At 51.0% G+C, this 54,465-nt stretch carries 60 protein-coding genes, 3 tRNA genes and 6 pseudogenes (1 of these 69 only partly in view); 37 read left to right on the top strand and 32 right to left on the bottom strand.

The genetic code is table 11. The features are described 5' to 3' along the window. A protein-coding gene (locus Q9J80_RS08755; protein ID WP_301673932.1) for an FAD-dependent oxidoreductase crosses the window boundary here: on the top strand, positions 1–842 show its 3' portion. 259 nt of this gene lie to the left of the window's left edge; 842 of the gene's 1,101 nt are visible here — the last part of the coding sequence; its start codon lies beyond the left edge, outside the window; it ends in the stop codon at positions 840–842. Positions 843–862: 20 nt separating this feature from the next. After that, positions 863–1,480: a thiamine phosphate synthase gene (gene thiE, locus Q9J80_RS08750; protein WP_301673931.1), complete on the top strand. Its 618-nt coding sequence runs from the start codon at positions 863–865 to the stop codon at positions 1,478–1,480. A 116-nt stretch (positions 1,481–1,596) separates the two neighbouring features. Here thiE and Q9J80_RS08745 read toward each other — a convergent pair whose 3' ends face one another. Then, positions 1,597–2,616, bottom strand: coding sequence for a zinc-binding alcohol dehydrogenase family protein (locus Q9J80_RS08745; RefSeq protein WP_301673930.1), 1,020 nt, complete (start codon positions 2,614–2,616; stop codon positions 1,597–1,599). A 36-nt stretch (positions 2,617–2,652) separates the two neighbouring features. On the opposite strand from Q9J80_RS08745, the gene Q9J80_RS08740 reads away from it, so the two are divergent. The 4 genes and pseudogenes from Q9J80_RS08740 (at position 2,653) to Q9J80_RS08725 (ending at position 4,936) form a co-directional block, all read left to right on the top strand. Continuing rightward, positions 2,653–3,471 carry an NYN domain-containing protein gene (locus Q9J80_RS08740; RefSeq protein ID WP_301673929.1) on the top strand — a complete coding sequence of 273 codons (819 nt, stop codon included), beginning with the start codon at positions 2,653–2,655 and terminating at the stop codon, positions 3,469–3,471. Between the two features lie 22 nt (positions 3,472–3,493). After that, positions 3,494–3,847: pseudogene (locus tag Q9J80_RS08735) on the top strand (winged helix-turn-helix transcriptional regulator). Positions 3,848–3,877: 30 nt separating this feature from the next. After that, complete coding sequence (thiS, locus tag Q9J80_RS08730) at positions 3,878–4,072, top strand: sulfur carrier protein ThiS (RefSeq protein WP_301673928.1); 195 nt, start codon at positions 3,878–3,880, stop codon at positions 4,070–4,072. Between the two features lie 75 nt (positions 4,073–4,147). Next, positions 4,148–4,936, top strand: coding sequence for a thiazole synthase (locus tag Q9J80_RS08725; RefSeq protein ID WP_301673950.1), 789 nt, complete (start codon positions 4,148–4,150; stop codon positions 4,934–4,936). Between the two features lie 94 nt (positions 4,937–5,030). On the opposite strand, the gene Q9J80_RS08720 is transcribed toward Q9J80_RS08725, so the two are convergent. From Q9J80_RS08720 to Q9J80_RS08690, 7 genes are all read right to left on the bottom strand, one after another. Beyond that, entirely contained in the window at positions 5,031–5,210 is a 180-nt protein-coding gene (locus Q9J80_RS08720; protein ID WP_301673927.1) for a hypothetical protein, read from the bottom strand. 490 nt (positions 5,211–5,700) lie between these two features. Next, complete coding sequence (locus Q9J80_RS08715) at positions 5,701–6,525, bottom strand: SPOR domain-containing protein (protein ID WP_301673926.1); 825 nt, start codon at positions 6,523–6,525, stop codon at positions 5,701–5,703. Between the two features lie 112 nt (positions 6,526–6,637). Then, positions 6,638–8,416 carry a bifunctional biotin--[acetyl-CoA-carboxylase] ligase/type III pantothenate kinase gene (locus Q9J80_RS08710; protein WP_304672838.1) on the bottom strand — a complete coding sequence of 593 codons (1,779 nt, stop codon included), beginning with the start codon at positions 8,414–8,416 and terminating at the stop codon, positions 6,638–6,640. Then, positions 8,413–8,919, bottom strand: coding sequence for an adenylyltransferase/cytidyltransferase family protein (locus Q9J80_RS08705; protein WP_304672837.1), 507 nt, complete (start codon positions 8,917–8,919; stop codon positions 8,413–8,415). Before Q9J80_RS08705 ends, Q9J80_RS08710 begins: the two co-directional genes overlap by 4 nt. A 211-nt stretch (positions 8,920–9,130) precedes the next feature. Continuing rightward, a tRNA-His gene (locus Q9J80_RS08700) sits at positions 9,131–9,207 on the bottom strand. Positions 9,208–9,234: 27 nt separating this feature from the next. After that, a tRNA-Arg gene (locus Q9J80_RS08695) sits at positions 9,235–9,311 on the bottom strand. A 24-nt stretch (positions 9,312–9,335) separates the two neighbouring features. Then, a tRNA-Pro gene (locus Q9J80_RS08690) sits at positions 9,336–9,413 on the bottom strand. 222 nt (positions 9,414–9,635) lie between these two features. Here Q9J80_RS08690 and folD point away from each other — a divergent pair. After that, positions 9,636–10,490 carry a bifunctional methylenetetrahydrofolate dehydrogenase/methenyltetrahydrofolate cyclohydrolase FolD gene (folD, locus tag Q9J80_RS08685; protein ID WP_304672836.1) on the top strand — a complete coding sequence of 285 codons (855 nt, stop codon included), beginning with the start codon at positions 9,636–9,638 and terminating at the stop codon, positions 10,488–10,490. A gap of 61 nt (positions 10,491–10,551) precedes the next feature. On the opposite strand, the gene Q9J80_RS08680 is transcribed toward folD, so the two are convergent. After that, positions 10,552–11,133, bottom strand: a complete 582-nt coding sequence (locus Q9J80_RS08680; protein ID WP_304672835.1) for an RDD family protein — start codon at positions 11,131–11,133, stop codon at positions 10,552–10,554. A 174-nt stretch (positions 11,134–11,307) separates the two neighbouring features. On the opposite strand from Q9J80_RS08680, the gene asd reads away from it, so the two are divergent. Beyond that, positions 11,308–12,423: an aspartate-semialdehyde dehydrogenase gene (gene asd / locus Q9J80_RS08675; protein ID WP_304672834.1), complete on the top strand. Its 1,116-nt coding sequence runs from the start codon at positions 11,308–11,310 to the stop codon at positions 12,421–12,423. Positions 12,424–12,548: 125 nt separating this feature from the next. On the opposite strand, the gene Q9J80_RS08670 is transcribed toward asd, so the two are convergent. The 7 genes from Q9J80_RS08670 to obgE form a co-directional block, all read right to left on the bottom strand. Next, a complete protein-coding gene (locus Q9J80_RS08670) occupies positions 12,549–13,079 on the bottom strand; it encodes an alpha/beta hydrolase (protein WP_304671523.1) in 531 nt (176 codons plus the stop codon). A gap of 10 nt (positions 13,080–13,089) precedes the next feature. Beyond that, positions 13,090–13,434: a hypothetical protein gene (locus tag Q9J80_RS08665; protein ID WP_211709559.1), complete on the bottom strand. Its 345-nt coding sequence runs from the start codon at positions 13,432–13,434 to the stop codon at positions 13,090–13,092. Then, positions 13,421–14,200: an exodeoxyribonuclease III gene (locus Q9J80_RS08660; protein WP_061704895.1), complete on the bottom strand. Its 780-nt coding sequence runs from the start codon at positions 14,198–14,200 to the stop codon at positions 13,421–13,423. The genes Q9J80_RS08665 and Q9J80_RS08660 overlap by 14 nt, the downstream gene beginning before the upstream one ends. A 170-nt stretch (positions 14,201–14,370) precedes the next feature. Beyond that, positions 14,371–15,792, bottom strand: coding sequence for a cysteine--tRNA ligase (gene cysS, locus Q9J80_RS08655; RefSeq protein WP_304671536.1), 1,422 nt, complete (start codon positions 15,790–15,792; stop codon positions 14,371–14,373). A gap of 15 nt (positions 15,793–15,807) precedes the next feature. Continuing rightward, the gene (locus Q9J80_RS08650; protein ID WP_301673920.1) at positions 15,808–16,860 is read right to left on the bottom strand and encodes a HaeII family restriction endonuclease; all 1,053 of its coding nucleotides are present in this window, start codon (positions 16,858–16,860) and stop codon (positions 15,808–15,810) included. Then, positions 16,857–17,804 (bottom strand): DNA cytosine methyltransferase, encoded by a 948-nt coding sequence (locus tag Q9J80_RS08645; RefSeq protein ID WP_301673919.1) that lies wholly within the window; start codon positions 17,802–17,804, stop codon positions 16,857–16,859. The genes Q9J80_RS08650 and Q9J80_RS08645 overlap by 4 nt, the downstream gene beginning before the upstream one ends. Positions 17,805–17,857: 53 nt before the next feature. After that, complete coding sequence (gene obgE, locus Q9J80_RS08640) at positions 17,858–19,012, bottom strand: GTPase ObgE (protein ID WP_301673918.1); 1,155 nt, start codon at positions 19,010–19,012, stop codon at positions 17,858–17,860. A 277-nt stretch (positions 19,013–19,289) separates the two neighbouring features. Here obgE and Q9J80_RS08635 point away from each other — a divergent pair, with 277 nt between their 5' ends. Continuing rightward, positions 19,290–19,820 carry a cytochrome b gene (locus Q9J80_RS08635; RefSeq protein ID WP_301673917.1) on the top strand — a complete coding sequence of 177 codons (531 nt, stop codon included), beginning with the start codon at positions 19,290–19,292 and terminating at the stop codon, positions 19,818–19,820. A gap of 34 nt (positions 19,821–19,854) precedes the next feature. Here Q9J80_RS08635 and rsmI read toward each other — a convergent pair whose 3' ends face one another. Continuing rightward, a complete protein-coding gene (rsmI, locus tag Q9J80_RS08630) occupies positions 19,855–20,730 on the bottom strand; it encodes a 16S rRNA (cytidine(1402)-2'-O)-methyltransferase (protein ID WP_301673916.1) in 876 nt (291 codons plus the stop codon). 46 nt (positions 20,731–20,776) lie between these two features. Here rsmI and Q9J80_RS08625 point away from each other — a divergent pair, with 46 nt between their 5' ends. From Q9J80_RS08625 to Q9J80_RS08595, 7 genes are all read left to right on the top strand, one after another. Further along, a complete protein-coding gene (locus Q9J80_RS08625; protein WP_301673915.1) occupies positions 20,777–21,124 on the top strand; it encodes a YraN family protein in 348 nt (115 codons plus the stop codon). A gap of 4 nt (positions 21,125–21,128) precedes the next feature. Continuing rightward, the gene (locus Q9J80_RS08620) at positions 21,129–21,722 is read left to right on the top strand and encodes a phosphoheptose isomerase (protein WP_301673914.1); all 594 of its coding nucleotides are present in this window, start codon (positions 21,129–21,131) and stop codon (positions 21,720–21,722) included. 63 nt (positions 21,723–21,785) lie between these two features. Beyond that, positions 21,786–22,394: a BON domain-containing protein gene (locus Q9J80_RS08615; RefSeq protein WP_301673913.1), complete on the top strand. Its 609-nt coding sequence runs from the start codon at positions 21,786–21,788 to the stop codon at positions 22,392–22,394. Positions 22,395–22,401: 7 nt separating this feature from the next. Beyond that, positions 22,402–23,049, top strand: a complete 648-nt coding sequence (locus Q9J80_RS08610; protein ID WP_301673912.1) for a hypothetical protein — start codon at positions 22,402–22,404, stop codon at positions 23,047–23,049. Positions 23,050–23,088: 39 nt separating this feature from the next. Further along, entirely contained in the window at positions 23,089–23,868 is a 780-nt protein-coding gene (map, locus tag Q9J80_RS08605; protein WP_301673911.1) for a type I methionyl aminopeptidase, read from the top strand. Between the two features lie 154 nt (positions 23,869–24,022). Then, positions 24,023–24,322, top strand: coding sequence for a helix-turn-helix domain-containing protein (locus tag Q9J80_RS08600; RefSeq protein WP_025457489.1), 300 nt, complete (start codon positions 24,023–24,025; stop codon positions 24,320–24,322). A 237-nt stretch (positions 24,323–24,559) separates the two neighbouring features. Further along, on the top strand, positions 24,560–24,934 hold the full coding sequence (locus Q9J80_RS08595) for an ACP-like domain-containing protein (RefSeq protein WP_002225721.1): 375 nt from the start codon (positions 24,560–24,562) through the stop codon (positions 24,932–24,934). A 187-nt stretch (positions 24,935–25,121) separates the two neighbouring features. On the opposite strand, the gene Q9J80_RS08590 is transcribed toward Q9J80_RS08595, so the two are convergent. The 3 genes from Q9J80_RS08590 to Q9J80_RS08580 all read right to left on the bottom strand — a co-directional run bounded on the left by Q9J80_RS08590 (position 25,122) and on the right by Q9J80_RS08580 (position 28,205). Further along, the gene (locus tag Q9J80_RS08590) at positions 25,122–26,588 is read right to left on the bottom strand and encodes a malate:quinone oxidoreductase (RefSeq protein WP_118792987.1); all 1,467 of its coding nucleotides are present in this window, start codon (positions 26,586–26,588) and stop codon (positions 25,122–25,124) included. A 384-nt stretch (positions 26,589–26,972) separates the two neighbouring features. Continuing rightward, positions 26,973–27,563, bottom strand: coding sequence for a GNAT family N-acetyltransferase (locus tag Q9J80_RS08585; protein ID WP_301673910.1), 591 nt, complete (start codon positions 27,561–27,563; stop codon positions 26,973–26,975). 60 nt (positions 27,564–27,623) lie between these two features. Beyond that, positions 27,624–28,205, bottom strand: coding sequence for a 5-formyltetrahydrofolate cyclo-ligase (locus Q9J80_RS08580; RefSeq protein WP_301673909.1), 582 nt, complete (start codon positions 28,203–28,205; stop codon positions 27,624–27,626). A gap of 77 nt (positions 28,206–28,282) precedes the next feature. Between Q9J80_RS08580 and Q9J80_RS08575 the strand changes: the two genes are divergently transcribed. The 17 genes and pseudogenes from Q9J80_RS08575 (at position 28,283) to Q9J80_RS08495 (ending at position 39,352) form a co-directional block, all read left to right on the top strand. Continuing rightward, positions 28,283–28,525 (top strand): hypothetical protein, encoded by a 243-nt coding sequence (locus tag Q9J80_RS08575; RefSeq protein WP_301673908.1) that lies wholly within the window; start codon positions 28,283–28,285, stop codon positions 28,523–28,525. Between the two features lie 177 nt (positions 28,526–28,702). Then, positions 28,703–29,431, top strand: a complete 729-nt coding sequence (gene rpsB, locus Q9J80_RS08570) for a 30S ribosomal protein S2 (protein WP_301673907.1) — start codon at positions 28,703–28,705, stop codon at positions 29,429–29,431. A gap of 128 nt (positions 29,432–29,559) precedes the next feature. Then, on the top strand, positions 29,560–30,414 hold the full coding sequence (gene tsf, locus Q9J80_RS08565; RefSeq protein ID WP_301673906.1) for a translation elongation factor Ts: 855 nt from the start codon (positions 29,560–29,562) through the stop codon (positions 30,412–30,414). A gap of 216 nt (positions 30,415–30,630) precedes the next feature. Beyond that, positions 30,631–31,350: a UMP kinase gene (gene pyrH, locus Q9J80_RS08560; protein ID WP_002233257.1), complete on the top strand. Its 720-nt coding sequence runs from the start codon at positions 30,631–30,633 to the stop codon at positions 31,348–31,350. Between the two features lie 232 nt (positions 31,351–31,582). Then, positions 31,583–31,735, top strand: a pseudogene (locus Q9J80_RS08555) (IS5/IS1182 family transposase); the annotation flags it as partial. 256 nt (positions 31,736–31,991) lie between these two features. Next, complete coding sequence (mafA, locus tag Q9J80_RS08550; protein WP_118792984.1) at positions 31,992–32,954, top strand: adhesin MafA; 963 nt, start codon at positions 31,992–31,994, stop codon at positions 32,952–32,954. A 39-nt stretch (positions 32,955–32,993) separates the two neighbouring features. Next, positions 32,994–34,376 carry a polymorphic toxin MafB class 3 gene (gene mafB, locus Q9J80_RS08545; RefSeq protein ID WP_301673905.1) on the top strand — a complete coding sequence of 461 codons (1,383 nt, stop codon included), beginning with the start codon at positions 32,994–32,996 and terminating at the stop codon, positions 34,374–34,376. Beyond that, entirely contained in the window at positions 34,373–34,690 is a 318-nt protein-coding gene (locus Q9J80_RS08540) for a hypothetical protein (RefSeq protein ID WP_002215112.1), read from the top strand. The genes mafB and Q9J80_RS08540 overlap by 4 nt, the downstream gene beginning before the upstream one ends. Before the next feature lie 69 nt (positions 34,691–34,759). Then, positions 34,760–35,101 (top strand): annotated as a pseudogene (locus tag Q9J80_RS08535) (MafB family polymorphic toxin); the annotation flags it as partial. Continuing rightward, positions 35,099–35,476, top strand: a complete 378-nt coding sequence (locus tag Q9J80_RS08530; protein WP_373325241.1) for a hypothetical protein — start codon at positions 35,099–35,101, stop codon at positions 35,474–35,476. The pseudogene Q9J80_RS08535 and the gene Q9J80_RS08530, both read left to right, overlap by 3 nt. A 4-nt stretch (positions 35,477–35,480) precedes the next feature. Further along, a complete protein-coding gene (locus Q9J80_RS08525) occupies positions 35,481–35,840 on the top strand; it encodes an immunity 8 family protein (protein WP_002218298.1) in 360 nt (119 codons plus the stop codon). 76 nt (positions 35,841–35,916) lie between these two features. Continuing rightward, positions 35,917–36,129: a hypothetical protein gene (locus Q9J80_RS08520; RefSeq protein WP_301673904.1), complete on the top strand. Its 213-nt coding sequence runs from the start codon at positions 35,917–35,919 to the stop codon at positions 36,127–36,129. A gap of 92 nt (positions 36,130–36,221) precedes the next feature. After that, a pseudogene (locus Q9J80_RS08515) lies at positions 36,222–37,154 on the top strand (MafB family polymorphic toxin); the annotation flags it as partial. A gap of 3 nt (positions 37,155–37,157) precedes the next feature. Continuing rightward, entirely contained in the window at positions 37,158–37,568 is a 411-nt protein-coding gene (locus tag Q9J80_RS08510; RefSeq protein WP_002224186.1) for a hypothetical protein, read from the top strand. A 349-nt stretch (positions 37,569–37,917) separates the two neighbouring features. Continuing rightward, positions 37,918–38,259: pseudogene (locus Q9J80_RS08505) on the top strand (MafB family polymorphic toxin); the annotation flags it as partial. 397 nt (positions 38,260–38,656) lie between these two features. Next, on the top strand, positions 38,657–39,016 hold the full coding sequence (locus Q9J80_RS08500) for an immunity 8 family protein (protein ID WP_301673903.1): 360 nt from the start codon (positions 38,657–38,659) through the stop codon (positions 39,014–39,016). Between the two features lie 123 nt (positions 39,017–39,139). After that, positions 39,140–39,352 (top strand): hypothetical protein, encoded by a 213-nt coding sequence (locus Q9J80_RS08495; protein WP_301673902.1) that lies wholly within the window; start codon positions 39,140–39,142, stop codon positions 39,350–39,352. A 56-nt stretch (positions 39,353–39,408) separates the two neighbouring features. On the opposite strand, the gene Q9J80_RS08490 is transcribed toward Q9J80_RS08495, so the two are convergent. From Q9J80_RS08490 to Q9J80_RS08460, 7 genes are all read right to left on the bottom strand, one after another. After that, complete coding sequence (locus Q9J80_RS08490; protein ID WP_301673901.1) at positions 39,409–39,762, bottom strand: hypothetical protein; 354 nt, start codon at positions 39,760–39,762, stop codon at positions 39,409–39,411. 173 nt (positions 39,763–39,935) lie between these two features. Beyond that, on the bottom strand, positions 39,936–40,295 hold the full coding sequence (locus Q9J80_RS08485; RefSeq protein WP_301673900.1) for a hypothetical protein: 360 nt from the start codon (positions 40,293–40,295) through the stop codon (positions 39,936–39,938). A 106-nt stretch (positions 40,296–40,401) separates the two neighbouring features. Beyond that, on the bottom strand, positions 40,402–40,761 hold the full coding sequence (locus tag Q9J80_RS08480) for a hypothetical protein (RefSeq protein ID WP_107818486.1): 360 nt from the start codon (positions 40,759–40,761) through the stop codon (positions 40,402–40,404). Then, positions 40,758–41,219, bottom strand: a complete 462-nt coding sequence (locus tag Q9J80_RS08475) for a hypothetical protein (protein ID WP_301673899.1) — start codon at positions 41,217–41,219, stop codon at positions 40,758–40,760. The genes Q9J80_RS08480 and Q9J80_RS08475 overlap by 4 nt, the downstream gene beginning before the upstream one ends. A gap of 194 nt (positions 41,220–41,413) precedes the next feature. Next, positions 41,414–41,953: an SMI1/KNR4 family protein gene (locus Q9J80_RS08470; protein WP_003709240.1), complete on the bottom strand. Its 540-nt coding sequence runs from the start codon at positions 41,951–41,953 to the stop codon at positions 41,414–41,416. A gap of 354 nt (positions 41,954–42,307) precedes the next feature. Next, positions 42,308–44,515 carry a DNA helicase II gene (gene uvrD, locus Q9J80_RS08465; protein WP_301673898.1) on the bottom strand — a complete coding sequence of 736 codons (2,208 nt, stop codon included), beginning with the start codon at positions 44,513–44,515 and terminating at the stop codon, positions 42,308–42,310. A 120-nt stretch (positions 44,516–44,635) separates the two neighbouring features. After that, positions 44,636–44,881, bottom strand: coding sequence for a helix-turn-helix domain-containing protein (locus Q9J80_RS08460; protein ID WP_003753308.1), 246 nt, complete (start codon positions 44,879–44,881; stop codon positions 44,636–44,638). 216 nt (positions 44,882–45,097) lie between these two features. Between Q9J80_RS08460 and Q9J80_RS08455 the strand changes: the two are divergent. After that, positions 45,098–45,208, top strand: a pseudogene (locus tag Q9J80_RS08455) (IS5/IS1182 family transposase); the annotation flags it as partial. 789 nt (positions 45,209–45,997) lie between these two features. Here Q9J80_RS08455 and Q9J80_RS08450 read toward each other — a convergent pair. From Q9J80_RS08450 to Q9J80_RS08430, 5 genes are all read right to left on the bottom strand, one after another. Then, on the bottom strand, positions 45,998–46,417 hold the full coding sequence (locus Q9J80_RS08450; RefSeq protein ID WP_301668832.1) for a hypothetical protein: 420 nt from the start codon (positions 46,415–46,417) through the stop codon (positions 45,998–46,000). Positions 46,418–46,746: 329 nt separating this feature from the next. Then, positions 46,747–49,536, bottom strand: coding sequence for a DNA polymerase I (gene polA / locus Q9J80_RS08445; protein WP_301673897.1), 2,790 nt, complete (start codon positions 49,534–49,536; stop codon positions 46,747–46,749). Positions 49,537–49,638: 102 nt separating this feature from the next. Next, the gene (locus tag Q9J80_RS08440) at positions 49,639–50,097 is read right to left on the bottom strand and encodes a DUF2247 family protein (protein ID WP_301673947.1); all 459 of its coding nucleotides are present in this window, start codon (positions 50,095–50,097) and stop codon (positions 49,639–49,641) included. A gap of 67 nt (positions 50,098–50,164) precedes the next feature. After that, positions 50,165–50,446, bottom strand: coding sequence for a hypothetical protein (locus Q9J80_RS08435; protein ID WP_301673896.1), 282 nt, complete (start codon positions 50,444–50,446; stop codon positions 50,165–50,167). A 191-nt stretch (positions 50,447–50,637) separates the two neighbouring features. After that, positions 50,638–51,645, bottom strand: coding sequence for a quinone-dependent dihydroorotate dehydrogenase (locus Q9J80_RS08430; protein WP_301673895.1), 1,008 nt, complete (start codon positions 51,643–51,645; stop codon positions 50,638–50,640). A gap of 231 nt (positions 51,646–51,876) precedes the next feature. Here Q9J80_RS08430 and acpP point away from each other — a divergent pair, with 231 nt between their 5' ends. The 3 genes from acpP to Q9J80_RS08415 form a co-directional block, all read left to right on the top strand. Continuing rightward, positions 51,877–52,113: an acyl carrier protein gene (acpP, locus tag Q9J80_RS08425; protein ID WP_002215574.1), complete on the top strand. Its 237-nt coding sequence runs from the start codon at positions 51,877–51,879 to the stop codon at positions 52,111–52,113. Between the two features lie 155 nt (positions 52,114–52,268). Next, entirely contained in the window at positions 52,269–53,516 is a 1,248-nt protein-coding gene (gene fabF / locus Q9J80_RS08420) for a beta-ketoacyl-ACP synthase II (RefSeq protein WP_301673894.1), read from the top strand. A 204-nt stretch (positions 53,517–53,720) separates the two neighbouring features. After that, the coding region (locus Q9J80_RS08415) for a glycosyltransferase family 4 protein (protein ID WP_238004401.1) at positions 53,721–54,465 on the top strand (745 nt) is incomplete at its 3' end.

Here is a 54,465-nt window from a genome sequence, read left to right as displayed (position 1 = left end):
AGGAAAACGGCAGCCTGATTGTGTGGCACGGGCAGGACAAGCCATTATCCAGCGAGTTCGTCCGCCATCTCAAACGCGGCGGCGTAGCGGATGACGAAATCGTCCGTTGGCGCGCCGACGACATCGCCAAACGCGAACCGCAACTCGGCGGACGTTTTTCAGACGGCATCTACCTGCCGACCGAAGGCCAGCTCAACGGACGGCAGATGTTGTCTGCACTTGCCGACGCTTTGGACGAACTGAACGTCCCTTGCCATTGGGAACACGAATGTGCCCCCGAAGACCTGCAAGCCCAATACGACTGGCTGATCGACTGCCGCGGTTACGGCGCAAAAACCGCGTGGAACCAAGCCCCCGAACACACCAGCACTTTGCGCGGCATACGCGGCGAAGTGGCGCGGGTTTATACGCCCGAAATCACGCTCAACCGCCCCGTGCGCCTGCTCCATCCGCGTTACCCGCTCTACATTGCCCCAAAAGAAAATCACGTCTTCGTCATCGGCGCGACCCAAATCGAAAGCGAAAGCCAAGCCCCCGCCAGCGTGCGTTCCGGGCTGGAACTTTTATCCGCGCTTTATGCCGTCCATCCTGCCTTCGGCGAAGCCGACATCCTCGAAATCGCCACCGGCCTGCGCCCCACGCTCAACCACCACAACCCCGAAATCCGCTACAGCCGCGCCCAACGCCTCATCGAAATCAACGGCCTGTTCCGCCACGGCTTTATGATTTCCCCCGCCGTAACCGCCGCCGCCGTCAGATTGGCAGTGGCACTGTTTGACGGAAAAGACGCGCCCGAACGTGATGAAGAAAGCGGTTTGGCGTATATCCGAAGACAAGATTAAAGCCGTCTGAAAGGAACCCTATGACCTTCCCCCCCTTGAAATCTCCGCTCAAATTCTACGCCGTCGTTCCCACCGCCGATTGGGTGGAACGCATGGTCAAAGCAGGTGCGGATACCGTGCAACTGCGCTGCAAAACCTTGCACGGCAACGAATTGAAACGCGAAATCGCCCGCTGCGTCGCCGCCTGCCGTGGCAGCCGCACGCAGCTTTTCATCAATGACCACTGGCGCGAAGCGATAGAAGCAGACGCGTACGGCGTGCATCTCGGGCAGGAAGACATGGACACCGCCGACCTTGCCGCCATTGCCGCCGCCGGTTTGCGTTTGGGTTTGAGTACGCACTCCGTTGCCGAACTCGACCGCGCCCTGTCCGTACACCCTAGCTATGTCGCCAGCGGCGCGATTTTCCCGACCACGACCAAGCAAATGCCCACCGCCCCGCAAGGCTTGGACAAACTGCGCGAATATGTGAAACAGGCACGCGGCACGCCTGTCGTCGCCATTGGCGGCATCGATTTGAACAATGCTGAAGAGGTATTGGCAACCGGCGTTTCCTCACTCGCCGTCGTCCGCACCGTGACCGAAGCGGCAAATCCCGAAGCGGTGGTTAAAGCGTTTCAGGCTTTGTGGAATGAATAAGGTCGTCTGAAAACCAAATTTCAGACGACCTGCTCAATTAGGATATTCGATTGCCGTTATTTCAGATGCTATACAGGTAGACGCGGGCATAACGGCGTAAAGAATAATCGGTGGATTCAGTTGTCCCAGCCTTCCACCACCAGTTTGCCGACCATATCTCCGCATTCCAGCATCTCATGGGCGTGGCGCAGGTTGGCGGCATTGATGCCGTGCAGGATTTGGGTGGCGGTCGGGCGGATGATGCCTTCGTCCACCAGCCGCGCGGTTTCAGCAAGGATTTCGCCCTGCTGTTCGATGTCTGCCGTTTCGCGCAGCGGGCGGGTAAACATAAATTCCCAATGCAGCGACAGGCTTTTGCCTTTGAGCGGGTTCACGTCCAGCGTTTCGGGGTCGTCAATCAGCGCGATTCTGCCTTGCGGTGCGATGAGTTCCACGATTTGCGGCAGATGGCGGTCGGTATGGTTGGTGGAAAAAACAAACGATGGCGCGCCGATATTTAACGCGGCAATCTGTTCCGCCATGTTTTCATGATGGTTGATGACGAAATCCGCGCCCAATTCCTTCACCCACGCGCGGCTTTCGGGGCGGGAAGCGGTGGCGATGACTTGGATGCCGGTCAGCTTTTTCAGCAACTGGATGGCAAGCGAGCCGACCCCGCCTGCACCGCCGATTAAGAGCAGCGCATTGGCGCCGCCTGCCACGGGTTTGTTCACGTCCAAGCGGTCGAACAGCGTTTCCCATGCGGTAATCGCCGTCAGTGGCAGCGCGGTGGCTTGGGCAAAATCCAGCGAACGCGGCTTTTTGGCGGCAATGCGCGCGTCCACCGCCTGTAATTGAGCGTTCGAACCTTGGCGGTTGATGGCACCCGCGTAATACGCTTCGTCGCCGACTTTGAAATGCCGCACTTCGCTGCCGACCGCCTGAACGATGCCTGCCGCGTCGTAACCCAATACGCGGTACTGCCCTGCCGCAGGCGTATGCGCCGCCCGAACTTTCACATCGACAGGATTGACTGAAACCGCCTGCACGGCAACCAAAATATCGTGCGGCCGCAGTTCGGGTTCGGGCAGATTGATGTCGAGCAGGGCTTCAGGGTTGGAAACGGGCAAAGGGCGGTTGAAACCGATGGCTTTCATGATGTTCTCCTGTTAGGTCGTCAGAAAGCGTGTATCATGCACCCGAAGCACACTATTAACAAGAACGCACTTATTTTTCAGATAGTTACTTTTAAGTTACCGATTACGGAGAAAAAATTGAAACCTCTGCCCGAACAATCTGTCGTTGCTCTTTTTATCGATGCAGACAATGCACCTGCCAATAAAATCGAATTCATCATCAACGAGCTTGCCGGATACGGCTCAGTTATGATTCGTAAGATTTACGGCAACTGGAAAGAAGAGAGGCTAAAAAGTTGGGAAGCCGTATTACTGGATTATGCACTTGCCCCTGTGCAGCAATTTGATTACACGAAAGGCAAGAATGCTACTGATATGATGATGACTATCGACATGATGGATTTGCTGTTTCATAAGAAAATAGACGTATTCTGTATCGTCTCTTCCGATAGCGATTTCACGCCATTAGTCATGCGTATCAAAATGGAGGGTAAACAGGTCATCGGGTTTGGCGAACAGAAAACGCCTAAGTCCTTAGTGGCGGCCTGCAATAAATTTCTATTTTTGGATAGTGGAAGTAATCATGCAGCCGGTACCGCACCTAATTCGGGAATCCGCAAGAAAACAGCTAACGAATTGAAATGCGATACTGCTCTAATGAACCTGCTGCGAGAGGCAATTGCCAACTGCCGTGATGAAGACGGTTGGGCTCCGTTAAGTCACGTCGGTAAAGTTATCAACAATCAATCTTCTTTCGACAGTAGGAACTACGGTTACGAAAAATTGGGGGATTTGTTCCGTGCTATCGATATTTTCGAAACCAAATTGTCTGAAAATAAATCCCAACTGTATGTAAAAAATAAAAGAACGAAATAACAAAATTCAAAAGGATACCATCATGCCCCGCACACCGCACCCAAGCTACGACTGCGCCGAAGGCTGTTCGGTGGAAGCCGCGCTTTCCGTCATCGGCGGCAAATGGAAAGGCACGATACTCTACCGCCTGCACACGGACGGCACGCTGCGCTTCAACCAAATCCGCCGCATCCTGCCCGATGTGTCGCAACGCACGCTGACCGCCCAACTGCGCGCATTGGAAGCCGACGGCATCATTTTGCGTACTGTGTATCCCGAAGTCCCGCCGCGCGTATAATACCGCCTGACCGACTACGGCAAAACGCTTGCGCCCGTGCTGACGGCATTGAAGGAATGGGGCGACGGGTTCAAGCAGGAACAGGCGCATCGCGAATAAAGAAACTTACCTACGAAATATCGAGAAACCATGAACATCATCTTAAACGGCGAACCCGCCGAACTCCACGGCACGACCGTTGCCGACCTCATCGCCCAAACCGCGCCGCAACAGCCTTTTGCCGTGGCGGTCAATACCGTTTTCATCCCCAAAGGCGCGTATGCGGAAACGGTTTTAAACGAAAACGACAAAATCGACATCGTCCGCCCCGTCGTCGGCGGCTGAATGCCGTCTGAAACCCCAAAGGCACTCCGCTGGCTTTCAGACGGCATCGTATCCCAAACATATCAAGGAATTTTTATGCTCACCCTATACGGCGAAACTTTCCCTTCGCGGCTGCTGCTCGGCACGGCCGCCTACCCGACCCCGGAAATCCTCAAACAATCCGTCCGAACCGCCCAACCCGCGATGATTACCGTCTCGCTACGCCGCGCGGGAAGCGGCGGTGAGGCGCACGGGCAGGGTTTTTGGTCGTTATTGCAAGAAAACGGCGTGCCCGTGCTGCCGAACACGGCAGGCTGCCAAAGCGTGCAGGAAGCGGTAACGACGGCGCAGATGGCGCGCGAAGTGTTTGAAACCGATTGGATAAAATTGGAACTCATCGGCGACGACGACACCTTGCAGCCGGATGTATTCCAGCTTGTCGAAGCGGCGGAAATCCTGATTCAAGACGGCTTCAAAGTGCTGCCTTATTGCACCGAAGACCTGATTGCCTGCCGCCGCCTGCTCGATGCGGGCTGTCAGGCGTTGATGCCGTGGGCGGCCCCCATCGGCACGGGTTTGGGCGCGGTTCACGCCTACGCGCTCAAAGTCCTGCGCGAACGCCTGCCCGACACGCTGCTGATTATCGATGCGGGCTTGGGTTTGCCTTCCCAAGCGGCGCAAGTGATGGAATGGGGTTTTGACGGCGTATTGTTAAATACCGCCGTTTCCCGCAGCGGCGATCCGGTCAATATGGCGCGCGCCTTCGCACTCGCCGTCGAATCCGGACGGCTGGCATTTGAAGCCGAACCGGTCGAGGCTCGCACCAAAGCGCAAGCCAGCACGCCGACAGTCGGACAGCCGTTTTGGCATTCGGCGGAATATTGAAAAGGGTAGCGAAATTCCGTCTGAAATGTGTTCAGACGGCATCGCGGCTCAAAACGGCGGCAGCTTGAAACGGACAAACCGCCATTCCCCGGCATCACGGCTTTGTCGTGAGGAACAGGGAAACCGGCCGGAAAACCTTGCCGCCCACCCCGACACCGCAACCAACGAAACACCCGGCCTCCACGGTGTGCAGGCTGCCGCGCAAGCCCCAAGTACGGCAACAGAAGAAGCGTTTTGTTGTTGTTTGAATACATTTAAAAATACCTAAAGCCATCCGTAAGCCTTTATCTGCAACGGTTTCACCGCTTTTACATCCCCGAATCCACGCTCAAACACCCCCGAATGACAACCCCGTCCGTGCCAAATCGGACGGATGTTCAAACACGGGCAACCTTATTTCCGTCAGGCACGAAGCCCTCAGCTATGCCTGCTGACCCCGATTTGTCCGGCACAATGAAAGTTTGCCGTCCCGAATCACAAACATCGGAAAATAGTTTAATTTATTTATTTTTCATCGTGTTACAAAAAATCCACATTTATTTTTAAATTTTTATTGATAATTATTATTATTAGCGTATAATTAAAACCACTCGGAAGTCGTCAATTCCGAACCATTAAACACTGCATTCCCTCATCATTCACTTTCACACTTGGAGTCGGCATATACGAGACATACATTCCCTTTTTATATATCAGATACTCAAAACCGAAATGCCAAACCCACCTTCGCGGTGGGTTTGGCATTTATTGTCCGGCTTTCGCGCCTATTTGCAAGACTTGAGGCTCAGTTTGCCGTATGGGGACGTGATTTTACGGATTTCGTCCGCATCGGCGGCATTCACGCCGGTAAACAAAACCGTCATACGCGACACGCTCAAAGAATCGTCCTGCCGGCCGGTTTCCGCAGCGCGTTCAACAATATGCGCCCCACCAAATCCTGCGCCGGCAAGCCGGTTTTGCAGGGCTTGGGCGTTTTCCCGGCTGTTGCCGACACCCAAACTCAATGCGCCGTCAAACGGTATGGGGTTGAAACCTTTGGCAGACAGCTCCGCCGCCTGATTTTCGGCATCGGTGGAAACGGGCAGGACGACGCGATAGGTTTTGTCGGCAGGTTTGGCTTTGACGGTGCGTTTTTCGACGCTCCTGCTGGCAACGTGCGACCATTTGCCCAAAAGCCCTTTGATGCGGTGGTAGTCGTCCTCGTCCATCGTGAGGCTTGCCTGCGCGGCACATGAGGTATCCGCCGCGTTGTTTTCACGTTCCGCCTGCGCCTTTTCGGCGGCGAGTTTTTCGCGGCGGGCTTTTTCCTCGCGCTGTTTTTTCTCCTTCAGTTTTTTCTGTTCTGCTTCTTTTTGCAGGCGCAACTGCTCCGCCTGTTCTTCGGTCAGGATATCGCCCGGTTTGAGCAGTGCCGCCGTATCCTCCCCGGATGCCGCCGCATTGCCGGCGGGGGGCGTTGCGGGGGGCGTGTTTTCGGCGACCCGGTTCTCCGGCACGCCGCCCGCCGCTTTAACGGCCAATTTATAGCCCACCGTGCCGCCGAATACGGCAATATTGAGTACCGCCAAAAGGGTGAAGAGCCATTTCATCAGAATTTCCTCAATGTTTGAAACCCCGCCCGCCCGGGCGGCAGTCTGTCGGGCGGCAGAATCCGGATGGATTCGGACGGATGCCGCCCCGTGTTGAAAAAGAGCATATTTTCTAAGCGTGTTCCGATTCCCCGCCTTCGGCGGCAATCAGGTTCAGCAGCCCGTGGATGACGAGGTTGTCCGCCACGCGCACGGTATTTTCCGCCAAAAATGCAGGCGGCAGGGCTTCTGCAACTTTCGCCGCACCGCCGCCGGTAATGATGACATCGACAGGCTTGTCCTCGCCGTTTTTTTCTTTCAGACGGCAGTGCATCATCATAACCGAGCCGCAAACCGCGTCCATCATACCGCTGGCGATGGCATTGCTTGTGGTGGTCGGGAAAGGGTAACGCTTGCCGGCGGGGCGGTTGAGGTTGGCGGTTCGGACAGCGAGCGATTCTTTCATCAGGTGGAAACCGGGCATAATGGTTCCGCCGAGATAATGTCCGTCATCGGTGAGCGCGTCAACCGTTACCGCCGTGCCGCAGCTGACGACGACGCAGGCGTTGCGGCTGAAGCGGCGGCTGCCCAAGGCGTTGAACCAGCGGTCGGAACCGTGTTCTTCGGGGTGGCGGTAGTGGTTGCGTATGCCCAAAGCCTGTGCGGAAGACGGCAGCCACTCGATTTTTCGGGCGAGCTGTTCCTGAACCTGTGCCTTTTTTGATTCCCCGCACACGGCGCAACCGACAATACGGACGCGGTCATCCGCCCTTTCCGCCCACTCTGCGCCCAAACGGGACAAATCGCGGTACGGCGCGCTGCCGACGGTTGCGAACGTGCCGTTTTCCACCCACGCCCACTTGAGCCGGCTGTTCCCTCCGTCCAACAGCAAAAAACGTTCCGAATCCCGCCGCTTCGGCACGGGAACCGGCCTGTCGTCGGGCCGCAGGCTGATTTCTCCGCTGACGACCGTCTGTTCGCCCTCTGCCGTTTCCAAGTGCAGAACGCCTTGTCCGTCCACGCCTTTAACCGTGCCTTCGCACACGGTTTCGCCGTCGCGCAACAGCAATACCGCCTTGCCGTGGTCGCGGTTGGCCGTTTCATATTCCTTTAAAAATGGCGCGAACCCTTCTTCCGCATATTGCAACAACACCGCACCAAGTTCCGCCAACAACGTTTCCAGCAGCACGCTGGCATCGGCATTTCCCCGCCGCGATGCCGTCTGAAACAGCGATTGCACCGACGCGGCGTTTTCCACTTCCTTGGGCAGCACGAAATTGATGCCGATACCGACCACGGCAACCGTTTTGCCGCCCGCCCTGACCGTTTCAATCAGAATACCGCCCAATTTATCGCGTCCGACGACCAAATCGTTTGGCCACTTGATTTGCGTTTCCAAACCCAAACGCCCCAAAGCGCGCCGACACGCCACTGCCGCAGCAGGCGACAGCGAACCCAATTCATACTGCGGCCGGTCAAACACCCAGCCGAAACTGAACATCAGACACTCGCCCAAACGGTGCGACCACTTCCGCCCCTGCCGCCCCCTACCCTTACTTTGCAGGTGGGTCACGCATATGGTTTTGTGCGCCTTGTCCGGCGCAATCCGCGCCAATTCCAGTATCTCGTCGTTGCTGGACGCGCACTCGTGCTTCAATACCGTCTGAAAACCCGACCTTTCCCCCAACGCGCGCAAACCTTCGGCATCGAAAACCGCCAAGGGGCGCACCAGCCGCCAATAGCCGTCGTGTTGGCGCAACAGCCCGCGTATGTGCGCCGGCATCTGCTGCCAAAAACCGTTGAGCTGCTGCGGCTTCATGTCCGCCACACGCGCCAGTTGCGAGACGTGTTGCGGCAAACCGTCGGCAAGCTCCGCCAACACCCGCCAGTGCGAAGGCTTCAAAACCGTCATTTTCCACCCTCGGCAGCACGGATTTTTGCCAAAGTCTTCGTCGTCGAAGTCTGGTGCAGAAACGGAATTGAAAACACCTTGCCGCCGCGCGCCAACGTTTCCACTGCTCCGACAATCTTATCCACGGCCCAATCGCCGCCCTTGACCAAAATCTCAGGTTTGACCGCCTCAATCAACGCCGCCGGCGTATCCTCATCAAACCACGTTACCAAATCCACACTTTCCAACGCGGCGGCAACGGCGGCACGGTTCTCCAAAGGATTAATCGGGCGGTCGCCGCCCTTGCCCAAACGCCGCACCGAAGCATCGGTATTCAACGCCAGCACCAACGTGCCCCCCATCGAACGCGCCTGCGCCAGATAAGTAACGTGCCCCCTGTGGAGGATGTCGAAACAGCCGTTGGTAAACACCAGCGGGCGCGGCAACAACGCCAAACGCGCCGCCAACGACTCGGGCGGACAGATTTTCGATTCAAAATCAGGGACAGACCAAGCGTCAACCATCAAAGCCTCCGACAAAAACCATAAAAGACAGAAAAACCCACATGATACAGAAGCATATGCGAAAGGCAAAGCCGGCGGCGCAAATGCCGTCTGAAGCGGTTTCCGTATGACCGGCCCGGCTTTCAGACGGCATACCGCCGCACCGGTACGACGGCGCGGACAGTACGCGCAAACGGAAAAAGACCCGTACCGAAAAGTACGGGCCTTTATCTGGGGTGGCTGATGGGGCTCGAACCCACGACAACCGGAATCACAATCCGGGGCTTCTACCAACTGAGCTACAGCCACCATAAAAACGGTTTTCAATCAAATTCTTGGCACGCCCGACAGGAATCGAACCTGTAACCCCCGACTTAGAAGGTCGGTGCTCTATCCGGTTGAGCTACGGGCGCTCATGCCGATTCGTGCTGATTGATTGGTCGGGGCGGTGGGATTCGAACTCACGACCCTCTGCTCCCAAAGCAGATGCGCTAACCGGGCTGCGCTACGCCCCGACTTGAAGAAGCGAACTATACAACTCAGGGAAAGATGCGTCAACATTTATTTTCAAGACACCAAGATGAAAAATATAGTTTTTTGATTTGAAAAAATATTTAATCCGTCCAAACAGCCGTATTTTATTTCAGGGCAAATTTATTTTCGACATCCTGCTGTAAAAACAAACGGAAAATGCGATAATTTTCAGCATTTTCTACCTGTTTAACAAAAGGACGGATATGTCGGTACAACTAATCAACGGTAAAGAAGTTTCACAAAAGCGTTTGGAAGCGGTTGCCGAAGCGGTGGCGCAACGCCAACAGGACAATCTGCACACGCCTTGCCTGGCCGTGGTTTTAGTCGGAGACGACCCTGCCAGCGCGGTTTATGTGCGCAACAAGAAAACAGCCTGCCAAAAATGCGGCATCAAATCACTGTCTTACGAGCTGCCCGAATCAACATCGCAGGAAGAACTGCTGGCACTGGTCGACCGCCTGAATGCCGATTCCGAAGTGGACGGTATTCTGGTTCAGCTTCCACTGCCGAAGCATCTCGACAGCCAGGCAGTCTTGGAACGTATTTCGCCGGATAAGGACGTGGACGGCTTCCATCCTTACAATGTCGGCAGGCTGGCGGTCAAAATGCCGCTGATGCGCCCGTGTACGCCCAAGGGCGTGATGACGCTTTTGGAGGCTTACGGCATTGATCCGAAGGGGAAAAAAGCGGTCGTGGTCGGCGCATCGAATATCGTCGGCCGTCCGCAGGCTTTGGAACTGCTGCTGGCGCGTGCAACGGTAACAATCTGCCACAGTGCGACCGAAAATCTTGCCGATGAAGTTGCCGGGGCCGATATCCTTGTCGTCGGCGTAGGCATTCCGAACTTTGTCAAAGGCGGGTGGATCAAACCCGGCGCGGTCGTTATCGATGTGGGCATCAACCGTCTGGACGACGGCAGCCTGTGCGGCGACGTGGAATTTGAAACGGCAAAAGAACGGGCGGCGATGATTACGCCCGTTCCCGGCGGCGTGGGTCCGATGACGATTGCCACATTGATGGAAAACACCCTGCACGCAGCTTCGCTGCACGATGCTTGAGCGGTTCTGAAGATAAAAATGCCGTCTGAAAGGCTTTCAGACGGCATTTTGCCGCGTCCGTTTATTTGGGCAGCTTGACGACAACCGTATCCGCCAGTATGTCGTAAAGCGTGCGGCGGTCGCGTTTGACCATAAAGAGCAGGACAAAGTTGGCAAGGAATGCCAGCAGGTTGATGGCGTTTTCCCCGTTGTCACCTACTGCAAGACCGATAACGGCGGCAATAATGGCAACCAAAACCGACCATGCGATTTCGCGTACCAAAACCGTACCGACAAAACCCGGATTACGGCCGTCGGTTTTCAACACGCGGATTCTCATGATTTTCTTACCCAATGACTGCCCGTCCCTGCTCATATAGTAGATTTGGACGACGGTATAAACCAAAATGCCCGCCAGTCCGACCCAAAAGGAAGTCATGCCCAAAAGCAGCCCGAATATTTCCTCACTACCGACAATCCTACCTTCATTCTTGATGGCGAAGGCAATCAGTCCGGCAAACGGCACCAACAAAATCAAAAAGGTAAACAATTGGTTCAGCAGCGCGGCAAGTATCCGGTCGCCTGCGCCGGCAATTCCGACTTCAATTTCCTGCCCGTTGCGGTTGTCGGATACCGCGTCGGTGTAATCGTTTTTTTCTTCCATATCCGTTCCTGATAATCGTTCTTAAACAGATGGCATTCTACCGCCCTACTGCTGCAAACGCCAATCCCAAAAAGAAAATTCGATAAAGAACTTTACATTTTCCCAATACGGCGTTAAAACGCTTCCTTTACGCCATACATAATTTTATTAACGATTTTCCTCAAGGAGCAACACATGAAAGTAGGTTTCGTCGGCTGGCGCGGCATGGTCGGTTCGGTTTTGATGCAGCGTATGAAAGAAGAAAACGACTTCGCCCACATTCCCGAAGCATTTTTCTTTACCACTTCCAACGTCGGCGGTGCAGCCCCTGATTTCGGTCAGGCGGCTAAAACATTATTGGACGCGAACAACGTTGCCGAGCTGGCAAAAATGGACATCATCGTTACCTGCCAAGGCGGCGATTACACCAAATCCGTATTCCAAGCCCTGCGCGACAGCGGCTGGAACGGCTACTGGATTGACGCGGCGTCCTCACTGCGCATGAAAGACGACGCGATTATCGTCCTCGACCCCGTCAACCGCAACGTCATCGACAACGGCCTCAAAAACGGCGTGAAAAACTACATCGGCGGCAACTGCACCGTCTCCCTGATGCTGATGGCGCTGGGCGGCCTGTTCCAAAACGATTTGGTCGAATGGGCGACCAGTATGACCTATCAGGCCGCTTCCGGCGCAGGCGCGAAAAATATGCGCGAACTCATCAGCGGTATGGGCGCGGTTCACGCCCAAGTGGCGGACGAGCTTGCCGATCCTGCCGGCTCGATTCTCGACATCGACCGCAAAGTGTCCGATTTCCTGCGCAGCGAAGACTATCCGAAAGCCAACTTCGGCGTACCGCTCGCCGGCAGCCTGATTCCTTGGATTGACGTGGATTTGGGCAACGGCCAGTCCAAAGAAGAATGGAAGGGCGGCGTGGAAACCAACAAAATCCTCGGCCGCAGCGGCAATCCGACCGTAATCGACGGTTTGTGCGTCCGCATCGGCTCTATGCGCTGCCACAGCCAAGCCATCACCCTGAAGCTGAAAAAAGACCTGCCCGTTTCCGAAATCGAAGCGATTTTGGCAGGCGCGAACGACTGGGTGAAAGTCATCCCCAACGAAAAAGAAGCCAGCATCCACGAGCTGACGCCCGCCAAAGTTACCGGCACGCTGTCCGTCCCTGTCGGACGTATCCGCAAACTGGGTATGGGCGGCGAATACGTCAGCGCGTTCACCGTCGGTGACCAACTTTTGTGGGGCGCGGCCGAACCGTTGCGCCGCGTGTTGCGTATCGTGTTGGGCAGCCTGTAAGCCCTGTTTGAATAAAAATGCCGTCTGAAACCTGTTTCAGACGGCATTTTCCTTGCAACCCCAGCCGCCGAAATGCCCAATATGCAGACTTCCGGCTATGGTCGAAATTCCGATAAGGCAAGCGTTCACGCCAGCAACATTTCCTGCATCAGCTTCATACCCCACTGCCAGCCGCCGAGCATACCGTTCAAACTGCCCGAATGCGGGGAAACCAACAGGCGCGCGTTCCACAAATCCGCCTGTTTTTGCGCCCAACCGTGCGGCACGCCGCCGTGTTCGGACACCACCAATGCGGCACGGCAGGGACAGCGGACGCGTTGGAAAGTGTGTTCCGCATCGTCGGGGAAAACATCGGGACACTGCGGTACAAGGATGATGTTGGCAATTTTCTTCCGTGCTAGGATGTCTGCCCGATACAGCCACGCCAAAAATGCGAACACGCCCGCGCCGTGTGCGACAACGGCGATATGCCGACCCTGTATCCGTTCGAATGCCGTCTGAAGCCCTGCCTGCCATTCCCCTATGCTTTGACCAGCCGATGCTTCGGACATCTGCACAACGGGATAACTGACCGCCCAACGGTCTATCCACATCTGATCCTCTCCGGCATCGCGTATCAGCCAAAGCGTCAAATCTTCGAGTTCAAAACCCTGCATACCGCCCCGCCTATTTCAGCAGGTCCCGAAGGGTAAAGGCGATGAGCAGCGAAGCGGGTACGCTCAATATGGCGCAGACGGTCAGGCAGACAAAAATATTCACCACCCGCCGCCAGCCTTTCCAACCCAAACATTTGGACGCAATCAGCAGGCAGGGCAGGCAGATCAGCAGCCACACCAACGCCCATATCGGGTTTGCCTTGGTCGGCGCAAGCCAGCCCTGCATCCGCGCCAGCATAAATATCGCCCACACCAACATGGGCAGGATAAACGCAGCGACAACCCATGCCGCGCCTATTCCGGTTTTTCCGTCCACATTCCAATCATATTTACCCAAAACCTTATTCGGCAGCATAGTCATACTCCACGACCAGCGGCGCATGGTCGGAAAATTTTTCGTCTTTATAAACGTGTGCGGACACGGCTTTGGCGGCAAGTTCGGGCGTAACCATCTGATAATCGATGCGCCACCCGACATCTTTCGCATACGCCTGCCCGCGGTTGCTCCACCAAGTGTAGCCCGGCACATCGGGATAAAGCGTGCGCCACATATCCGTCCAACCGAGTTTGTGGATAACCTTGCCTATCCACTCGCGCTCTTCGGGCAGGAAGCCCGAATTTTTCTGATTGCCTTTCCAGTTTTTCAGGTCGATGTTTTGGTGGGCGATGTTCCAGTCTCCGCAAACGACAATGTCGCGTCCTTCGTTTTTCATCGCTTCGAGCATAGGGTAAAACGCATCGAGGAAACGGTATTTCACCTGCTGGCGTTCTTCCGCGCTGCTGCCGCTGGGCAAATAAAGCGAAATAACGCTCAACCTGCCGAAATCGCAACGCACAAACCGCCCTTCCCTGTCGAATTCTTCAATGCCCATGCCGATTTGCACATTGTCGGGTTTGCGTTTGCTGTACACCGCCACACCGCTGTAACCGCGCTTCTCGGCGCAATGCCAATAGCCGTGCATCCCGTGCGGATTTTTCATATCGGCAGACAAATCAGCCTCCTGCGCTTTGAGTTCCTGCACGCAGACAATGTCCGCACCCGATGCGGCGATATATTCGTAAAAACCTTTTTTGTAGGCGGAGCGGATGCCGTTGACGTTGGCGGAAATGATTTTAAGCATAATAAAAATAAGTTCTCACAATGTTCCCATACACAAAGCGGCACCTGGTGCGCCGCCCGGCATTTCCCATTCAACCCTGCCTGCTGAAAACGGTGGGGCTTCAAGCGGGAAATGCCGTCTGAAAACGGAAAAAGGGCAAAAGGCGGTACTTTTGCCCTTTCCGATACAGTTCAACCGCGCCGCCAAGTCGTGCCGCCGGCGTTGTCTTCCAGAATGATTTTGTGTTCGTTCAGAAGGTCGCGGATACGGTCGGATTCCGCCCAATTTTTATCCGCGCGTGCCTGTTTGCGTTGAACAATTAAGTCTTCGATTTCTTCGTTGGACAGGCCGTCTGAAACGGCACCGCCTTGCAGAAATTCAATCGGATCGCGTTGCAACAGGCCGATGATGCCGCCCAAAGCTTTCAGGCAGCCGGCGAGGTGGGCATCATTGGTTTTGTTCACTTCGCCTGCCAGCTCAAACAACACGGCAACCGCTTCGACCGTACCGAAATCGTCGTTCATGGCGGCGTAGAAACGGCGGGTGTAGTCGTTGGCGTTTTCAGATAAGTCAAACTCAGCCGCAGGCGTGTTTTTCAACGTAGTGTACAGACGGGTCAGCGCACCTTTTGCATCGTCCAAATGCGCATCGGAGTAGTTCAATGGGCTGCGGTAGTGGGCGCGCAGGATGAAGAAACGTACGACTTCAGGGTCGTATTGTTTCAACACTTCGCGGATGGTGAAGAAGTTACCCAACGATTTGGACATTTTTTCGCCGTCCACACGGATGAAGCCGTTGTGCAGCCAGTATTTGACGTGGCTGGCAATGCTTTGGCCGTGATGGGTTTGCGCGTGATGATGACCGCAGGTATGCCCCGTCGCGCCGACGCTTTGGGCAATTTCGTTTTCATGGTGTGGGAACTGCAAATCCGCGCCGCCGCCGTGGATGTCGAACGTATCGCCGAACAGGTTTTCGCTCATCGCGGAACATTCGATGTGCCAACCCGGACGACCCCTGCCCCACGGGCTTTCCCACGCCGGTTCGCCTGCCTTGGCGGCTTTCCACAACACAAAATCAAGCGGATCGCGTTTGAAACCGTCCACTTCCACGCGCTCGCCCGCGCGCAGGTCGTCCAATGATTTGCCCGATAATTGTCCGTAAGCCGAAAACTCGCGCACGGCGTAGTAAACGTCGCCGTTTGCGGCAGGATAGGCTTTGCCGTTTTGAATCAGGGTCTCAATCATGGCAATCATTTGCGGGATGTTTTCCGTCGCCTTCGGCTCGATGTCCGGACGCAACACGCCCAAAGCATCGGCATCTTCGTGCATAGCCTGAATGAAACGCGCGGTCAGTTCGCCGATGGTTTCGCCGTTTTCAGCCGCGCGGGCAATGATTTTGTCGTCGATGTCGGTAATATTGCGCACATAAGTGAGCGGATAACCGCACTCGCGCAACCAGCGGGCAATCATGTCAAACACCACCATCACACGGGCATGGCCTAAGTGGCAATAGTCGTAAACGGTCATGCCGCAAACGTACATACGCACGTTTTTAGGGTCGATGGGAGTGAAGGGTTCTTTTTGACGGGTAAGGGTGTTGTAGATGGTGGTCATATTCATCAAGTAAGTTTAGAAATGAGTAACAGTAATGTCATATCCGCGATTTTGGGCGAAATCTAAAAATTCATTGGCTTCATTAACAGCAGGAAATTCACGCATAATTTCAGTTTTAATATTTTCCAACAACGCTTCTGCAATCGGATATTGGCCTCTCAATGCTTTTTCGTACCAACTTATCAAATCATCCTCGGTTACGATGTTTTGAATTCGGCTTTTCCAGCCTATTTGCGTCAGTAATGAAACAATCACCGATTGTTCTGCCTTTTTGCAGACAATGACAATTCTATCTGCGCTAATGGAGGATACAATATCTTCTGCCAACTCTTCGTCTAAAGAGAGATGTTTGACCTGTATGGCCAATCCGAAGTTAGACCACATATCCAACCCTCTATCGGCAGCATTGGTTACGCCTACACGATGGATTTTTGCAGGAAGTTTTAAATGCCCATTTTTCGGCATAGTGATGATTTTTTCGGCAAAATCTTGATATTCCTCCCATAAAAACAGGTTTTCCTTAGGAAAATCAATTGAAACCGTTATGCCTAATTCTGAAACCAATGCATCAAACAACGCATAAACAACGATTTCATATATCTTGTCTATACTTCTTTTCAATCCCGGCTCGAGCCAAAATAAATTTAGAAATTCAGACAGTTGGAAGGAGTATCTGTCTGTATTGCCGACATAAGCCAATGCTTCGCTCATTTGGGAAAAACGATTGAAAAACTGTTTATAAATGTACGATTCTACCCCGCCGTCCGACTGTCTGTTTAATGTTCCCAATACCGCTAGTTTTTCAGGCGGCATTGCATTTTTTTCAAACAGATTATCTTGGAATTTTGCCAATGAAGTAGAAATCCGCCCTAAAAACCGACGGCAGATTTCATCCCTCCAGCGTTTAGATTGGTTGCGGTAAGTATCTAAATTTAAAAAATCCAACTGTTTTATACAACGGTCATGATATAAAATTTCTGCAATTTGAATGGGTTTATAAAGGTGGATACGGGATTTTTTGATAATGCCGTCCAATGCTTCTTCGGCTTGTTGTTCTTCAAACGTCATCCTGCCTCCAATAAATCCAATTGCCCTTTTTGTTCGACCTTGCCGGAAAGAGAAGCGAGCATATTTTCCGCGATGGCTTCTATTACAGGGATGGATACAGAATTTCCGGCGACTTTCCTGACTTGCGAGTAGGGGATATTGATTTCAAAATCATCGGGAAAACCTTGTAATCTTAACATTTCCCTTCCTGTTAACCTTCTTACTCCGTTCACCACTAAATAATTGTAACTCCCCCCGGCCCTTAAGGCACAGGAATATGGAAGTGCGGAAACATTCCCGCCAATATTTTCATGCCAAATTGATGGAGTGGGAGGGGCTTTTTTTAAGGCTGCCAAACGTTTTTGTTTCAAGGCATCTGATAAAAAATAGCTTGGTTCGACATCTCGGTCGTTTTCCAGCAGTTCGCCCAATGGCCGATATTGGTTTATGGGTTCGGGAAAGTAAAAAGGGATGCCGTCTGAAAAACCCACAATATAAATTCTCTCGCGTTTTTGCGGCAATCCGAAATCCAAAGTATTTAAAACCTTAAAATAAACCGTATAACCAAGCTGTTTAAGGGTTTCTAAAATAATACGGAAAGTCCTGCCCGAATCGTGCGTAGTCAGCCGCTTAACGTTTTCCAGAAGAAAAGCCTTCGGCTGTTTGGTTTTCAGAATTTCGGCAATATTGAAAAACAATGTTCCGCGCGTATCTTCAAATCCCAATCCCTTACCTGCGATACTGAAAGGTTGGCACGGAAATCCCGCAAGCAGAATATCATGATCGGGAATATCTGAAGGATCGATGCCGTTAATGTCGCCAAAAGGTTTTTCTCCAAAGTTTGCTTCATACATTTGTCGGGCATATTTGTCCCATTCCGATGAGAATACATTGGTGCACCCGTATTTTTCAAAGCCTAGGCGTATTCCGCCAATGCCTGAAAATAAATCTATTGTTTTGTACATAGCACATCTCTGCAGAATGAGCCGCCTGAAAACTTTCAGACGGCATTGTCCTTTTACTCCGGCTTAAACACGCCTGTATCCGTTTTAGGCTGCTGTTCGATAATTTCAACATTTGCCGCCGCTTTCTCCGCTTCTGCTTTCTCCGCTTCGATGCGTTTTTTCTCGGTCAGGTATTGGTTGATTTGGTGTACCAATTCCTGCGTACCTTGGTGGGTCAGCGCGCTGATTTGGAAGAGGCGTGGGGTTTCCATGTCGAATTGGAAGCGGTCGTCCGGTTCAGGGTAGTCCCAGCCGACGGCTTCGAGGAAGGCGGCTGTTCGCGCTTGGGCTTCTTCTTCATCGAGCATATCGAGTTTGTTCAGCACCAGCCAGCGCGGTTTGCCGTAGAGTTCTTCGTCGTATTTGCGCAATTCGTTGATGATAGCAAGTGCTTCTTCGGCGGGGTTGACGGTTTCGTCGAAGGGCGCCAAATCGACGACGTGCAGCAATAATCCGGTGCGCGACAGGTGTTTGAGGAAGCGGTGGCCGAGGCCTGCGCCTTCTGCTGCGCCTTCAATCAGGCCGGGGATGTCGGCCATCACGAAACTGTGGTTTTCGTCGATGCGCACGACACCTAAATTTGGATGCAGGGTGGTGAAGGGGTAGTTGGCGATTTTGGGACGTGCGGCGGAGACGGCAGTAATCAGGGTGGATTTGCCGGCGTTGGGCATGCCTAATAAGCCGACATCGGCGAGGACTTTGAGTTCGAGTTGCAGGGAACGGGTTTCGCCTTCTTCGCCGGGCGTGGATTGTTTGGGCGCGCGGTTTACGGAGGATTTGAAGTGGATATTGCCCAAGCCGCCTTTGCCGCCTTTGGCTAGACAGACGCGCTGTCCGTGGTAGGTGAGGTCGGCGACGATTTCGTCGGTATCGAGGTCGCGGATGAGGGTGCCGACGGGCATTTTGAGGACGATGTCGTCCGCACCTGCGCCGTAACGGTCGGAACCGTGGCCTTTTTCGCCATTTTTGGCCTGGTAGCGTTTGACGAAGCGGTATTCGACGAGGGTGTTGGTGTTTTCGTCGGCTTCTGCCCAGACGCTGCCGCCTTTGCCGCCGTCGCCGCCGTCCGGGCCGCCGCGCGGTACGAATTTTTCGCGGCGGAAACTGGTTGCGCCATTACCGCCTTTGCCTGCGGCGACTTCGATTTTTGCTTCGTCGATGAATTTCATTCAATGCTCTTGTTTGTTGGTTTCAAATAGGGTTTCAGGCGGATTGCCGTATGTTTTGATGCCGTCTGAACAGATTTTCTGCCGACATTATAAGGTATAAGCGGTATTTCAATATACCGTGGGGGAAACTATTTGTTCTGCCCATCTTAATGAATTTTTAAGCAAATCTTCACTCTGTAAACAAAACATGACCGGCTTCTTTGGTACAATCGCGCCCTTTTGATATTCCAATCCGACGGAACATCTTCTCAACCCATTATATAGAATAAGAATTTTCATGAATACAAACCAACCTGCCATTTACGACACGCTGACCCGAACCCTGCACTGGCTGACCGTCATCGGATTTGTCGGCATTCTGACCACGATTGCCTTATGGACGGCTTATGAAGATGCCGAATGGGCGGGCAACCTGTTCGGACTGCATAAATCTTTCGGCTTCCTTACCCTGCTGCTTATCGTATTCCGTATTATTTGGGCAGTTGCCAACCGCGCCAAGCGTCCGCAAAGCGACAGCAAGGCTGCGGCGGCAGGCCACGGCATTCTGTATCTGCTCATGCTTGCTGTTCCCGTTATCGGCATAATCCGCCAATACGGCAGCGGCCGCGGCCCGTTGAAAGTGTTCGGCGTTGAAGTGATGCAGAGTTCGCCGGAAAAAATCGAGTGGATGGCAAACTTGGGCAACACGTTCCACGGCAATTTGGGCTGGCTGCTGTTTGCCGCCGTCGTCGGACACGTCGCCATGGTCGTCGTCCACCGTGTTCAAGGCAAAGACGTACTGTACCGCATGACGGGACGCTTACGCTGATTACCTCCCTTTTACGATGCCGGCTTGTCCGGCATCATTTGTTTTTCCACGACAGAGCCAGATCGTACAAAGCTTTTTTTCCCTCGCCCGTAATTTTGGCAGCAAGCTCGGCAGCCTGTTTAGTCGGCAGTTCGGCAGCAAGGATGTTCATCACTTTTTGCGCGGATTCGGACAAGCCTTCGTGTTTTTCATCCTGCGCCGGATAAAGCACCAACACCATCTCGCCGCGCGATTGGTTGCCGTCGGCAGACAATGCCGTCTGAAGTTCCCCGGGCGTGCCGCTTAAGAACGTTTCAAACGTTTTCGTGATTTCGCGCGCTAGCATTAATCGGCGTTCGGGGAACAGTTCCGCCATATCGGCAAGCGTCGCCCCGATGCGGTGCGGCGTTTCAAACATCACGACGGGGAACGCCGCCCGCACCCATTTGGCAAACAGTTTCCTGCGTTCTCCCGATTTCGGCGGCACAAAACCGTTGAAATAAAAATCAGATTCCGCCACACCGGCCACGCTCAAAGCCGCCATCACCGCGCTTGCGCCCACGACGGGAACAACTTTAAACCCCGCCTCGCGCACGCGGCAGGCGAGTTTCGCGCCCGGGTCGCACACGGCCGGCGTACCCGCATCGGAAACCTGCGCCACAACCAGGCCGTCTGAAAGATAGCCGATCACCTTGTCCGCCATCTGCCGTTCGTTGTGTTCGCGCACGCTGACGAGTTTGCCCTGAATGCCGTACGCGCTCAAAAGCTGCGCGGTAACGCGCGTATCTTCGGCACAAATGATGTCCGCCTTTTGCAATACCGCCAAAGCACGCAGGGTAATGTCCGCCAAATTGCCGATGGGCGTGGCAACCACGTATAATGTCCCTCCGACGACGCTGTCGGAAGCTTTCTGCAAGTGTTTCTGAAACATAAAAAATGCCGTCTGAAAAACAGACATTATAAAGGTTAAACCGATTATGCGCCTAAACCACAAACAGGGCGAGGCAGGCGAAGATGCCGCACTTGCCTTCCTCCAATCCCAAGGCTGCACGCTGCTTGCCCGCAACTGGCACTGCGCCTACGGCGAAATCGACCTGATTGTCAAAAACGGCGGCATGATTCTGTTTGTTGAAGTAAAATACCGCAAAAATCGGCAATTCGGCGGTGCCGCATACAGCATTTCGCCGTCCAAATTATTGAAACTGCAACGAAGTGTAGAGTATTATCTGCAACAGAACAGGTTGACAAACGTACCGTGCCGCCTCGATGCGGTACTCATCGAAGGCAGCCGCCCGCCCGAGTGGATAAAGAATATTACAGGTTGACGATATGACGACATTACCAGAACGCGTTGCCGCACATTTTGCCGAAAGCATCCGCGCCAAGCAGGAAGCCGAAAAAGTACTCGCCGAACCGGCCGCGCAGGCTGCCGAACTGATGCTGCAATGCCTGATGAACGACGGCAAGATTCTGGCGTGCGGCAACGGCGGTTCGGCCGCCGACGCGCAACACTTCGCCGCCGAAATGACCGGGCGTTTTGAAAAAGAGCGCATGGAACTCGCCGCCGTCGCCCTGACCACAGACACCTCCGCGCTGACCGCCATCGGCAATGACTACGGCTTCGACCACGTCTTCAGCAAACAGGTACGCGCCCTCGGACGCGCCGGCGACGTATTGGTCGGTATTTCCACCTCCGGCAATTCCGCCAACGTCATCGAAGCCGTCAAAGCCGCACACGAACGCGATATGCACGTCATCGCCCTGACCGGCCGCGACGGCGGCAAAATCGCCGCGATGCTCAAAGACACCGACGTACTGCTCAACGTCCCCTATCCGCGCACCGCCCGCATTCAGGAAAACCACATCCTGCTGATACACGCCATATGCGACTGTATCGACTCCGTATTGCTGGAAGGAATGTAACCCTTTTCAGACGGCATGGCGCAAATCAATGCTGTCTGAAACGCCCAAGAAAGGAAGCCCCCGATGAAACCCAAACCGCACACCGTCCGCACCCTGATTGCCGCCGTCCTCAGCCTTGCCCTCGGCGGCTGCGTCAGCGCAGTCGTCGTCGGCGCGGCGGTCGGCGCAAAATCCGCCGTCGACCGCCGAACCACCGGCGCGCAAACCGACGACAACGTTATGGCGTTGCGTATCGAAACCACCGCCCGCTCCTATCTGCGCCAAAACAACCAAACCAAAGGCTACACGCCCCAAATCTCCGTCGTCGGCTACAACCGCCACCTGCTGCTGCTCGGACAAGTCGCCACCGAAGGCGAGAAACAGTTTGTCGGTCAGATTGCACGTGCCGAACAGGCAGCCGAAGGCGTGTACAACTACATTACCGTCGCCTCCCTGCCGCGCACTGCCGGCGACATCGCCGGCGACACTTGGAACACATCCAAAGTCCGCGCCACGCTGCTGGGCATCAGCCCCGCCACGCAGGCGCGCGTCAAAATCGTTACCTACGGCAATGTAACCTACGTTATGGGCATCCTCACCCCCGAAGAACAGGCGCAGATTACCCAAAAAGTCAGCACCACCGTCGGCGTACAAAAAGTCATCACCCTCTACCAAAACTACGTCCAACGCTGACTCGGCAATGCCGTCTGAACCGCCTTCAGACGGCATTGCCCGACACCCCAAAAGCACAATCAAAATGGCAAAAAAACCGAACAAACCCTTCAGGCTGACCCCCAAACTCCTGATACGCGCCGTATTGCTCATCTGTATCACCGCCATCGGCGCATTGGCAGTAGGCATCGTCAGCACATTCAACCCGAACGGCGACAAAACCCTCCAAACCGAACCGCAACACACCGACAGCCCCCGCGAAACCGAATTCTGGCTGCCAAACGGCGCAGTCGGACAAGATGCCGCCCAACCCGAACACCACGCCGCCTCATCCGAACCCGCACAGCCGGACGGCACAGACGAAAGCGGCAGCGGACTGCCGTCCCCTGCCGCACCCAAGAAAAACCGGGTCAAACCGCGCCCTGCCGACACAGCTCAAACCGACAGACAGCCGGACGACGCCGGAACACAAGCTGAAAACACACTCAAAGAAACCCCCGTACTGCCTACAAACGTCCCCCGTCCCGAACCTCGAAAAGAAACACCCGAAAAACAGGCGCAGCCCAAAGAAACACCCAAAGAAAAAGAAACGCCCAAAGAAAACCATACCAAACCGGACACCCCGAAAAACACGCCGGCCAAACCCCATAAAGAAATTCTCGACAACCTCTTCTAACCCGGCACGGCAGGCACACCCGCAATCCAAGGAAGCATTATGAACGGCATCATCATCAAAACCCCCGAAGAAATCGAAAAAATGCGCGAGCTGGGCAAACTCGTCGCCGAAGCCCTCGACTACATCGGACAATTCGTCAAACCCGGCATCACCACCGACGAAATCGACAAACTCGTTTACGACTACCACGTCAACGTCCAAGGCGGCTATCCCGCCCCCCTGCACTACGGCAACCCGCCCTACCCCAAATCCTGCTGCACCTCCGTCAACCACGTCATTTGCCACGGCATTCCCGACGATAAGCCGCTCAAAGAAGGCGACATTATCAACATCGATCTTACCATCAAAAAAGACGGCTTCCACGGCGACTCCAGCCGTATGTTTACCGTCGGCAAAGTCTCCCCCATCGCCCAACGCCTGATCGACGTAACCCACGCCTCTATGATGGCGGGCATAGAAGCCGTCAAACCCGGCGCGACACTGGGCGACGTAGGTTACGCCTGCCAACAGGTTGCCGAAAACGCCGGCTATTCCGTCGTACAGGAATTCTGCGGACACGGCATCGGGCGCGGTTTCCACGAAGCCCCGCAAGTTTTGCACTACGGAAAAAAAGGGCAGGGCCCCGTTCTAAAACCGGGTATGATTTTTACCGTCGAACCGATGATCAACCAAGGCAAACGCCACCTGCGCATCCTCAACGACGGCTGGACGGTGGTTACCAAAGACCGCTCCCTCTCCGCCCAATGGGAACACGAAGTTTTGGTTACCGAAACCGGCTACGAAATCCTCACCGTCAGCCCGGCCACCGGCAAACCCTGAAGCCGGACGTATCCACCCCATAAAAACAAACAATGCCGTCTGAAAGAAACGGCAGATATAATGTACAATATAAAAACAGGCTTGACCCGGCACATTACAAAAACAAAGCAAATCGGAATTTGCCCCGCAACCAGACAAACTTAAAGGAAGTTTTATGAAAATATTTGAAAATATAGAAGATGTTAAAGCCATCCGCAAAAAGACCGGGCTGAACCAGATAGACTTCTGGGGCAAGGTCGGCGTTACCCAGTCCGGAGGCTCGCGCTACGAAACCGGCCGCAAGATGCCCAAACCCGTACGCGAACTGCTCCGCCTCGTCCATATCGAATGCATCGATTTGGCGAAAGTCAACAAAAAAGATATGGAAATCGCCGCCCTGTTGAAAAAACACCATCCCGACCTGTATGCCGAGTTGTCCAAACAGACCAAGGCCGAAAGAAAAAAACAAGGTTAAACCGCAACCTCCGGATGCCCGGAGGTTTTTCATTTCCGAAAAACGCAAACAATGCCGTCTGAAACACCGGACAGGCCGCCGTATCCCGCCTGCCGCCCCTGCCTCAAACCGCCGAACCGTCCGAACCTGCCTTTTTACAAACTTTATCCAATTTCCTGTTTATTTCAGGATACGCCGACATTAGAATGTCAAACAGTCCGAAACGGGCAAACTCCACATCTATCCAAAGGAATAAAAATGAAACTTCTGACCACCGCAATCCTGTCTTCCGCAATCGCACTCAGCAGTATGGCTGCCGCTGCCGGCACGGACAACCCCACCGTTGCCAAAAAAACCGTCAGCTACGTCTGCCAGCAAGGTAAAAAAGTCAAAGTAACCTACGGCTTCAACAAACAGGGTCTGACCACATACGCTTCCGCCGTCATCAACGGCAAACGCGTGCAAATGCCTGTCAATTTGGACAAATCCGACAATGTGGAAACATTCTACGGCAAAGAAGGCGGTTATGTTTTGGGTACCGGCGTGATGGATGGCAAATCCTACCGCAAACAGCCCATTATGATTACCGCACCTGACAACCAAATCGTCTTCAAAGACTGTTCTCCACGTTAATCAGACAACAAAAAACAGCGTTTTCAGAAATGAAAACGCTGTTTTTTTGACCGTCCCATTATTCGTAAAGGGGGAGGAAACGATTACCTGCCCCGTGTATCAAAACCTGCCCTGCCGGATGAAGGGTACAACCGGCAGGGACGGCATCAACACCATATGGGGCACGGCTTTTCTTGAAAGATTCGGCTTAAATATCCAATACTTTCGCGGTATAGGCGATAATTTCATCCGCCCTTTCAGGGTTTTCGTTCAACTTGATGCCGTAACCCGGTACCAGCTCTTTCAGACGGCCTTCCCAAGACGGGGCGCGCTCGGGGAAGCATTGGTGCATCAGCCGGATCATCAGCGGCACGGCGGTCGATGCGCCCGGCGACGCGCCCAGCAATGCGGCGAGCGAGCCGTCGGCGTGGGCGACAATCTCCGTACCAAACTGGAGCACGCCGCCTTTTTCGGAGTCTTTTTTAATGATTTGGACGCGTTGCCCTGCGGTGATGAGTTCCCAGTCGTCGGGGTTTGCCTCGGGGTAGTATTCCAGCAGGGAGGCGAAGCGTTCTTCTTTGGTTTTACGCAATTCGCCCAGCAGGTATTTGGTCAGCGGCATATTCGCCCAGCCGGCGCGCAGCATAGGATAGAGGTTGTCCATATGGATGGACAGCGGCAAATCCATAAGCGAGCCTTGCTTGAGGAAGTTGGAACGGAAGCCTGCGTAAGGACCGAACATAAGGTGGCGTTTGCCGTCCACGTTGCGTGTGTCGAGGTGCGGGACGGACATCGGCGGCGCGCCGACGGAGGCCTGCCCGTACACTTTGGCGTTGTGTTGTTCGGCGGTTTCGGGGTTGCTGTTGCGGAAGAACAAGCCGGACACGGGGAAGCCGCCATAGCCCTTGCCTTCGGGGATGCCGGATTTTTGCAGCAAGGTCAGCGCGCCGCCGCCCGCGCCGAGGAAGAGGAAGCGGGTGCGGAGGGTGAGCTGCCCGTCGGGGTTACGGGTATCGGCGGTTTTGAGCACCCACGCGCCGTCGGATTCGCGTTTGATGTCTTCGACGTGGCGGTTGAACTCGGTTTTTACGCCCTTGCCCTGCAAATATTTCACCATCTGGCGCGTCAGCCGTCCGAAATCGACATCCGTGCCTTCGGCGGAGTAGTTGGCGGCGACGGGTTGGTTTTCGTCCCGTCCGCGCATAATCAGCGGAGCCCAATCGGAAATTTTGTTCCGATCGGTGGAAAATTCCATATTTTCAAAAAGTTTCTGCGTTTTAAACACATCATAGCGTTTTTGCAGGTAACGGCAGTGGTCTTCGTTCATCACCAAAGACATATGCGGCACGGCATTGATGAAGGAATTGTCTTCCAACTTGCCTTCCGCGACCAGCGTCGCCCAAAACTGGCGGCTGACATGAAACTGTTCGGCAATATTGAGGGCGCGCGCCGGATCGATAATCCCATTTGCACCCAGCGGCGCATAGTTCAATTCGCACAGCGCGGAATGCCCCGTGCCGGCGTTGTTCCACGCGTTTGACGATTCCAACGCCACGTCTTCCAAGCGTTCAATCAGGGTGATTTCCCAAGACGGTTCGAGTTCTTTGAGCAAAACGCCCAAAGTCGCGCTCATAATGCCGCCTCCCACCAAGACAACGTCTGTCGCTTCAGCCATGGTTTACTCCTAAAAAAACAGGCATCTTCTGCCCTTATGGTTATTTGCCGTACTACAAACGCCTGAATCGCAAAAGCAGGGGAAACCGGCAATGGTGTGTGTCCGAGTACGCCGTTTCGGGGTTGGAATGCGTTGCAGGTATGGCTTCCGACACCGCTTCAGGGGCTTGTAATATGTTATCGTGAATGTAGTGGATTTTACTGGGAAATGCAAAGATTTTCTGTCGCCCGCCAAGCCGTGGAACTGCGAAATGAAAAATAAAAATAGTTATTTATCTATATATATCAGATTTTTAATAGATAAAAAATCAAAATTGTTTATATATTAATTTTTAAAAGATTGTCAGCATATTGCGTTAAGTTTTTTAAATTTGAAAATACTGCCTCACACCTGCACGCCATACCCTGCCAACCTGCCGGTCAGGATTTCCCTGTTTTTGCACCAATCTTTCCTCAGCATACTGTACACAACCGTATCGCGCACACTGCCGTCTTTACGGAGCATATGCATACGCAGCACGCCGTCTTTTTCCGCGCCCAGCCGTTCGATGGCACGTTGCGAGGCAAGGTTCAGAATATCCGTGCGCCATCCCACACAACAGCAAGCCAAAACATCAAATGCGTAATCCAACAGCATGATTTTGCAACAGGTGTTTATCCGTGTCCGCTGTGCCGATGCCGCATACCATGTGAATCCGATATCCAAACGCGGAATCTGCGGTTCAAAATGATAATACGCCGTTGTCCCGACCACCCTGTCCGCCTCTTCATCGACAACCGCAAACGCCAAACGCGTTGCCAATGCTGTTCCAATATAGTCTGCCACCCTATCCGGATGAGGTGCGGACGTTACCCCCAGCTTCCAAACCTCCCCATCGCAAACCGCCTCGCGCAAACCCGTTTCATGATGCACATCCAACGGTTCGAGACGAACACCGCCCAACGACAAGACCGGCAGTATTATCTTTTCCGACATCCTTTTCTCCCGATATTCCGCCTTCAGACGACATTTCCGCCCGAAATGCCGTCTGAACGGCTAAAAGCACAATATCCCCATCTCCGACACAAAACCGTCCAGCGGCAGGTCGTGCGGTTCGCGCGGCAGCCTGTCCACCAACTGGCAGGCAAAGCCCACGCCCACGGTTTTTGCCTGCAAACGGTATTTCATCGCCGAAAGCGTCGCGTCGTAATAACCGCCTGCCTGCCCCAAACGGTAGCCTTCTCGGTCTATGCCGACAATCGGGACGAATAATACGGATAAACCGTGTACACGCCTTTTCCGACCTGCAAACTGAGGGACATGCAGCTTCGCCCTACCGCGCTTGCGTTCCTGTTTTACTCCGTCGGCAGGATAAGGCGTAAACCACATCCGCCGCGAACGCGGTTCGATATAAGGCAGATAGAGTTTGGCACCGCGTTTTTGCGCCGCACAGACGAAACCGTCCAGCCGCAGTTCGTTGCCCATCGGCCAATACACGCCGATTTTCCGCCCTTTTTTAATATAACGCTTGAGCAGGCGGTTAACCGTTTGCCCCGCCGCCAACCGCCCTTGATGCCCCATCTGCGTGCGGGCGCGACGCAATTCTCGGCGCAGGGCGTGTTTTTCCTCATTCCTCATTTCAGACGGCCTTTTAAGTGTTGTTGTAGAATACGGCGATTATAAACACTCTGTTAACCTCGAAACAGGATTCCGCCATGTGGCATATCGTCCTTATCGGCTACCTCTTCGTCGCCGTCATGTATTCCGCCGCCCAGCCCAGCATCGTGCGCGCGTTGATTTATTTGGTTTTTTGGGCAGTGTTGCCCACTGTGTTTACGGTCTTTGTCGTGACCATCCGCCGCCGCAACCGCCTGATGAAACGGCAGGAGCAGGCGGAGTTTGAAGCGGCCCGCCAAAAGGCGGTACAGGCGGATGAAAAACAGGACGGGAAGGTATAAAATCCCTTTTCAGACGGCCTCTTATCCGCTATAATCCGTCAGTTTTCCATTTCGGAAACACGCTTTTATTTTTTAAAACTTATGCCCACTTTCGCCGAAGGGTGCTTGACAATAGGCGCCGCCTATCAAGTTCTATGCGATTGAATGTGTGCCCTTAACCCTTTCAAGGAAATCAAAATGTCTCAAATTACTATGCGTCAGATGATTGAAGCCGGTGTCCACTTCGGCCACCAAACCCGTTTCTGGAACCCGAAAATGGCACAATACATTTTCGGCGCGCGCAACAAAATCCACATCGTCAACCTGGAAAAAACCCTGCCGATGTTCCAAGACGCGCAAGAAGCCGTACGCCGTCTGGTTGCCAACAAAGGTACAGTATTGTTCGTAGGTACCAAACGCCAAGCGCGTGAAATCATCCGCGAAGAAGCTACCCGCGCCGGTATGCCTTTCGTTGATTACCGCTGGTTGGGTGGTATGCTGACCAACTACAAAACCGTTAAGCAATCCATCAAACGCTTGGAAGAAAAAACCGCAGCCTTGGAAAATGCTGCCGAAAGCGGTTTCAGCAAAAAAGAAATTCTGGAAATGCAACGCGACGTTGAAAAACTGGAACGTTCTTTGGGCGGTATCAAAAACATGAAAGGTCTGCCCGACGCGATTTTCGTCATCGATACCGGCTACCAAAAAGGTACTCTGGTTGAAGCTGAAAAACTGGGCATCCCCGTTATCGCCGTAGTCGATACCAACAACAGCCCCGACGGCGTGAAATACGTCATCCCCGGTAACGATGACTCCGCCAAAGCCATCCGCCTGTACTGCCGCGGCATCGCTGACGCAGTTTTGGAAGGCAAAAACCAAGCGCTGCAAGAAACCGTAGCCGCTGCCCAAGAAGCTGCTGCCGAGTAATTCGGTACACAGAAGAGGGGCGTTATGCCCCTTTTCTCAAATATGCCGTCTGAACGTCCGTTCGCGGCACACGATTCCCGAATGCGGAAAATCCTTTCCGTATTTCCCAAAAATCTAGGAGATTCAAAATGGCAGAAATTACTGCAAAAATGGTTGCCGACCTGCGCGCCGCTACCGGCTTGGGCATGATGGAATGCAAAAAAGCCTTGGTTGAAGCCGAAGGCAACTTCGACAAAGCCGAAGAAATCTTGCGTATCAAATCCGGTGCGAAAGCCGGTAAACTGGCTGGCCGTACTGCTGCCGAAGGCGTATTGGCTTACGCGATCAACGGCAATGTCGGCGCATTGGTTGAAGTAAACTGCGAAACCGACTTCGTTGCTAAAGACGCCGGCTTCGTAGAATTTGCCAACTTCGTTGCGAAAACTGCTGCCGAGAAAAAACCGGCTACCGTTGAAGAACTGAGCGAACTGGTTGAAGCAGAACGCAAAGCCATCATCGCTAAATTGGGCGAAAACATGTCTGTCCGCCGCTTCCAAGTGATCGACACCGCCAACCAACTGGTTGCCTACATCCACGGTGCTTTGGCTACCGAAGGCGTATTGGTTGAGTACAAAGGCTCTGAAGACGTAGCACGCAAAATCGGTATGCACATCGTTGCCGCTAAACCACAATGCGTAAGCGAAGCCGAAGTAGATGCCGAAACCGTTGAAAAAGAACGCCACATCTACACCGAACAAGCTATCGCTTCCGGTAAACCTGCCGACATCGCCGCTAAAATGGTTGAAGGCCGTATCCGCAAATTCTTGGCTGAAATCACTCTGAACGGCCAAGCATTCGTGATGAACCCCGACCAAACTGTTGCCCAATTCGCTAAAGAAAACAGCACTGAAGTGGTCAGCTTCGTACGCTACAAAGTAGGCGACGGTATCGAGAAAGCCGTTGTTGACTACGCAGCCGAAGTTGCTGCCGCTGCTAAAGTGTAAGGCACTTATGAAAAAGAAAGCACCTAGATTCCAAACGAATCAGGGTGCTTTTTTTTGAGAAAACCGTTTACGGTACCTATTTTAAGACGACCGAATATAAAGGCCGTCTGAAAACAAAACAATAATAGAACGACACACCATATCATTGTAATCCGACCGTTTGAAATTCAGACGGCCCAACTCCGACCGACGACATTCAAGAAAGCAAGGTATCCCATGACACAGCAAATCAAATACAAACGCGTATTACTGAAACTCTCCGGCGAATCCCTGATGGGTTCCGATCCGTTCGGCATCAATCACGATACCATCGTTCAAACTGTCGGCGAAATTGCCGAAGTCGTTAAAATGGGCGTGCAAGTCGGTATTGTTGTCGGCGGCGGTAACATTTTCCGCGGCGTATCTGCACAAGCAGGCAGCATGGATCGCGCCACTGCCGACTACATGGGCATGATGGCAACCGTGATGAACGCGTTGGCACTCAAAGACGCATTTGAAACTTTGGGCATCAAAGCGCGCGTACAATCCGCACTGTCCATGCAGCAAATCGCTGAAACGTACGCCCGTCCTAAAGCCATTCAATATTTGGAAGAAGGCAAAGTCGTGATTTTCGCTGCCGGTACCGGTAACCCGTTCTTCACAACCGACACTGCCGCCGCATTGCGCGGTGCGGAAATGAACTGCGACGTGATGCTCAAAGCCACCAATGTTGACGGCGTGTACACCGCAGACCCGAAAAAAGACCCGTCCGCCACGCGCTACGAAACCATTACCTTTGACGAAGCCTTGAACAAAAACCTTAAAGTGATGGATGCCACCGCCTTCGCCCTCTGCCGCGAACGCAAGCTCAATATCGTCGTCTTCGGCATCGCCAAAGAAGGCTCGCTCAAACGCGTGGTAACCGGTGAAAACGAAGGCACGCTGGTTCACTGCTGATTGCCCATAAGGCCGGCAGATATAGTCGCATATGGGCTTCAGACGGCCATTTATTATATGGAGATTAATAAGCCTAAACCCATCCTGCCTCATGCATCAATTTTTCATATACCGACTATATTGCCTTCCATTTGAAAATGCCGTCTGAACGATGTTCAGACGGCATTTTTCCTTTCAGTGGGCAAACCGCCTTGCAGCAGGCGGACAAAATCGGCATAAGGGCAACGCCGTACTCATCACTCGCACCGATTTCAACCTGTTTTGCCGTTTTGACGAACTAAGCATCCCCGATTACAGCACCTTATGCCGCAACCGATTGGCGCAAGGCGACACCCTGTCCGAACTGCCGAGACTGATTAACCGGCAACTGACCGAAAAAAGCCTATAGTGGATTAAATTTAAACCAGTACGGCGTTGCCTCGCCTTGCCGTACTATTTGTACTGTCTGCGGCTTCGTCGCCTTGTCCTGATTTTTGTTAATCCACTATAAAATCCGCCGCCGCCATTGCAACCGCAAATCCCGCTATGTGCGGGCAACCTATTGAAAACCAAACCACAAAACCAGTAAAGAAATGTTTTATTTAATTTATAATTTATTTACAATTTTGATACAATTTGTTTTTCATCAAAGGAGAAAATCTATGCAAGCACGGCTGCTGATACCTATTCTTTTTTCAGTTTTTATTTTATCCGCCTGCGGGACACTGACAGGTATTCCATCGCATGGCGGAGGTAAACGCTTTGCGGTCGAACAAGAACTTGTGGCCGCTTCTGCCAGAGCTGCCGTTAAAGACATGGATTTACAGGCATTACACGGACGAAAAGTTGCATTGTACATTGCCACTATGGGCGACCAAGGTTCAGGCAGTTTGACAGGGGGTCGCTACTCCATTGATGCACTGATTCGTGGCGAATACATAAACAGCCCTGCCGGCCGTACCGATTACACCTATCCACGTTATGAAACCACCGCTGAAACAACATCAGGCGGTTTGACAGGTTTAACCACTTCTTTATCTACACTTAATGCCCCTGCACGCTCGCGTACCCAATCAGACGGTAGCGGAAGTAAAAGCAGTCTGGGCTTAAATATTGGCGGGATGGGGGATTATCGAAATGAAACCTTGACGACTAACCCGCGCGACACTGCCTTTCTTTCCCACTTGGTACAGACCGTATTTTTCCTGCGCGGCATAGACGTTGTTTCTCCTGCCAATGCCGATACAGATGTGTTTATTAACATCGACGTATTCGGAACCATACGCAACAGAACCGAAATGCACCTATACAATGCCGAAACACTGAAAGCCCAAACAAAACTGGAATATTTCGCAGTAGACAGAAATAACAAAAAATTGCTCATCAAACCCAAAACCAATGCGTTTGAAGCTGCCTATAAAGAAAATTACGCATTGTGGATGGGGCCGTATAAAGTAAGCAAAGGAATTAAACCGACGGAAGGATTAATGGTCGATTTCTCCGATATCCAACCATACGGCAATCATACGGGTAACTCTGCCCCATCCGTAGAGACTGATAACAGTCATGAGGGGTATGGATACAGCGATGAAGTAGTGCGACAACATAGACAAGGGCAACCTTAATTCACACTGCCATAACCGCTTGCTACCAAGGAAAACAAAATGAAATTGCCTATTCAAAAATTCATGATGCTGTTTGCAGCAGCAATATCGTTGCTGCAAATCCCCATTAGTCATGCGAACGGTTTGGATGCCCGTTTGCGCGATGATATGCAGGCAAAACACTACGAACCGGGTGGTAAATACCATCTGTTTGGTAATGGTCGCGGCAGTGTTAAAAATCGGGTTTACGCCGTCCAAACATTTGATGCAACTGCGGTCGGTCCCATACTGCCTATTACACACGAACGGACAGGATTTGAAGGTGTCATCGGTTATGAAACCCATTTTTCAGGACATGGACATGAAGTACACAGTCCGTTTGATCATCATGATTCAAAAAGCACTTCTGATTTCAGCGGCGGTGTAGACGGCGGTTTTACCGTTTACCAACTTCATCGGACAGGGTCGGAAATCCATCCGGAGGATGGATATGACGGGCCGCAAGGCAGCGATTATCCGCCCCCCGGAGGAGCAAGGGATATATACAGCTATTATGTCAAAGGAACTTCAACAAAAACAAAGACTAATATTGTTCCTCAAGCCCCATTTTCAGACCGTTGGCTAAAAGAAAATGCCGGTGCCGCCTCTGGTTTTTTCAGCCGTGCGGATGAAGCAGGAAAACTGATATGGGAAAGCGACCCCAATAAAAATTGGTGGGCTAACCGTATGGATGATGTTCGCGGCATCGTCCAAGGTGCGGTTAATCCTTTTTTAATGGGTTTTCAAGGAGTAGGGATTGGGGCAATTACAGACAGTGCGGTAAGCCCGGTCACAGATACAGCCGCGCAGCAGACTCTACAAGGTATTAATCATTTAGGAAATTTAAGTCCCGAAGCACAACTTGCTGCCGCGAGCCTATTACAGGACAGTGCTTTTGCGGTAAAAGACAGCATCAACTCTGCCAAACAATGGGCTGATGCCCATCCGAATATAACTGCAACAGCCCAAACTGCCCTTTCCGTAGCAGAGGCCGCAGGTACGGTTTGGAGAGGTAAAAAAGTAGAACTTAACCCGACTAAATGGGATTGGGTTAAAAATACCGGCTATAAAAAACCTGCTGCCCGCCATATGCAGACTGTAGATGGGGAGATGGCAGGAGGAAACAAGCCAGTTGTTAAATCTATCAGACCAACTACGCGAGATGAATTACGTCAAGCATTGCAAGAACAAGGTTTTAGACGTACTGGTTCAGATGCGGCTCAATATGAAACATGGAAAGGTCCTGATGGCGTGAAAATAGATATTCGTCCAAATGGAGAGGTTATAAGAACCCAAAGAGTGCCGCGAACCGATGGTGTACAGGGAAAATATCCGCAACGACAAGATTATGAAGGCAATCCATTGCCAAATAATCATCATCATTCTGGATATTTTGTCAAATGAAAAAAAATATTTTTCACAATGTAAGCCTTTATGAAATAATCTTTTCCGATAATGGAAATACCCTTACATTATCTTTTACAGATACAATTGAAGGTAATTATTTCGGATATATCAAATGCAGTAATATTTTGAATTTTAAATTAGATACAAATAATTTCGTAGATTATGAGGATAAGGAAGATAGCTTGTTTCCCTTGTTTATACCCGAAATAGAGCTATATAAATACCAATTTTATAGTGAAATTATTATTGATGTAGGGATTATTATAAAAATATCTGCTGAAACAATTAATTTTGAGCCACTGGGAAAATAGTAACTGCTTTCCCAGCAGCCGTAGCAACTGTATTTTTACCCGACGGGGTAAAAATACAGTTGCCACATCTCTGCGCAGCAGACTCTACAAGGTATTAATGATTTAGGAAATTTAAGTCCGGAAGCACAACTTGCTGCCGCGAGCCTATTACAAGACAGTGCTTTTGCGGTAAAAGACGGCATTAATTCCGCCAGACAATGGGCTGATGCCCATCCGAACATTACAGCTACTGCCCAAACTGCCCTTTCCGTAGCAGAGGCCGCAGGTACGGTTTGGAGAGGTAAAAAAGTAGAACTTAACCCGACCAAATGGGATTGGGTTAAAAATACCGGTTATAAAAAACCTGCTGCCCGCCCTATGCAGACTTTAGATGGGGAAATGGCCGGTGGGAATAAACCGCCTAAATCTATAACGTCTGGAGGAAAAGCCAATGCTGCAACTTATCCTCAATTAGTTAATCAATTAACTGGGCAAAACTTAAAAAACATTGCGGCTCAAGATCCAAGATTGAGTCTAGCTCTTCATAAGAGTGAAAAAAATTTTCCAATAGGAACTGCAACTTATGAAGAGGCAGATAGGCTAGGTAAAATTTGGGTTGGTGAGGGTGCAAGACAAACTAGTGGAGGCGGATGGTTAAGTATAGATGGCACTCGACAATATCGGCCACCAACAGAAAAAAATTTACAATTTGCAACTACAGGTATTCAAGCAAATTTTGAAACTTATACTATTGATTCAAATGGAAAAAGGAATAAAATTAAAAATGGACATTTAAATATTAGGTAATTATATGAGATTAAAATTAAAAAATTATGATTGTTCTGACTTTGATTTGGAAGATTTCCCACAAGACAAGTTAGAAAATTTTTGTATACTTTTGACATTATCAATAGGTTTTGATGAAAGTAATGGTGCTGATTATTTTTATGTTTATATATATAGCACTGAATGGTTACTTTCAAATATACATAGACCGATGTCATTAAAAAACTCAATTGTTACAAACCGTTTTAATATTGAACACATATTAAAATTGATAAATGATATATTGGAAATATGTAATTCAACGTCTGAAGATAAGTCTATATCAAATTTGGCAAAATATTTTGACTGGGAATTTGACGATTATAATCTAAATATCCAAGACTAAAGATGGTGGGACAGCATTTAGACCAAAAACAGGCAAACGGTATTTTGATGACGAATTAAAATAAAAGGAATTATTCATGAAATTAATTAATTTTGAAGGGAGTTTAGTTAAAATTAGTCTCGATAAAGATGAGTTGTATATTATTCAAGCAATTGTAGGAGAAATTTATTCAGGCGTATGCGTGGATTGTAGAGATTTTGAGATAATTCATGGTGTTGAAAAAATAAAGTTCTTCTTTTGGATAAAGAACTTAAAAAAATATATGATACTTGGGATAAATGTTAGCTAGGTAAGGTGGGCACTTGTTGCCCACCTTTTGCCGTATATTAAAAATCCTTTTCAGGCTGGAACTGGGTGGGCATCAATGCTAACCCTAATTGTGCTGATGAAACAGGAAAACTGATATGGGAAAACAACCCCAATAAAAATTGGTGGGCCAACCGTATGGATGATATTCGCGGCATCGTCCAAGGTGCGGTTAATCCTTTTTTAATGGGTTTTCAAGGAGTAGGGATTGGGGCAATTACAGACAGTGCGGTAAGCCCGGTCACAGATACAGCCGCTCAGCAGACTCTACAAGGTATTAATGATTTAGGAAATTTAAGTCCGGAAGCACAACTTGCTGCCGCGAGCCTATTACAGGACAGTGCTTTTGCGGTAAAAGACGGCATCAATTCCGCCAGACAATGGGCTGATGCCCATCCGAATATAACTGCAACAGCCCAAACTGCCCTTTCCGTAGCAAAGGCCGCAGGTACGGTTTGGAGAGGTAAAAAAGTAGAACTTAACCCGACTAAATGGGATTGGGTTAAAAATACCGGCTATAAAAAACCTGCTGTTCGCCCTATGCAGACTTTAGATGGGGAGATGGCAGGTGGGAATAAGCCAGCGAAGCAAGCTACTCCTAATGGCAAAGCTGGCGTTTCTACACAACAATCTTTGCAAAATGGTCTCGTTCCACAAAAAAATTATACGCATACTACCTATAATGGTGGATCAGCTATTACAGATGGCAAATATATTACTGACCCTCTCAGTATGGTACGACACAAACCTGATGCATCTAGTCTAGACAAGATAGATAGCAAAAGTTTATTTAAATCAGATGTTGATGCGGAAAAAGCTACATTAGATACTGCTAGATATGCAGATAAACATAATTTATGGGATAGTCAAAATAAGGCAAAAGTTCCAACGAACGACGTAGTTGGCTATACAGACGGAAAACCGACACATATAATTAACATTTATCGTAGAAAGCCGAATAAAGATGGGATTAGACCTGTGCATGGAACACCAGGTAAGGAACGTTGATTTATGAAAATTTATAATTTAGATAATATTATAACTTCATCAGCATTGAGTCTGTATAAATCCACTTGGGTTAAGTTAGATTTAATATCTTGTGCTAAATTTATCATAGAAGGAACGGATTTTACTTTTGATTGGGATGAAGGAATTGAAAATTGGATAGTTTTTTTTCATAAAAACAAAGTTATTGGTTATTTGTGTGCAAAATTACCTTTTGCTATATTAGACAACGAACAATTAAAAAATCAGCTATATCACAAATATCCTCATGTATTAACCTTACAAATTAAAAATATTGAAACTGAAAAAATATCTTTAAATGTAAACATTTGTAGATTAACGTTATGCCCATCATTTCATGATGAACATGATACACTTGTTTGTTCAGTGCAAGATTTTTATGTAAATACTGTTTAACTAGCAAGCGCAGGCTAGATTAAAACCTAATTCATTGATAAAAAAACATAAAACAAGCATCCTGAAATTTTTCAGGCTGCTTTTTTGTTGGGTTTGGTAACCCAATCTACTCGCTGAAAATTAGCAGAGGACGTAAATGGCTATTTATGACTTAAACGAAATCGTAACCCGTGCCGCATTAGGTATATATAAAGGAAAATGGCGAAACATGGATTTTGAGCAAGTTCTACAAAACATTGTTCAGCAACCGTAGGTCGGATTCTCGAATCCGACATTTTTCAACAGCGGCATTTCGGAAACGATAGACGCGTCAAATATTTTTGTCGGATACAAATATCCGACCTAGATCTCTACGCAGCAAACTTTACAAGATATTAGTGATTTAGGAAAATTAAGTCCGGAAGCACAACTTGCTGCCGCGAGCCTATTACAAGACAGTGCTTTTGCGGTAAAAGACGGCATCAATTCCGCCAGACAATGGGCTAATGCCCATCCGAATATAACTGCAACAGCCCAAACTGCCCTTTCCGTAGCAGAGGCCGCAGGTACGGTTTGGAGAGGTAAAAAAGTAGGACTTAACCCGACTAAATGGGATTGGGTTAAAAATATCGGCTATGAAACACCTGCTGCCCGCCATATGCAGACGTTGGACGGTGAGATGGTTGGTGGGAATAGACCGCCTAAATCTATAACGTCGGAAGGAAAAGCTAATGCTGCAACTTATCCTCAATTAGTTAATCAATTAACTGAGCAAAACTTAAAAAAACATTGCTGCACAAGATTCAAGGTTAGCAAGTGCTGTAAATGATTGGAAAACAATACAACCAAATAAAAAGGGAGAAATCAATTTTAGTATTGGTTCTGCAACTCGTCAAGAGGCTGAACAGTTAGGAAAAATTTGGGTTGGAGACGGAGCTAAGTCCATCTTGTCAAGGATGTATGTTAAGTGCAGATGGCACAAGGCTATATCGTCCTCCAACTACAAAATCAAACACCCCTGAATCACTTAACCCAACGGGAGTGCAAGCTAATTTTGTTACTAGAAGTGTTGATGGAAAAACCTTAACTAATGGACATTTGAATATAAAATGATTAAATTGGATTTAAAAAGCATAAATTTATATGATATTGATTTTGAAAAATTTACCCCCGAAATTCCAGATAATTTTCATAGATGGATAGATTTGGATATCGGAATCGAAGGAGAACAAGGCTCATCTATTTTTTCACTTTGCATTTGTTCTCCTAAATGGATTTCCCATCATTGTAATAAAGAAGGTTTTTTTTGGTCTAATGCATTAATATTAGAACAGTTTGATCATAAGATGATTAAAAGTGAAATTGATAAAATATTAGAATATTGCTCAAAAGAAACTTGGGATTTGACACTTTCAAACTTATTACGATTTTTTTCTTGGGAATTCGAAGATTACAATCCAAACACATAAGAGCAATTTGGGATGATAAGTCTGGAGCAATTGTAATTAGAGACCCAAATTCAAAAGATGGTGGAACTGCATTTAGACCAACCTTAGGCAAAACCTACTTTGATAAGCAAAAATAAAATTATTATGAATATAATCAATTACAAAGGTGATGACATTATTATTTCTTTAACAAGAGAAGAGCTTCAATTATTACGTTCCCTTGTTATTGAAATTTATGCAGGTGTTTGCATAGATGCAGAAGAATTTGAGATTGTGTCAGGAATTCGCAATCCTCAATTAGTGCAAGGGCTAGAACAACATTTAATTGAAGCATATAATTTAGTGGATACAATTTGACTCACTATAAATTTTCAGGCTGCCGGTTAAGGCAGCCTGAAAGCGGTAAAGCCGGGCTAATCGTGCTGGCATTGCTCGTAGATTTTGTTTTCGGGAAAAATATCGTTCCGCCACACATACCAGCCTTTTTTGCGCACACAGGCATCGGCTTCCCGGCCTCCGCCCGCTATGGGGTTGTAGCCGCAGGCGTACATATCATCGTCTTTTCTTTTATCCCTTAGCCCCATTTGCCTTAACATTTCTCGCTGCCTTTCTATGCTCTCACCTGGGGGGATATGAATGTCAGGATAAATTTTCCTTTCGTTGCACAATTTCCAGTCTAGGGCGGCATCGGGCGGTAGTCTGAACCCTTTAAAAGTGCAGCCGGCCACTAGGGCGGATAAGCTTAAGGCCAATACGGTTTTTATCATGGTTGTTTCTCCTGTTCGGTGGGTTGCGAATGGGGGTAGCCGTAAATGCGCTTGGTTTTCGGCATCACGCCGATATCTTCTTCCGTACGGTAGCCGTCTTTTACGCATTGTTTTCGGTCGATATCCCGCGTTTCAGGCTGCCTTTGCAGGCAGCCTGAAACGCGGAAAACAGCCTAGTCGTGCTGGCATTGTTCGTAGATTTTGTTTTCGGGATAGATATCTTTGCCCGAACGGTACCAGCCTTTCTTGCGCACGCAGGCATCGGCTCTTGACGTACCGCCGCCAATCGGGTCATAGCCGCAGGAAAACATATCGTCGAGCTTTCGCTGTCCATACAGATTCATCTGCCGCAGCATTTCATCACGCTTGGCTCTGCTGGCTTCCGGTGGAGTTTTTTTAGCAGGATAAATTTTGTCTTCGTTGCACAGTTTCCACCTGGCCGACGCATCGGGCGGCACACGGAAGCCGCTGCCGACGTTCAGGCAGCCTGAAAGCAGGACGCAGAGCATAAGGGGCAGTATCGGTTTGTTCATTTGGGGTCTCCTGATTGGGGATGGTTGGGATTGGTGCGGTGCTTTTGTTCATGCCCGTTAGGCTTTCAGGCTGCCTTTGCAGGCAGCCTGAAACGCGGAAAGCAGCCTAGTCGTGCTGGCATTGCTCGTAGATTTTGTTTTCGGGATAGGTATCTTTGCCCGAAGGGTACCAGCCTTTCTTGCGCACGCAGGCATCTTGCTCACTGTCTCCGCCGCCAATCGGGTCATAGCCGCAGGAAAACATATCGTCGAGCTTTCGCTGTCCATACAGATTCATCTGCCGCAGCATTTCATCACGCTTGGCTCTGCTGGCTTCCGGTGGAGTTTTTTTAGCAGGATAAATTTTGTCTTCGTTGCACAGCTCCCACCAGCCCGACGCATCGGGCGGCACACGAAAGCCGCTGCCGATGTTCAGGCAGCCTGAAAGCAGGACGCAGAGCATAAGGGACGGTATCAGTTTGTTCATTTGGGGTCTCCTGATTGGGGATGATTGGGATTGGTACGGTGGTTTTGCTGTTCGAGCAAATCATAAACGCTGATACGGTGAATGGTATTAATATCATTTCCTTTTTCGCCTTTTCCTTTTGTCCGGTAACCGTCATCGACACATTGCTTTGTGCCGACACCCGTGCAGTTGTGGGAAGAGGATTTGCCAACAAAGATGTCCACAATCGTCCGTATCCAGCCTCTATTTTGGGTATTGGTATCGATGGTGGAACGATTACGCCCTACCCAAGTGCCGACGATATCGCGGGCGGCGATTTCTGTGCCGATAGAGCGGTTTTTATTGCTTTCGTTCCGCTCTAAGCCTTGCAGATGGCTGAGGCGGCGGTCTGATTTTTGCAAATTGGCGGCCGCGCCGAGCATATCGACATCCAAATTCGGATATTCGCCCGCTTTGTTTTCGTGTTCCAATTTGCGCATCAGAAAGATAACCGAATTATATTTGAGATAGCTCCAAATTTGATAAGTTCTGTTAATAATGTCAATGCTGTCGGGGATAGTTTTTCTTTGCAAAGGTCTTGGATGGCACATTCCTACAAACCGTTTCTCTTACGGATTCAATCGGTTATTTCGCCCGTTTTCACTTGATGATTCCGGTTTTTTCAACCGCCGTTTTATATTTCTTCGTCAATAAACTCATCTTCATGCCGCAAGCTGCGGATAAAGGTTTCAAAATCGGGGGCAAGTTCGACGATTTCAAAATCCGATTCTTGTTCGACAAACACCACTTTCGGCTCGCCGTCTTTGCCGCACGCCCGATAGTCTAAGGCAAACAGGGCATGACCGCCTGACGGGTCGTTGGCAAAATACACGCCGATGGGCGGATATTCCCATTCTTCCAGCCAAAGTTTTTGCCCTGTTTCGCCGCACAAACTCCCTTCTTTTTCAAAACCGATTCCCGATACCTCGCAAATTTGCACATGATTTTCCGCCCACGAATTTCTCTGCGTGGTCGGAAAGCAGTTTTTGACAAATATTCCGCCGTTTTGTACTGCCATCAATTCAATAAAACTTTGCGGCAATTTATAGCCCAGTTCACTTTCTACGGCAGCCAAAATTTCAGGGGTAAACGGGGCTTCTTTGTAATTTTCATCCGCCCAACTGTCGGATTCCCATACGGAGGACAAATCAAAATCTTTAAAAACTTGGGACATAACGTTCTTCCTTATTGATTTCAGCTATAAACAGAGGGTTGGGTATTCATACCCGGCTTTTACCGTCCGTCATTCCCACGCAGGTGGGAATCTAGGACGTGGAATCTAAAGAAACCTTTTATCCGATAAGTTTCCGTGCCGAAAGGTCTGGATTCCCGCCTGCGCGGGAATGACGGCGGAGGTTTGGGCAAAATTGCCCTTCCCGTTTTCAGACGGCCTTTTGCCTTGTCCTTGCTACAGTTTTTTCCGTAGGTCGGATTCTCGAATCCGACATCTCCAACAGCGGTTTTTCGGAAACGATAAACGCGTCAAATGTTTTTTGTCGGATACAAGTATTCGGCCTGCATTTCAAATTTACATCGCTTCCAATTTCGCAAACTTGGTATCCAGCTCTTTCACACCCTGTTTGCCGAAGTTGATGGTCAGTCGGGCGGATTCGCCTTGGTCCACGGCATCGATGATGACGCCGGTGCCGAATTTGGCGTGGCGGACGTTTTGTCCGATGCGGAAGCCTGCGTAGGTTTGCGGCTGTTTGTAGTCGTCGATGATTTTATCTTTGGGCGCGGCGGTTGGGCGCGTGCTGCCGTAGCGGTCGTAGGCGTTTTTTTTGACTGACAGGTAGTGCAATACTTCGGGCGGGATTTCTTCGACGAAGCGGGAGACGATGCCGAATTGGGTTTGTCCGTGCAGCATTCTTTGTTGCGCCATGGTGATGTAGAGGCGTTTGCGGGCGCGGGTGATGGCGACGTACATGAGGCGGCGTTCTTCTTCGAGGCCGCCGCGTTCGGCAAGGCTCATTTCGCTGGGGAAGCGGCCTTCTTCCATGCCGGTGAGGAAGACGGCGTTGAATTCCAAGCCTTTGGCGGCGTGGACGGTCATCAGTTGTACGGCTTTTTCGCCCGCGCCTGCTTGGTTTTCGCCGGATTCGAGGGCGGCATTGCTTAGGAAGGCAAGGATGGGGAAGGCGGGGTCGTCTGAAATGTTTTCAGGCAGGGTTTCAAAGTTGCTGTCTTCGGGTTTGAACTCGATGGCGGCGTTGACGAGTTCGTCGAGGTTGTCGAGGCGGTCTTGGTTGTCGCCTTTTTGGGTGCGGTAGTGTTCGCTCAGGCCGCTGTCTTTGAGGATGCCGACGATGATTTCGGGCAAGGGCATTTGTCCGACTTGGTTACGCAGGGCTTCAATCAGGCGGACGAAGGCGGCGACTTTGGCGGCTTTCGCGCCGGCGTTGCAGGCGGCTTGCCAGAGGGAAACGCCTTGCTCTTGCGATGCCGTCTGAAGGTTCTCGACGGTGCGCGCGCCGATGCCGCGCGGTGGGAAGTTGATGACGCGCAAAAGGGCGTTGTCGTCGTCGGGATTGACGGCGAGGCGCAGGTAGGCGAGGGCATGTTTGATTTCTTGGCGTTCGTAAAAGCGCAGCCCGCCGTAGATTTTGTAGGGGATGCCGCTGCGGAACAGGCTTTGTTCGATGATGCGCGATTGGGCGTTGCTGCGGTAGAGGACGGCGATTTCGTCCAAATCCCAGCCCTCGCGCTCGAGGGCTTTGATTTCGTCAACGATGAATTGGGCTTCTTCGAGATCGGTAAAGGCGGAGTAGTAGCGGATTTTGTCGCCTGCTTCGGCGTCGGTACGCAGGTTTTTGCCGAGGCGTTCGTCGTTGTTTTCGATAACGGCGTTGGCGGCGGAGAGGATGTTGCCGACGGAGCGGTAGTTTTGTTCGAGTTTGACGGGTGCGTCGATGTGGAACTCTTCCATCAGCGCAGTCATATTGCCGACGTTCGCGCCACGGAAGCGATAAATACTTTGGTCGTCGTCGCCGACGGCAAACACTGCCGTGTTACCGCCCGCCATGAGTTTGAGCCACGCGTATTGCAGTTTGTTGGTGTCTTGGAACTCGTCGACCAGAATGTGGTTGAAGCGGTTTTGGTAGTGCTGACGCAGGATTTCGTTGCTTTGCAGCATTTCGTAGCTGCGGAGCATGAGTTCGGCAAAATCGACCACACCTTCGCGTTGGCAAATTTTGTCGTATTCGGCGTAGCACTCAATCATGCGGCGCGTGTGCGGATCGGGCGCGCTCAACACGGAAGCGCGCAAACCGGATTCTTTTTGCGCGTTGATAAAGCCTTGCAGCGAACGCGGCGCGATGATTTCTTCGGCGATGTTGAGGCTTTTGAACAGACGTTTGATCAGGGAAAGCTGGTCGCCGCTGTCGAGAATTTGAAAGGAAGACGGCAGGCCTGCGTCGCGGTGGTGCAGCCGTAGAAAACGGTGGCAGAGTCCGTGGAACGTGCCAAGCCACATGGCGCGGACGTTGACGGGAATCATCGCGCCCAAACGGGTTTGCATTTCTTTGGCGGCTTTGTTGGTAAACGTTACCGCCATAATGCTGTGCACGCTTGCCTGACCGGTTTGCAAAAGCCATGCGATACGCGTGGTCAGCACGCGCGTTTTGCCGCTGCCCGCGCCTGCCAGCACAAGAGCGGATTGCGGCGGCCAGGTTACGGCGGAAAGTTGTTCGGGGTTCAAGCCTTGCAGCAGGTTGGGGGCGGATTGGTCGGGAAACATAGGGATGCCGTCTGAAAAGTGGAATGCGCTATTTTAATAGAAACGGAAGGATGCCGTTTGAAAACAAAACAGAAACTGTACGATGGCGGTCGGCAGCGGCATAGGGCGGGTGCGCCGACATTATCTGAGTTGCAGCAGGTCTTTTCTAACCAGTTCTTCCAAAGGCATACCCAACGCATCGGCAATCTGACCCATCACATCAATGGAAACCGAACGGCTGCCGCGTTCTATTTCGCTGATATAGGTTTTGCTTACGCGTGCACTGAAAGCCAACTCTTCTTGAGAAAGCTCTTTCAAACGCCTGACCTGCCTCATATTTTGGGCGAAGATAAGGCGGTAGGGGTTTGGGGTGGTCGGTTTTTCCATGCAGGGAGTATGGAAAAATCCTAATATTCAAACAATAAACTATAGCTTGTTAAAATAAAACTATAGTTGAATAAATTTGTAAAATAGAATAATATTTCAAATGCAGCACATCAAAATTTTTTAAATTTTATTCAGAAGGGTAAAAAATGAGAGTAAACCGTATTGCTTTGATGTCGGTATCGGCAGCCCTCTTGGCTGCCTGCGCCACACCTTATATATAGTGGATTAAATTTAAATCAGGACAAGGCGACGAAGCCGCAGACAGTACAGATAGTACGGCAAGGCGAGGCAACGCCGTACTGGTTTAAATTTAATCCACTATCTATATATTGGCATAAGGACGGGGTCTCCAAGCAAGAGGCACTCGACCAATTGGGCTACTGCCGCAAGGATGTCGATGCAAACCGTTTGGAAAAACAGAAAGCCGCCAAGCTGGTTTTCTACTGCATGAAAGCCAACGGTTACAGCCTGATGAGGGGATACCGTTAAGCAGGCTCAAGACCGCCCGGCGACGGTTGGCACGCGGCCGGGCGCGGGGAAGCCTTATATATTGCACCCAGCCAAAGGGGCGCATTACTTTTTTTCCCGCAAATCCTGAAAACAAGGCGGTATCCGGATGGGTTTCAATCCCGCAACGGCGAGGAAAATATTTTGTATCCGATAGGGCGGTTTGCCGCCCGAACTTAGGAATAACCGCCTTGCAACAGCCGGAATCGTACCGATTGTTCAAACACCGCCGGAACAAACGGCTGGGTTTCAAAATAGTGCCGCGAAACAGGCTGGGGCGGATAAAGTTGTTTTAGTCCGAAAAATTAACAGACCATATTTTAATATAGTGTTGATAGATATAATTATCTTCAATGTATTCAATATGATAACTTTCTTCCCAACCGAAAAATAATTGTCTTTTCCCTTGCAGATAATTGAAATCGACAGATTACTAAAACACAACCAGTTAAAATAGCTTCAAATGATGGCAAAATGCGTATCCGGCATTTCAGACCGGCAAATCCGCACCATCTGAAAACACAGCCGGAGCCCGATGCCGTCTGAAACCCGAATTGTCGGGCTTCAGACGGCATGGGTCGGGTTTTGGGTTTCAACCGTCGCGCGCAACTAAATAGGTATCCAGGCTACGGCTTGCCGGTACCGATTTTGTGATAGCGCAAAAACAATTGAAAAAACAGTTAAAATTAAGACATTTTCCAATGCCTGCAAAAATTCCGTATCAAAAAATAACCACTGCACACAAGCTGATATAAATAATGATTTCAAAGCAATAAAAATGAGAAATCCAACCTTATCCAAATTTTCGTTATCGTCCCAAAATATGTTTGTCAACGGACACCATAAATACTTTGTCATTAACTTAGACATCCCAAAAATTGGAACATATAAGGTAAGCGTAATGAACCATACAAAAATATTAGCGTATCTTCCAGTCATTGAGATTTCAGGAAAATACATTCCAATATATTTGGCCTGACTCAAATAAAGCCGATTTGTACCAAAAGGGTCGTAGAATAAAATCGGCATAGGAAAAGATACCAAAATAATCAAATAAGTAAGTGTATAAAAAGACACTTCGCCAATAAATTTTTTTACTTCATACCTCCTCTTGGCTTTTATATCATTAGGATAAAACGACGTATCTTGAACAGGTATCCGATCAGAATTTCCAGATACCCATTCTTGACATTTATATCTGGATTTTTTCCATAAACCGGTAAATATACCTACAATAATAGCTGTAACAATACCGCAAACAATATTTAATACTATTGATTTCCAATCATTTGAATCAAGTATTTTACTTCCTTAAATTTTGATAAATCAAAACGTAACAGTTCAATACTTGTGCATTCTCAATGCGCCTCTTCCCAATTCTCCCCTACGCCAACCTCAGCCACCAGCGGTACATCCAATAATCCGCCGTCCACTTTCGCCATAATCTGCGGCAGTTTTTCTTTGACAAAATCCAGTTCGGTTTCACCGACTTCCAGCACCAGTTCGTCATGCACCTGCATGACCAGTTTGCTGCCGATGCCGTCTGAAAGCCAGTTTCGCACGTCTATCATGGCGCGTTTGATGAGGTCGGAGGCGGTGCCTTGCATGGGGGCGTTGATGGCGGCGCGTTCGGCTCCGGCGCGGGCGTTGGCGTTTTTGTTGCGGATGTCGGGCAGGTAGAGGCGGCGGCCGAACAGGGTTTCGACGAAGCCTTGGGCGGCGGCTTGTTCTTTGGTGCACTGCATGTATTCGGCGACGCCGGGGTAGCGGGCGAAGTAGCGGTCGATAAAGTTTTTGGCGGAGATGTTGTCTATGCCCAGCGATTTGGCAAGGCCGTATTGCCCCATGCCGTAAATCAGGCCGAAGTTGATGGTTTTGGCGTAGCGGCGTTGTTCGGGCGAGACGTTCTCGGGGTCGATGCCGAATACTTCGGCGGCGGTGCGGCGGTGGACGTCTTCGCCGTTTTGGAACGCGGCGATGAGGGTTTTGTCGCCGGAAAGATGCGCCATGATGCGCAGCTCGATTTGGGAATAGTCGGCGGAAACGATGACGCTGCCTTGCGGTGCGGTGAAGGCGCGGCGCACGCGGCGGCCTTCGGCGGTGCGGATGGGGATGTTTTGCAGGTTGGGGTTGTTGCTGGCGAGGCGGCCGGTGATGGCGACGGCTTGGGCATAGGTGGTATGCACGCGGCCGTCTTTGGGCGAAATCATTTCGGGCAGTTTGTCGGTGTAGGTGGATTTGAGCTTCGCCAGGCTGCGGTTTTGCAGGATGATTTTGGGCAGGGGGTAGTCGGGCGCGAGCTGTTCGAGCACGGCTTCGTTGGTAGAAATGCCGCCTTTGGCGGTTTTTTTCAGGCCTTTGGTGGGGATGCCCATTTTGTCGAACAGGATTTCTTGTAGCTGTTTGGGCGAGTTGAGGTTGAACGGCTGGCCTGCGACTGCGTAGGCTTCTTGTTCGAGTTTCATCAGCTCGGTGCCGAGTTCCGCGCTTTGGCGGGCGAGTTCGGCGCGGTCGATTTGCACGCCGTTGCGTTCCATTTCAAACAATACCTGCGCGACGGGCAACTCCATTTTTTCATACATTTCAAGCTGTTTGGCGTCCATTTGCGCGCGCAGGTGCGCTTCGAGGCGCAGGGCGAAATCGGCGTCTTGGGCGGCGTATTCGGTCGCCTGCCCGATGGCGACGTCGGCAAAACCGATTTGTTTCGCGCCTTTGCCGCACAGCGATTCGTAGGTAATGGTTTCCAAGCCCAGCCAGCGTTCGGACAATTCGTCCAAGCCGTGTCCGAGATGGCTCTCGATGATATAGGAAGCGAGCATGGCGTCGCCGGCAATGCCGTTCAGGGCGATGCCGTAGTTGGCGAAAACGTGTTGGTCGTATTTGAGGTTTTGCCCGATTTTTTTCAGGGCGGGATTTTCCAAATGCGGTTTCAGACGATCTAATACGTCTTGCAAATCAAGCTGTTCGGGCGCGGCGGTCAGGCTGTGTCCTACGGGAATGTAAACCGCTTCGCCTGCTTGGAACGCGATGCTGATGCCGACCAGCGCGGCGTTCATCGCGTCTAGGGACGTGGTTTCCGTATCGATGCCGATTTTGTCCACTTGCGACAGTTTGTCTAACAAAGCGGCAAACTGCGCTTCGGTGGTAACGGCTTGATAATCCAGCTTTTCGGGCGCAACGGCTTTTTCAGGTAGCCTTTCAGACGGCATCTCCGCATTCAAAGCCGCCTGCTCGCCGATGCTGTCGCTGCCGAACAAATCATCGGTCGATCCGGTATTCATGTTTGATTCCGCTTCTTTCAGCCAGGTGCGGAAGCCCCAGCGTTTGAAATCGACAACCAGTTGCGCCCATTTCGGCGCGGTACGGCGCAGGCTTTCGATGCCGTCTGAAAGTTCGGTGTGCAAGTCCACATCGGTTTTAATCGTCACCAAATCATACGACAGCGGCAGGCGCGGCAGGGCGGCACGCAGATTCTCGCCCACTTTGCCCTTGATTTCCGCCGCGTGTTCCATCACGCCCGCCAGCGAGCCGTAGGCTTCCAGCCATTTCACCGCCGTTTTCGGGCCGCATTTTTCCACGCCTGGAACGTTGTCCACCTTGTCGCCCATCAGCGCGAGATAATCGCGGATTTGGTCGGGACGCACGCCGAATTTTTCTTTTACACCCTCAATGTCCAGCGTTTCGCCGCTCATCGTGTTCACCAGCGTTACGCGTTCGTTCACCAACTGCGCCATGTCCTTATCGCCGGTGGACACCACCACATTCCAACCTGCTTCGCCTGCCATTGCCGCCAGCGTGCCAATCACGTCATCCGCTTCGACTTGCGGAATCACCAGCACCGGCCAGCCCATCAACCGCACCAAATCCGGCAAGGCTTCCGCCTGCGGGCGCAAATCGTCCGGCATCGGCGGACGCGTCGCCTTGTAGTCGGAGAACATCTCGTGGCGGAAATTCTTGCCCTTCGCATCAAACACCACCGCGCAATAATCATGCACATAATCCGCCCGCAACCGGCGCAGCATGTTCAACACACCATACATCGCGCCCGTCGGCGCACCATCGGGCGCGGTCAACTGTGCCATCGCGTGATACGCGCGGTAAAGATAAGAAGAGCCGTCAACAAGGAGAAGGGTGTGAATGGTTGCCATGATAGTATCTGCTGATGAGAAAATAAAAATGACCTAATTATAAGGGATAATCAAAATGCCGTCTGAAAGCCCATTTCAGACGGCATTTGAATCTAGCCTGCCTTATCTGCCCAAATATTTTGCCCAATTGAGATACAGCCGGGCAATATTTTCTTCATAGCTGTGGGCAGAAGGAATATAACCGTCTTTAGGCGGCATATATCTGACAAATGATTCTATTTCTTCCGGATAATCGAAATCTGCATAAATTTTTTCAACTTCCCCCAAAGGGTCGTCAAATTCTTCTTTTCTATGGAATACATCGCTTAAGAGGACGTACAGCCAATTTTTAGGGGAATAATCCCTCATTTCCGAAGCCAAATCTTCCAGAACAGGCTTTAATTCAAGAATATTGGATTTGTTGATTAAAGATAGCTTGAACACGCGTTCATCATGATCTGAAAGCGTCATTTTCCGGGCATAAGCTACTACATCAGCCCAACCCAAGTATTTATTCTCATATCCCCACAGAATATTCTTCCAAGAAAGGCGGACTTTTTGCGCGGTTAAATCAAGGTTCATTTTGCTTACTTTGTTCTCACGCATCGGTTTGCCTGCCCCGTCATTCCGCCCCTTCCGATTATGCCTGTTACGAAAAGTCTTCCAAATGACGGCTGATTGCCTCTTCAACAGTCGGATGCCAATCCATAAATGAAGCCTGCAATTCCTCTAAAACCAACTCATTGAATAAATCATCCAAATTCCTCCAATCCATTTTTTCATCCAGATAGATGAAATTTGCCATAACGACAGTATGTTTGTTTTGGGAATAATCCGATAAGGCGCAAATCATCAGATACCGCCCCGAATGCTCCAGATAAAAAATTCTTTTTTCCAAGGGAAACCAATTATTCCGTTGCCCGTTTTCCATTTTTCATCCTTTTTAACGTATCGGCTTCCGCGTCCTTCAAATTGGATTACCTGCCTTCCTCCAAGCCAACGCCCGCGCCCTTTTTATCATTTGAATAAGGGACTTTCAAAGGGCGGCAGGCGGAAAAAGGAAATGAAAATGCCGTCTGAACGGCAAAACGTGCTTTCAGACGGCATTTTGAGCGGGACGCATCATCGCGCCAAAGCCTTCAAACATTCTTTGACCAATGCCGGACCTTTGTATATCAATCCGCTGTACACCTGGACGGCAGTTGCACCGAGGCGGATTTTCTCTGCCGCATCCTTGCCGTTCATGATGCCGCCTACACCGATAATCGGCAGCTTGCCGTCGATATGGTCTGCCAACAGCTTCAACACCCGATTACTTTTTTCATGAACGGGCAGCCCGCTCAAACCGCCCTGCTCGCCTGCGAGCGGATGGCTGCCTAGGCTTGATTTGTCGATGGTGGTGTTGGTAGCGATGATGCCGTCCATTTCAACGGATTTGACAACGTGGGCGATGTCTTCGATTTGTGCTTCATCCAAATCGGGGGCGATTTTGACGGCGAGCGGAACGTATTTCCCGTATACAGAGGCAAGCTGTGCCTGTTTGTTTTTCAAAGCCTCAAGCAATGCGCTCAACTCGTCGCCACCTTGCAGCGCGCGGAGGTTTTTGGTGTTGGGCGAGGAAATATTGACGGTAATGTAACTTGCGTGTGCGTAGGCTTTTTCGAGGCAGATTAAATAATCATCGGCAGCATTTTCGATAGGTGTTACGGCGTTTTTGCCGATGTTGATGCCCAATACGCCACTGAATTTACTTTTTTCGATGTTGCGTATCATGGTGTCGATACCGTGGTTGTTGAAACCCATGCGGTTAATGATGCCTTGGTGTTCGGGAACTCGGAAGAGGCGCGGCTGCGGGTTGCCGGGCTGCGGTTTGGGCGTTACCGTGCCGATTTCGATGAAACCGAAGCCGAGCGCGGCCAAAGCATCTATGTATCCGCCGTTTTTGTCGAGACCTGCGGCAAGTCCGACAGGGTTGGGCAAATCCATGCCCATCAGTTTTACAGGTTTGGTACGGTTGTCGGTTACGGGAATCAGACCCAATTTATAAACCATGTTGAGCGCGTCGAGCGTGAAGTGGTGGGCTTTCTCGGCATCGAGTGCAAACAGGATGCGGCGGGCAAGTGGATACATGACAGGGCTTTCTGCTTCAGATGGAAATGCCGTCATTTTAACCGAAATCCCGCCAAACATACGGCACACAGGTCAAACTTGAACGACAAAACCCGCCGCACCCAAAAATGTACAAATCCGCAAATATTGATATAATAGGCATTAGATAGAAAACTCTATTAAAAGTCGGTACAATACCACCGATTTATTTCCCTTAAACAACCTGCCGCAAGGCATAAAGGAACGACTGATATGTCAAACATCGAACAACAAGTTAAAAAAATTGTTGCTGAACAACTGGGCGTAAACGAAGCCGACGTGAAAAACGAATCTTCCTTCCAAGACGACTTGGGCGCGGATTCTTTGGACACCGTGGAGCTGGTTATGGCTTTGGAAGAAGCCTTCGGCTGCGAAATCCCCGACGAAGATGCCGAAAAAATCACCACCGTCCAACTGGCTATCGACTACATCAATGCCCACAACGGCTAATCGGTCGTCGCCCGACACAACAGCCTCTGCTGCACCGCGCAATAGAGGCTTTTCCCTTATATGGCAAACTGTTTGAACCCCTGCCGCAAATTTCAGACGGCATCTGCACGACAGCCGCATATGCCCCCATTCCGACAACCAACAGCGAGGTTATCATGAGTCAGAGAAGAGTAGTCATTACAGGCTTAGGTCAGGTTTCCCCTGTCGGCAACACTGTCGCAGAGGCTTGGGACAACCTGCTCGCCGGCAAAAGCGGCATCGGCGCGATTACCCGCTTTGACGCATCCGACATCAACAGCCGTGTCGCCGGCGAAGTCCACGGTTTCGACATCGGACAATACATCAGCGCGAAAGAAGCGCGCCGGATGGACGTGTTCATCCACTACGGCATCGCCGCCGCGCTTCAGGCAATCGCCGATTCGGGTTTGGACGATGTGGAAAACCTCGATAAAGACCGCGTCGGCGTGAACATCGGTTCCGGCATCGGCGGACTGCCCAGCATCGAGGCCACCGGCAAAGCCGTAATCGAAGGCGGCGCGCGCAAAATCAATCCTTTCTTTATCCCCGGTTCGCTGATTAACCTGATTTCCGGACACGTTACCATCCTCAAAGGCTACCGCGGCCCCAGCTACGGGATGGTTTCCGCCTGCACCACCGGCGCGCACTCCATCGGCGACTCCGCCCGACTGATTAAATACGGCGACGCGGACATAATGGTTGCAGGCGGTGCCGAAGGCGCGATTAGCACTTTGGGCGTAGGCGGTTTTGCTGCGATGAAAGCCCTCTCCACCCGCAACGACGACCCCGCCACCGCTTCCCGTCCGTGGGACAAAGGCCGCGACGGCTTCGTTATCGGCGAAGGCGCGGGCGTATTGGTGTTGGAAGAATTGGAACACGCCAAAAAACGCGGCGCGAAAATCTACGCCGAAATCGTCGGCTTCGGGATGAGTTCCGATGCCTACCACATTACCGCGCCGAACGAAGAAGGCCCTGCGCTCGCCGTTACCCGCGCACTGAAAGATGCCGGACTGAATCCCGAAGACGTGGATTACGTCAACGCACACGGCACGTCCACCCCCTTGGGCGATGCCAACGAAACCAAAGCCCTCAAACGCGCTTTGGGAGAACACGCCTACAAAACCATCGTCAGCTCGACCAAATCCATGACCGGCCACCTGCTCGGCGCGGCGGGCGGCGTGGAGGCCGTGTACAGCATTTTGGCGATACATGACGGCAAAATCCCGCCGACCATCAACATTTTTGAACAAGACGTTGAAGCCGGCTGCGATTTGGACTACTGCGCCAACGAAGCGCGCGACGCGGAAATCGACATCGCCATCTCCAACTCCTTCGGCTTCGGCGGCACCAACGGCACGCTGGTGTTCAAACGCTTCAAAGGCTGATTCCGCAAAGCTGCCGCCGACATCGAAATGCCGTCTGAAACCGTTTCAGACGGCATTTTCAAAACACCCCTCCCGTTACCGGCACTTCGCGGCACACAAGGCAGCCTTATAATACGCAGGCAAACCCAAGCCCTGCCGGATTGCGGGACGAAACCCTGCCGTAGCAGACCGTATTTCCAATCATATATTCAAGGTATCCGCCTTATGAAAATCGTCTTTATCACCACAGTCGCATCCAGCATTTACGGTTTCCGCGCCCCCGTCATTAAAAAATTAATCGGCAAAAACCATCAGGTGTATGCCTTTGTATCGGAGTTTTCCGATAATGAATTGGATATTATCAGGGAAATGGGGGTTACACCCGTTACCTACCGTTCAAACCGCAGCGGGCTGAACCCGTTTTCCGATATAAAATCCACCTTCCTCATCTTTAAAGAACTCAAAAAAATATCGCCGGATTTGGTTTTCCCTTATTTCGCAAAACCCGTGATTTTCGGCACTTTTGCCGCAAAACTGGCAGGCGTGCCCAGAATCGTCGGGATGCTGGAAGGTTTGGGATTCGCATTTACCCCGCAGCCGGAAGGCATACCGTTAAAAACAAAAATCATAAAGGGGATTTTGATTGCCTTATACCGCATTGCCCTGCCGATGTTGGAAAGCCTGATTGTATTAAACCCCGACGACAAAGACGAACTGACGGACAAATACGGCATCAAAATAAAAAACATCCATATTTTGGGCGGAATCGGTCTGGATTTGCGGCAATATCCTTATTCCGAGGCGGATATTCCCGATGAAAAAGAACCCGTAAAATTTCTCTTTATCGGCAGATTTCTGAAAGAAAAAGGGATTGATGATTTTATTCGGGCGGCGGAACAGGTTAAGGACAAATACCCCGATACAGTTTTTACCGCTTTGGGCGCAATCGACAAATCACGCGGGGGGGGGG

The organism is Neisseria blantyrii (genome assembly GCF_962747855.1).
Taxonomy (GTDB): Bacteria; Pseudomonadota; Gammaproteobacteria; order Burkholderiales; family Neisseriaceae; genus Neisseria; species Neisseria viridiae.
The sequence above is the reverse complement of the archived record's forward strand: the minus strand, read 5'-3'. Positions and strand labels throughout refer to the sequence as shown.

Excerpts from the sequence above, each read along its gene's own strand:
- thiE (WP_301673931.1), top strand. The coding sequence starts at position 863 with ATGACCTTCCCCCCCTTGAAATCTCCGCTCAAATTCTACGCCGTCGTT.
- Q9J80_RS08745 (WP_301673930.1), bottom strand. The coding sequence starts at position 2,616 with ATGAAAGCCATCGGTTTCAACCGCCCTTTGCCCGTTTCCAACCCTGAA.
- Q9J80_RS08740 (WP_301673929.1), top strand. The coding sequence starts at position 2,653 with ATGCACCCGAAGCACACTATTAACAAGAACGCACTTATTTTTCAGATA.
- thiS (WP_301673928.1), top strand. The coding sequence starts at position 3,878 with ATGAACATCATCTTAAACGGCGAACCCGCCGAACTCCACGGCACGACC.
- Q9J80_RS08725 (WP_301673950.1), top strand. The coding sequence starts at position 4,148 with ATGCTCACCCTATACGGCGAAACTTTCCCTTCGCGGCTGCTGCTCGGC.
- Q9J80_RS08720 (WP_301673927.1), bottom strand. The coding sequence starts at position 5,210 with ATGGCTTTAGGTATTTTTAAATGTATTCAAACAACAACAAAACGCTTC.
- Q9J80_RS08715 (WP_301673926.1), bottom strand. The coding sequence starts at position 6,525 with ATGAAATGGCTCTTCACCCTTTTGGCGGTACTCAATATTGCCGTATTC.
- Q9J80_RS08710 (WP_304672838.1), bottom strand. The coding sequence starts at position 8,416 with ATGACGGTTTTGAAGCCTTCGCACTGGCGGGTGTTGGCGGAGCTTGCC.
- Q9J80_RS08705 (WP_304672837.1), bottom strand. The coding sequence starts at position 8,919 with ATGGTTGACGCTTGGTCTGTCCCTGATTTTGAATCGAAAATCTGTCCG.
- folD (WP_304672836.1), top strand. The coding sequence starts at position 9,636 with ATGTCGGTACAACTAATCAACGGTAAAGAAGTTTCACAAAAGCGTTTG.
- Q9J80_RS08680 (WP_304672835.1), bottom strand. The coding sequence starts at position 11,133 with ATGGAAGAAAAAAACGATTACACCGACGCGGTATCCGACAACCGCAAC.
- asd (WP_304672834.1), top strand. The coding sequence starts at position 11,308 with ATGAAAGTAGGTTTCGTCGGCTGGCGCGGCATGGTCGGTTCGGTTTTG.
- Q9J80_RS08670 (WP_304671523.1), bottom strand. The coding sequence starts at position 13,079 with ATGCAGGGTTTTGAACTCGAAGATTTGACGCTTTGGCTGATACGCGAT.
- Q9J80_RS08665 (WP_211709559.1), bottom strand. The coding sequence starts at position 13,434 with ATGCTGCCGAATAAGGTTTTGGGTAAATATGATTGGAATGTGGACGGA.
- Q9J80_RS08660 (WP_061704895.1), bottom strand. The coding sequence starts at position 14,200 with ATGCTTAAAATCATTTCCGCCAACGTCAACGGCATCCGCTCCGCCTAC.
- cysS (WP_304671536.1), bottom strand. The coding sequence starts at position 15,792 with ATGACCACCATCTACAACACCCTTACCCGTCAAAAAGAACCCTTCACT.
- Q9J80_RS08650 (WP_301673920.1), bottom strand. The coding sequence starts at position 16,860 with ATGACGTTTGAAGAACAACAAGCCGAAGAAGCATTGGACGGCATTATC.
- Q9J80_RS08645 (WP_301673919.1), bottom strand. The coding sequence starts at position 17,804 with ATGTACAAAACAATAGATTTATTTTCAGGCATTGGCGGAATACGCCTA.
- obgE (WP_301673918.1), bottom strand. The coding sequence starts at position 19,012 with ATGAAATTCATCGACGAAGCAAAAATCGAAGTCGCCGCAGGCAAAGGC.
- Q9J80_RS08635 (WP_301673917.1), top strand. The coding sequence starts at position 19,290 with ATGAATACAAACCAACCTGCCATTTACGACACGCTGACCCGAACCCTG.
- rsmI (WP_301673916.1), bottom strand. The coding sequence starts at position 20,730 with ATGTTTCAGAAACACTTGCAGAAAGCTTCCGACAGCGTCGTCGGAGGG.
- Q9J80_RS08625 (WP_301673915.1), top strand. The coding sequence starts at position 20,777 with ATGCGCCTAAACCACAAACAGGGCGAGGCAGGCGAAGATGCCGCACTT.
- Q9J80_RS08620 (WP_301673914.1), top strand. The coding sequence starts at position 21,129 with ATGACGACATTACCAGAACGCGTTGCCGCACATTTTGCCGAAAGCATC.
- Q9J80_RS08615 (WP_301673913.1), top strand. The coding sequence starts at position 21,786 with ATGAAACCCAAACCGCACACCGTCCGCACCCTGATTGCCGCCGTCCTC.
- Q9J80_RS08610 (WP_301673912.1), top strand. The coding sequence starts at position 22,402 with ATGCCGTCTGAACCGCCTTCAGACGGCATTGCCCGACACCCCAAAAGC.
- map (WP_301673911.1), top strand. The coding sequence starts at position 23,089 with ATGAACGGCATCATCATCAAAACCCCCGAAGAAATCGAAAAAATGCGC.
- Q9J80_RS08600 (WP_025457489.1), top strand. The coding sequence starts at position 24,023 with ATGAAAATATTTGAAAATATAGAAGATGTTAAAGCCATCCGCAAAAAG.
- Q9J80_RS08595 (WP_002225721.1), top strand. The coding sequence starts at position 24,560 with ATGAAACTTCTGACCACCGCAATCCTGTCTTCCGCAATCGCACTCAGC.
- Q9J80_RS08590 (WP_118792987.1), bottom strand. The coding sequence starts at position 26,588 with ATGGCTGAAGCGACAGACGTTGTCTTGGTGGGAGGCGGCATTATGAGC.
- Q9J80_RS08585 (WP_301673910.1), bottom strand. The coding sequence starts at position 27,563 with ATGTCGGAAAAGATAATACTGCCGGTCTTGTCGTTGGGCGGTGTTCGT.
- Q9J80_RS08580 (WP_301673909.1), bottom strand. The coding sequence starts at position 28,205 with ATGAGGAATGAGGAAAAACACGCCCTGCGCCGAGAATTGCGTCGCGCC.
- Q9J80_RS08575 (WP_301673908.1), top strand. The coding sequence starts at position 28,283 with ATGTGGCATATCGTCCTTATCGGCTACCTCTTCGTCGCCGTCATGTAT.
- rpsB (WP_301673907.1), top strand. The coding sequence starts at position 28,703 with ATGTCTCAAATTACTATGCGTCAGATGATTGAAGCCGGTGTCCACTTC.
- tsf (WP_301673906.1), top strand. The coding sequence starts at position 29,560 with ATGGCAGAAATTACTGCAAAAATGGTTGCCGACCTGCGCGCCGCTACC.
- pyrH (WP_002233257.1), top strand. The coding sequence starts at position 30,631 with ATGACACAGCAAATCAAATACAAACGCGTATTACTGAAACTCTCCGGC.
- mafA (WP_118792984.1), top strand. The coding sequence starts at position 31,992 with ATGCAAGCACGGCTGCTGATACCTATTCTTTTTTCAGTTTTTATTTTA.
- mafB (WP_301673905.1), top strand. The coding sequence starts at position 32,994 with ATGAAATTGCCTATTCAAAAATTCATGATGCTGTTTGCAGCAGCAATA.
- Q9J80_RS08540 (WP_002215112.1), top strand. The coding sequence starts at position 34,373 with ATGAAAAAAAATATTTTTCACAATGTAAGCCTTTATGAAATAATCTTT.
- Q9J80_RS08525 (WP_002218298.1), top strand. The coding sequence starts at position 35,481 with ATGAGATTAAAATTAAAAAATTATGATTGTTCTGACTTTGATTTGGAA.
- Q9J80_RS08520 (WP_301673904.1), top strand. The coding sequence starts at position 35,917 with ATGAAATTAATTAATTTTGAAGGGAGTTTAGTTAAAATTAGTCTCGAT.
- Q9J80_RS08510 (WP_002224186.1), top strand. The coding sequence starts at position 37,158 with ATGAAAATTTATAATTTAGATAATATTATAACTTCATCAGCATTGAGT.
- Q9J80_RS08500 (WP_301673903.1), top strand. The coding sequence starts at position 38,657 with ATGATTAAATTGGATTTAAAAAGCATAAATTTATATGATATTGATTTT.
- Q9J80_RS08495 (WP_301673902.1), top strand. The coding sequence starts at position 39,140 with ATGAATATAATCAATTACAAAGGTGATGACATTATTATTTCTTTAACA.
- Q9J80_RS08490 (WP_301673901.1), bottom strand. The coding sequence starts at position 39,762 with ATGATAAAAACCGTATTGGCCTTAAGCTTATCCGCCCTAGTGGCCGGC.
- Q9J80_RS08485 (WP_301673900.1), bottom strand. The coding sequence starts at position 40,295 with ATGAACAAACCGATACTGCCCCTTATGCTCTGCGTCCTGCTTTCAGGC.
- Q9J80_RS08480 (WP_107818486.1), bottom strand. The coding sequence starts at position 40,761 with ATGAACAAACTGATACCGTCCCTTATGCTCTGCGTCCTGCTTTCAGGC.
- Q9J80_RS08475 (WP_301673899.1), bottom strand. The coding sequence starts at position 41,219 with ATGCGCAAATTGGAACACGAAAACAAAGCGGGCGAATATCCGAATTTG.
- Q9J80_RS08470 (WP_003709240.1), bottom strand. The coding sequence starts at position 41,953 with ATGTCCCAAGTTTTTAAAGATTTTGATTTGTCCTCCGTATGGGAATCC.
- uvrD (WP_301673898.1), bottom strand. The coding sequence starts at position 44,515 with ATGTTTCCCGACCAATCCGCCCCCAACCTGCTGCAAGGCTTGAACCCC.
- Q9J80_RS08460 (WP_003753308.1), bottom strand. The coding sequence starts at position 44,881 with ATGGAAAAACCGACCACCCCAAACCCCTACCGCCTTATCTTCGCCCAA.
- Q9J80_RS08450 (WP_301668832.1), bottom strand. The coding sequence starts at position 46,417 with ATGCCGATTTTATTCTACGACCCTTTTGGTACAAATCGGCTTTATTTG.
- polA (WP_301673897.1), bottom strand. The coding sequence starts at position 49,536 with ATGGCAACCATTCACACCCTTCTCCTTGTTGACGGCTCTTCTTATCTT.
- Q9J80_RS08440 (WP_301673947.1), bottom strand. The coding sequence starts at position 50,097 with ATGAACCTTGATTTAACCGCGCAAAAAGTCCGCCTTTCTTGGAAGAAT.
- Q9J80_RS08435 (WP_301673896.1), bottom strand. The coding sequence starts at position 50,446 with ATGGAAAACGGGCAACGGAATAATTGGTTTCCCTTGGAAAAAAGAATT.
- Q9J80_RS08430 (WP_301673895.1), bottom strand. The coding sequence starts at position 51,645 with ATGTATCCACTTGCCCGCCGCATCCTGTTTGCACTCGATGCCGAGAAA.
- acpP (WP_002215574.1), top strand. The coding sequence starts at position 51,877 with ATGTCAAACATCGAACAACAAGTTAAAAAAATTGTTGCTGAACAACTG.
- fabF (WP_301673894.1), top strand. The coding sequence starts at position 52,269 with ATGAGTCAGAGAAGAGTAGTCATTACAGGCTTAGGTCAGGTTTCCCCT.